The sequence below is a fragment of the Aquibacillus rhizosphaerae genome, from assembly GCF_030282825.1.
Taxonomy (GTDB): domain Bacteria; phylum Bacillota; class Bacilli; order Bacillales; family Amphibacillaceae; genus Aquibacillus_C; species Aquibacillus_C rhizosphaerae.
Window position 1 is genome coordinate 1 of sequence record NZ_JASTZU010000036.1, and the last position, 57,671, is coordinate 57,671.

Consider the following 57,671-nt stretch of genomic DNA (forward strand, 5'->3'; position numbering starts at 1 on the left):
TTTCCCCATGAAAAACACCTCCGATTTTAGTACTTGTCTTAAGTGTACCATTTCCGAAGGTGTTTTATATTGTCTCACTAATTTATGTTAGTCCACATCTCGTTATTGATTAGTACCACTCTTTTATTAATAAAATTCAAAAGAAATGTACAAAAAAAGGATATATTCACCTGTCCAAATGGAAGAAAATTGACGTTTAACTACACCTCCAACCGAACAGATAAATACGGATTTGCACGAACGTTTAAAGTTTACGAATGTGAAGACTGTTCCGGTTTCCCGTTACGCTCCCAAAGTACCAAAGCGAAGGAAGGGAATAATCGAAAAATTTATTATAACGAAAAATGGGAAGAACAAAAAGAATACAGTAGAAAGCAGCTTTTTCGAATAAAGAAACTGCTAAGATCTACGGTCAGCGTAAAATCGATGTGGAACCAGTCTTTGAATTTTTGAAGGCTAATTTGTGTTTCACTCGAATGTCTGTGAGATGGAAAGAGAAAGTAAATAATGAATTAGGATTCATGGTGGTGAACAGAACAACAGAATATGAAAATAATCCAGCGAAAAAAGGTTCCGACCATCAAAGAACAGATGATCGGAACCTTCTTTGTTATTTTTGGCTAGTTATGTCCCAGACTCGTTTTTTTATTTTTCTTGAAGTTTTTTGCCTAATTGATTTGACCTTTCAGTAGCAGCTTTTATACTTTCAACTATTACTCGCTGAAAATTACTTTGCTCAAGTATTTCTAGTCCCGCTTGTGTTGTACCACCTGGACTAGTTATTTTTTTTCTTAATTCTGCTGGGTGATTATCAGTAACTTTTAACATTTCCGCTACACCAACAAATGTCTGTGTGATTAATGCTTTCGCAGTCTCCTCACTTATTCCTGCTTCTTCAGCTGCAATTTCCATCGCCTCTACCATATAATAATAAAAGGCTGGTCCACTTCCTGCTAACGCTGTAATAGCATGCATATCGTCTTCATTTACAATCGTTGTCATACCAATTGCTTTGAGTAATGATTTCGCTTTACCTAACTGTTCTTTACTAGTAAATACACCAGGAGTAATAGCAGTAGCTGACTGACCAATCATGGCAGAAGTATTCGGCATTGCCCGAATGACAGCAATGTCTTTCCCTGTTTGTTTTGCAATGAAATCCGTGGAAATTCCGGCCAATACTGAAATAATTAACTGTTCTTCTTTTAAATATGGTTTGATATCATTAATGCCATTAACAATATCTGCTGGTTTCATCGTTAGTACGATAATTTCAGCGCCTTTCATTACTTGTTCTTTATCTTGTGAGATAGTTATCTTGTATTTATCCTGCAAATACTTTAAACGATTTTGATTAGACTTGTTCGTTACAACAATTTGTTCAGGTTTACAATAGTCTTTCTGAATCATCCCTGAAATTATTGCCTCTGCCATAGAACCTGCACCAATAAATGCTATTTTTTGAAACATAAAATTCTCCTATTCGACTGTTTATTTTATCATGTTAAAGTAAATCAAAAATTTTATATTTTTTCTAATGATTTGAATATATTTTTTAATAGTAATCACTTAAAAAATCCTGTGCGCATAAAAACCTATAGCTAATTTTCGACAGTTACTTCAATAATCCTTCTTTATTATCCATAAATAGCATATTTCATTTCAAAATATTAACTTAAGCAAAAAAACCGCCACACATAGTGTAACGGTTCTTTATATTTAATCTCCAATTTTATACTGCGCTTAAGTATATGGCGGAGGAGGAGGGATTCGAACCCCCGCGGGCCGTGAAGCCCCTGTCGGTTTTCAAGACCGATCCCTTCAGCCGGACTTGGGTACTCCTCCGTGACTGACGACAAAATTAATAATAACATTTACTTTTTATATTGTCAATATGGAATTAAAATTATCTTGCCTCTCAAAAAAAGAGGCAAGAATCAATTATTTAATCACTTGTTTATTACCCATATACGCACGTAAAACCTCTGGTATTATTACAGAACCATCTTCTTGTTGATAATTTTCAATTATGGCAGCTACTGTTCTACCAATTGCTAAGCCAGATCCATTTAATGTATGAACAAATTCAGGCTTTCCTTTATCTTCTCTTCTAAAACGAATACCGGCACGGCGGGCTTGGAAGTCTTCAAAGTTTGAACATGAAGAAATTTCCCGATACGTATCGTTACTTGGCATCCATACTTCAATGTCATACTTTTTAGCAGCTGTAAATCCAAGATCTCCGGTACACATACTCATAACTCTGTAAGGTAATTCAAGTAATTGAAGCACTTTTTCTGCATGCCCTGTAAGTTCTTCTAGTACTTGATAAGATTCTTCTGGTTTTACAAATTGAACTAATTCTACTTTATTAAATTGGTGTTGTCTAATAAGCCCTCGTGTATCTCTGCCAGCGGAACCCGCTTCAGAACGGAAAGAAGCACTAAAAGCAACAAATTTCTTCGGAAGGTCTGCTCCACTAAGGATGTCATCTCTATAATAATTTGTTACTGGAACTTCTGCTGTTGGAACTAAAAAGTAGTCCCAATCTTGAATTTTAAAGGCATCTTCTTCAAATTTAGGCAATTGACCTGTTCCAGTCATACTTGTTCGATTAACCATATATGGTGTTAACATTTCCACATAACCATGTTGATCTGCATGTAAATCCATCATAAAGCTCATCAATGCTCTTTCAAGTCTAGCACCTAGACCTTTATAGAATACAAATCGGCTACCTGTTACCTTTGATGCTCGTTCGAAATCAAGGATATCTAACTTAGTAGCAATGTCCCAATGTGCTTGTGATTCATAAGTAAATGATGGTAATTCTCCCCACTTTTTCACTTCTAAATTATCATCCTCTGAGTCACCGATAGGTGTGCTTTCATGAGGTATATTGGGAATTGATAAAAGTAGTGTCTCCAGTTGTTGTTCCACTTCTTTTAACTCTGTATCGATTGTTTTAACACGATCACCAACATCACGCATTTCAATAATTAGGTCATCTGCGTCTTTCTTTTCTTTTTTCAGTATAGAGATTTGCTTTGAAACCTCGTTTCTTTTTGCTTTTAATTCCTCTGTTTCTGCAATTAAATCTCTTCTTCTAACATCTAAATCTCCAAATTTATCTAAATCTGATAAATCTTCGCCCCGATTTTGCAACTTTGCTTTGACTTCATCAAAATTAGACCTAATTAATTTCATATCCAACATAACCTATTTCCTCCTTTTACAATTAGTCGACAACACAAAAAACTCCCATCCCTAACTAAAAGTAGGGACGAGAGTTTTTCCCGCGATACCACCCTGATTGAAGATAAATCTTCCGGCTCATTTACAGATAACGGCTTTGTAATAAAACCGAGTATGTTTACTGGATTCAACATACTTGCTCCAGGATGGATTCACAACATTCTCACACCGATTCTCACCGTCCATCGGCTCTCTTTAAGAGAGAATTATTGTTACTATTTCCTATCTACACATTTCATTATATTTTATATAGAATATCTAAAAACCACTTAAGATGCAAGTTCATTTTTAGATTCTTCTACCATTTTAACAAAAAACTTAGTTAAACGATGATCATTTGTTAGTTCTGGATGAAAGGAACTACATAAGTAATGCCCTTGTTTTGCAGCAACAATAGCGTCATTAACTTTCGCTAATACTTCTACAGTTTCCCCTACTTCTACTACATAGGGCGCACGGATAAAAACAGCTTCAAAGTTTTCAGCTATTCCTTTTACGTCTAAAGATGCCTCAAAGGACTCCTTTTGGCGTCCAAATGCATTTCTTGCTACTTTCATATCCATTAACCCCAAATGAGCATGATCTTGTCCAACTATACCATCTGCTAACAATATTAATCCTGCGCATGTTCCAAAAATAGGTTTACCTTTTTTACCAAAATTTATAAGTGCATCAAAGAAATCATATTTATCAATCAACCGACGCATGGTAGTACTTTCACCACCAGGAAGAATTAATCCATCAATATCATCAAGCTGTTCTTTTTTCTTTATAACAAGACCTTTAGCACCGGATGCCTCAATTGATCTGATATGTTCTCTTACAGCACCTTGAAGTCCTAATACCCCTATTTTAGTCATAATTGCTTATCTCTCCTTTATCTTACCATCCGCGATCTTGCATGCGTTGTTCAGGAGCAATTGTACTGATTTCAATTCCTTTCATTGCAGTACCGATACCCTTAGAAACTCTGGCAATTAATTCATAATCTTGATAATGAGTAGTAGCCTCTACAACAGCTTTAGCAAAACTAGCAGGATTATCTGATTTAAATATTCCAGATCCTACGAATACACCATCTGCTCCAAGTTGCATCATTAAGGCTGCATCAGCTGGAGTTGCTACACCACCTGCTGCAAAATTAACCACTGGTAAACGACCGTGTTTCTTAATATCTAGTAGTACTTCAAATGGTGCTCCGAGATTTTTTGCATAAGTCATAATTTCATCTTCAGACATGCCAATTAGTGTACGAACCTGAGCTTGAACTTCACGCATGTGTCGAACAGCTTCAACAATATTACCTGTACCTGGTTCACCTTTAGTACGTAACATGGAAGCACCTTCTCCAATACGACGGGCTGCTTCGCCTAAATCACGACACCCACATACAAAGGGAACCGTATAGTCACGCTTATTTAAGTGATATACTTCATCAGCAGGAGTTAATACTTCACTTTCGTCAAGATAATCAACACCCATTGCTTCCAATACACGAGCTTCAACGATATGACCTATACGTGCTTTAGCCATTACTGGAATAGAAACAGCATTCATTACTTCCTCAATAATTGTAGGATCTGCCATTCTTGCTACGCCACCAGCTGCACGAATATCAGATGGTACTCTTTCTAAAGCCATAACTGCAACAGCACCAGCATCCTCAGCGATTTTAGCTTGCTCGGCATTGACAACGTCCATAATTACGCCGCCTTTTTGCATTTCAGCCATTCCACGTTTTACCCGATCTGTACCTAAATTAGACATATTAAAAATCCTCCCATTTTGTACAATTAATACTATTTTTAAAATTAAAGAATAATTTTATGATTATGCAGTATTATTCAACATTGTATAACAATTATTAACAAAAGCGCAAGTGACTAGGTATTCACCTTAATCTTAAGACTTCAGAGGGACTAGGCGCTGGAGCTAGACTTCTACGAATTTTTATACTTTCTTAAATAACTATAATCTTTTGTGCTAAGCCAAACCTCCTTGTCTGAATGAATCTGACAAAGAGGCCTGTCTTTAAAAATATAGTTTAAAACAATTTAACTAAACCATCCTTTAACAGTATCTGCTATTGATGAAAAGATATTACTAAAGAAGTCTCCAATACCACCTAGTGTTAACATAAACCAGTTTTGCTTTTCAATTGCACTAGTCGTAATAATATCTACTGATTGGGCTTGTCCTTCACTTAAGATGGATCCATGATTCACCTCACCATTATAAGTAAGTTCCATTGTTCCAACTTTTTCTCCTTTTTCAATTGGAGCAGTTAATTGACCATCGTCATTTAATTTACCTTCATCAAAATTATATGTTACGGAATAACTTTCTTGTTCACCATTTTTGACGGTCGAGCTTAACACATCTTTAGACGCTATTTCTACAACTTCTTCTTTACCTTTTGCAACAGGAATAACAGATTCACCTTCTATTTGATAACCTGCTGGGTATAGCTCTTGACGTTCAAATTGTGAATACCCATACTCTAAAAGTTTTTTTGTTTGATGAAATCTTTCATCTCTGCTATCTGCATCCATTACAACACTGATAAGACGTCTACCATCTCTGATAGCTGTTCCTGTGAAACAATTTCCTGCATTCTCTGTGAATCCAGTTTTTAAACCATCAACGCCTTCAAAATAATACTGTGCGAAGTTATCATTATCCCATGGTAACATCCAATTCCAGTTTTCGTACGTTTGATCATCTAACTCAGAGGTTAACTGACTAGAATACTCTAGTACTTCTGGATAATCTTTAATTAAATGATAGGCCAACATTGCTGTTGACTTTGCTGACATAGCCGTTTCTGCATTTGGGTCTGTTCCATCAGGGAAATTATCACCTAAATCTTGATTATTTAATCCGGTTGAATTAACAAAATCATAAGCAGGTAATCCTAACTCTTCTGCTTTATCATTCATCATTTTAACAAATTCACTTTCAGATCCTGCTATAAGTTCTGCTAAAGCAATGGTTGTTGCATTGTCAGAGTTAATAGCCATAGCCTCATATAATTGTTTAACTGTATAATCTTTATCTTGAATTAGTCCTATACCAGAAAAACTTGCATCTGCAGAAATGCTATATGGATAATCACTAATCTGTGTTGTCGTATCCCAGTTAATATCTCCATTATTTATAGCTTCTAACACAAGATATTCCGTCATCATTTTCGTCATACTTGCTATTTCTTTCATTTCGTCAATATTTTTAGCATATAAAATCTCGCCAGTTTCGGCATCAACTAAAATGGCGGCCTCCGCGTCTACCTCTATCGAATCTGCACTTGCGTTAATAGGATTTATTGCAAACGTCGATAATGCAATCAGCAACACTGTAATGATTAAAAAAGATGCTTTTAATTTATGTCTCAACTTCCTCTACCTCCACCAATATTAGTATGCATCTAAGCTATTCTATCACACCTTCAATTAAAGGGAAATGACATTTAAAAAGGCTATATATTTCCATTACATTCTCTCAAAGATATCCTCTTAATAGTTTACCAAGTAATTTAGGTTTTACGTGTAAATTAACCAAGCCAATCTATAATATCCCATGTCTCTAAGAAACATTCAGATTTTAAAAAGTCATCTTTATATTTCTTGCTACACATCATAGGATGTCTACTTTCATAAAAAACACCTTGTTTTATGTGTTGCTTGTTTTGTTTAGCTTGATTACCCCATAAAAACCAAATAATATCTGGCCGTTTTATCGAAATATAGTTCAGAACCTGTTTAGAAAACTCCTGCCATATTCTAGAATGACTATTAGCTTTTCCTACCTGACAAGTAAACGATGTATTTAAGAATAGTACACCTTGTTGTTCTAAAGAATCAAACCACCTATTTGGTGGTAATATATTAAAATGATTCGTTGCTATATCTTTTTTTATGTCATTAAAGTTTTTTATTTGATCGTAATCACTTATACCATAAAAATTTTTATGAATTAAACGAATAATATTTTTAACAGAAACCTGTCTAAATGTCTGATCCCACTTGTTTAAACCACCAACCTCAAATGATCTGCCTGTTGCAACTCCCTTTGCTGGATAAACATCTTGTCCAAGCCAAATCACTTTTACTTTATTTAAATCTATAGATAAAAATCTTAAAATTTGTTGTGGATCAGTAGGATTATAGTCAGTACTTATTGTTCGTTCGATTTTATCTACATTGCTTATTATTTCTTCTGTTAAAAAAGAATTCCAAGAGGGATGAATATTGTTTGGTAAAATCATCAAAACTCCTTATTCTTACATAATGGAGGGACTGAATCATTAATAAAAAGATTCAGTCCCTTTTTTAAAAAGTCTTTAAATATTCAAGTCTTTCCTATCTAAAATCTTTAATCTTCTATAAAGAATAGTTAGGTGACTCTTTTGTAATTTGCACATCGTGTGGATGACTTTCTCTTAAACCTGCCCCAGTCATGCGTATAAACTTCGCCTCATTGCGCAATACCTCGATATTTTTTGCACCACAGTACCCCATGCCTGAACGTAATCCGCCCAATAGTTGATGAACCGTATCAGCCAATGGACCTTTATATGCAACTCTTCCTTCAATACCTTCTGGTACTAGTTTCTTAGATTCTTCTGTATCTTGGAAGTATCGATCTTTAGAACCTGATTTCATTGCAGAAACGGAACCCATTCCTCTATACACCTTATATCTTCTCCCCTGGAATATTTCTGTATCTCCAGGACTTTCTGATACTCCGGCAAAAAGGCTACCTAGCATTACAGCATGAGCTCCTGCTGCAATAGCCTTTGAAATATCTCCAGAATACTTAATACCACCATCTGCAATAACTGGAATACCGTATTTGGATGCTTCCGTAGCACAATCATTTACGGCTGTTATTTGTGGTACCCCTACGCCTGCAACAACACGAGTCGTGCAAATAGAACCTGGTCCAATGCCGACCTTGATTATATTAGCTCCCGCTTCAATTAATTCTCTCGTTGCTTCTGCAGTAGCCACATTACCAGCAATAATATCTATATCAGGATACTTGTCTCTCACACGTTTTACTTGTTCTAGAACACCTAATGAGTGTCCATGAGCAGTATCAAGTACTAGAATATCAACACCTGCTTCAACTAACTTATCTATTCGTGTCATAGCGTCAGCTGTTACACCTACTGCAGCACCAGCCAATAGTCTTCCTTGACTATCCTTAGCTGAATTAGGGAACTCAATAACCTTTTCAATATCTTTTATTGTTATTAACCCTTTTAAAACACCTTTTTCATCAAGAAGAGGTAGTTTTTCTATTTTATGTTTTTGTAGAATTTTTGCAGCTTCTTGTAGTGTCGTACCAACAGGTGCTGTAACTAAGTTTTCACTAGTCATTACATCTGATATTTGAATCGAATAATCTTCGATAAATCGGAGGTCTCTATTCGTTAAAATCCCAACTAATATTTGATCCTCAATATTATTCACAATTGGTACCCCTGAAATGCGAAATTTACCCATAAGATGTTCTGCATCAAACACTTGATGATCTGGTAATAAGAAAAAAGGATTGGTAATAACTCCACTTTCAGATCTTTTTACTCGATCAACATGTTCCGCTTGTTCTTCAATTGACATATTTTTGTGGATAATTCCTACTCCACCTTGGCGAGCCATAGATATTGCCATTTCAGCCTCAGTAACAGTATCCATTCCTGCACTTACAAAGGGAATATTTAGTTTAATTTTAGACGATAATTCAGTTTTTACAGAAACATCTCTAGGTAAAACATCTGATTTAGCAGGAACTAATAATACATCATCAAACGTAAGACCTTCCTTTGAGAATTTATCCTCTCTCATAAATGAGCCTCCTCTATTTCAAATGATAAATGAATAACTGGTTAAACTACAGAACAATTACGAAGCCTCAACATGTTAACCAAGTCTTAAACTCGGCAATCATAGGACATTATATTTTAAAACAGGATTATTTTAGGACTTAATGAATCAAACAAGTTAGATCATTGCATAACTCAAAATAGAACTAAAATACTTTGTTCACAAATACACGTATAAATTCTGATAAATAATTTAAAGATAAGACAACATAACTATTGTTATTTACAATACGATATCATCTAGGCTTTTTCAACCTTTTTATCTTTATAAAACACAGTAATTTAAAATTAAGATTGTCAGTTAATAAAAGCGGACTAATTTTGTGGATAATGAGTTAATTATAGAGAGGACTGTTCTTATGCTTGAAAAGGACATTTCAGATTTTTTCACTTACTTAAAATCGGTAAATACTTCTCAAAAATTTTTGGAGAAATGCTACCACAAAAATGATATAGCCAACGCTAGTAAAATGAGCTACGAAAATAGTTACCGTTTTCTTTATTATTTGGAACATGGCTTGCATTTTTATGATACTGGAAATAGTTCAAGTATGGTGGTGAAACCTATACTGTACTTTTATGGCATGGTTCATTTACTAAAAGCATGTCTATTAACAAGAAAACCTGATTATCCTGAGAACACAACGATGTTGGCTCATGGGGTCACCACTAGAAAAAGGAAAAAACAACAATATTCATTCTTACAAGACGAAGTCAAAATTCAATATAAAGGTTTATTTCCATATTTCTCACAACATTTATTTAACATAAAACATATTCCATTTGAAAAAATAAACATGGAAAAACTCTTAATATCCATACCTGAACTAAATAATTTATTTTATTTTCATAGGAATGAAAATGCCCAAATTAAAATAGGCGATTTACACTCAAAATTATTACACTTTCCTAATAATATATTAGATACTTACCATCTAACTGAAAATAAATTCATCGAAAAACTGTCCAAATTTTTACCGAATTTTGAAAAGACACAACTCCATGACTCTTCATTCACTTTAAAGCTATCTAGTGAGTTAATACCTAGTTCACAAGGTCCGATTTATTTTCACGGTGATCATCATGCATTTTATTTACCTACTAATCGTAACAACTTTATGACTAGTCATGAAGTGATGCATCATTACTTACTTCTATACAATCTAAGTATGATATGTAGATATGAAACAGAATGGTGGGGAGACTTACTTCATACTCTCCCTACGGAGGATTATCCTTTTATTAAGCATTTTTTATCTATCACAGCTAAAAAAACACCCTTTCTTTTAGGGGTATTTTTATTAAATGAAAAAGAGGGTTAACTTAGATTTATCTAAGTTAACCCTCAAATTAATTACACTAGACAAATGGTACGGGTACTTGTGGAAGTAAAGTACTCTTTAACGACACAAGAATCTACAAAACTTATCTACTGTCATTTTAAAATTTCTTCAATGTAAATACTTCGCCTATCCATAAGTGAAAATATCTCATTACTATTTTCTAGTCTTACCATTGGGCGAGTCATTTGCTTAGAATCAATGAACACAATCTCAGCCTTTTTCTGATTTGATAATAGAACCTTTGTACCAGTTGAAAAATTGGCTAAGCTATCTACAAATACTCTTAATACTTCATGATCAAATTTATCAAATTGATCTAACATCATTTCTTCTATCACTTTAAAAGGAGATTGTTTTTTTTGATAAACGCGTTCAGAAGTCATAGCATGATAGGAATCACTAACGGCCAGAATACATGCATACGGATGAATTTTGCTTTTATCAACTCCGAGTGGATAACCACTGCCATCTAAACGTTCATGGTGTTGTAGGATAGCTAATTTCACACCAACAGATAAAGAAGGTACTTTTTCCACAAATCGATAGGAATAGGTAGGATGTTTTTTTATCTCCTCATATTCAGGTAAACTTAACGTTTCGGATTTGTTAAATAAAGAAATACTTACTTTGGACATGCCACTATCAGCTAAAAAACCTGCCAGTCCCACTTGAACCCATTCTTTTTTAAAGCCTTTCTTTTTAGCCAAGAACCCAGATATAAGACCCATCGCTATACCATGGTGATAAAAATAGTCCTGTTTAGATGCATATTGGTGGAGTAAAAATAAGTCTAAACCTACTTCATCAATGCGTTCTAATAAAGGTACGATAATATCTCGCACTTGCCTCATATTTACTGCAGATCCACTTTGCCAATTTAGAAATAGTTGCTTATAGCGTTGAACTGCTTCTAAATATTGATCATCGAATGATAAAGCAATTTTATTTTTATTAGATGATTTGTCTTTTTTGTTTTCTTCTATTTCTTCTTTTGTTAATTCTCTAGGTACAAATGGTACGCCATTTGCGAGTCTAGGTGATACCTCAACATTCATAACAAGAAAATCTTGTAATACTTGTATATGTACTTCATCAAGCACTATATTTTTAGGAACAATTGGACGATTCGTTTTCCCCATTACATCAGTAACAATGCGACAACCAGGAACTAACTGTTTTGGATGTACCCACATCCGTACCCACCCCTGCTTTAACTATTGATAAACAACAAGTAACTTTATAAAAGTGCACGACATCCTCATCATAGGTCGAGCCTACTTATAGCACAAAGCGCATTAACTTTAGCTTTCATCTTACAAGCTCACAGAAACACGCGATTTGCAATCCTTTATCTTTTCAATAGAAGTCTTGACACCCATCTTGCTAATGAGTGTCAAGGGTTTTATCTATAGTCTACCTATATGATTAGTTTTCATCATCGTTTGGTTCATGATCTGAGTCTTCTTCTACTATGTTTTGTTCTTGGTTTGGATTCACTTCATCTAATCCATCCTCAGCAACAACATTTTCCGAATCAATCACTTCAATTTCTGACACTTCTTCTTCCTCAGCTTCTGTGTCAATTTTAGCAACTGTAGCAACTTTTTCTTCTTCTTGAAGACGAATGAGTCTAACCCCTTGTGTATTTCTACCAGTTACTGAAATACTTTCAACAGGCATTCGTATTAATACACCAGAAACGGTAATAATCATGATATCTTCTTCACCTGTAACTGCTTGAACCGTGACAACCTTTCCGGTTTTATCAGTTAAATTACTAGTGAATACACCTTTACCACCACGATTTGTTAGTCGGTATTCTTCTGCAGGTGTTCGTTTGCCATAACCATTTTCAGTAACATTTAATACTTGCAAACCGTCTTCAATGATTTCCATAGAAACTACAACATCGTCGCCTCTTAATGAAATACCTTTTACACCAGCTGCAGTTCTTCCCATTGAACGAATTTGGCTTTCTTCGAATCGGATTAATGAGCCATTTTGTGTACCTATCATGATATGTTTCGTACCATCCGTTAAACGAACAGATATTAACTCATCATCGTCTCTTAATCCAACAGCAATTAGGCCACCTTTTCGAATATTAGCAAACTGAGAAAGGGTTGTACGTTTAGAGATACCGTATTTCGTAGTGAAAAATAAGAACCAGTCATCTACAAATTCACTTACTGTTATTACTGCATTGATCCATTCATCTTTCTCAATCTCTAACATATTTATAATTGGAATACCTTTAGCTGTTCGACTGAATTCTGGTACTTCGTATCCTTTTGCTTTGTACACCTTTCCTTTATTGGAAAAGAATAGGACCGTATCATGAGTAGAGGTTGATACTAAATGTTCTACAAAGTCATCTTCATTTGTTCCCATACCTTGTACCCCTCGTCCTCCACGTCTTTGTGCTCGGTAAGTGGAAGAAGGAAGTCGTTTAACATACCCCTGATGTGTTAAGGTAATAACAATATTTTCTTCTGGAATTAGATCCTCATCTTCAAAGAAGTCTGTGCCACCGACAATAATTTCGGTACGACGCTTGTCATTAAACCGTTCTTTAATCTCTAATAACTCTTCACGAATGATTTCAAGAACTTTTTCTTCATCAGCTAAAATAGCTTTTAACTCATCAATCAGTTTAATTAACTCTTGATATTCTTGTTCAATCTTATCACGTTCAAGACCAGTTAAACGTTGTAAACGCATATCTAAAATAGCTTGCGCTTGTTTCTCGGATAATTCAAATTTTGTTATTAAACCTTCTCTAGCAATATCAGCAGTATTTGATTGTCTAATTAAGGCAATAATCTCATCAATATGATCTAATGCAATACGTAGTCCCTCTAAAATATGGGCTCTTGCCTCTGCTTTTCTAAGTTCAAATGCAGTACGACGTTTGATAACTATTTTTTGGTGATCTAAATAATGAGTTAGACATTCTTTTAAATTCAGCACTTTTGGTTGTCCGTCTACAAGTGCCAACATATTAATACCAAAAGAAGTTTGTAGAGATGTTTGCTTATATAAATTATTTAATACAACATTTGCATTTGCATCACGTCTAAGTTCAATAACAATCCGCATGCCATTTCTATCAGATTCATCTCGTAAATCTGTGATTCCTTCAATCTTTTTATCACGAGCGAGATCCGCAATTTTTTCAATCAATTTTGCCTTATTTACCTGATAAGGTAACTCATGTACAAGAATTGTTGATTTTCCATTCGCCTGTTCTTCTATTTCAACTTTTGACCGGATAGTAATGGAGCCTTTACCTGTTTCAAAAGCTTTTCGAATACCACTTCTACCGAGTATTTGACCTGCAGTAGGAAAATCTGGACCAAAGATATATTCTTCCATCAATTCTTCAATTGTAATATCTGGGTTTTTACTTACTGCTAAAACGGCATCAATCGTTTCACCTAATTGGTGTGGTGGAACATTTGTTGCCATCCCAACAGCAATACCTGAAGCACCATTAACTAATAGATTAGGAAAACGAGACGGAAGTACTTTCGGTTCTCTTTCCGATCCATCATAATTATCTTGATAGTCGATGGTATCTCTATTAATGTCTCTTAATAATTCCATCGATATTTTTGACATACGTGCTTCTGTATAACGCATGGCAGCAGCAGGGTCACCATCTACAGAACCAAAGTTACCATGGCCATCGACAAGCATGTATCGGAAGCTAAAATCTTGTGCCATTCTTACCATTGCTTCATAAACAGCAGAGTCACCATGTGGGTGATACTTACCTATAACATCTCCAACAATACGAGCTGACTTCTTATATGCTTTATCTGAATGCATACCAAGGTCATTCATTGCATAAAGTATTCTACGATGTACAGGCTTAAGTCCATCCCTTACATCAGGTAATGCACGAGAAACAATAACACTCATTGCATAATCTAAAAAAGAAGTTCGCATTTCTTGACCAATATTAATTTCTTGTACATGTGGACGTGGATTATCCACCATAAGATTACCTCCTATCAAAATGAGGAAGAGAGACCAAATGATATGATAAATCAATCCATTTAGTCTCTTCTAAATATTTTAATGACGTTAATTTAATAGTTTTATACTTCTAATTGAGTCAATTTCATAATTACCTTATTAAGTCATCTAAGGGCAATATATAGTTTGGAAATGGTTTTATCCAACTATATATTATTGTAGGTGACGACAAAATTGGTATTATGAAATTGATTAAATTATGTAAGACAAGAGGTTGTATGAAAACACCTTTGTCAACAATGCTTAGACATCAAGATTTTTTACATAAACGGCATTATCTTGAATGAAATTTCTCCTTGGTTCTACTTTATCACCCATTAGCATATCAAAGATTTGGTCTGCCTCCATTGCGTCTTCTAAATTTACTTGAAGCAATGTTCGGGATTCGGGGTCCATCGTTGTCTCCCATAGCTGTGTAGCATTCATTTCACCTAAACCTTTATAACGTTGGATGCCTGGTCTAGGTAATTTATTAAGTTCACCCATAATTCGTTCCATTTCTTTATCATTATAAGCATAATGAATCGCTTTACCTTGTTGAACTTTGTAAAGTGGTGGTTGAGCGATATAAATATAGCCATAATCAATTAATGGACGCATATAACGATATAAGAAGGTTAATAATAGAGTTCGAATATGTGCTCCATCGACATCGGCATCAGTCATGATGACAATTTTATGGTAACGAGCTTTTGTAATATCAAAGTCTTCACCTATTCCAGTTCCAAGCGCGGTAATAATCATTCTTATTTCATTATTTGATAATATTTTATCTAATCGTGCTTTCTCAACGTTTATTATTTTCCCTCGTAGAGGCAATATGGCTTGGAAGTGACGATCACGTCCTTGTTTAGCAGAACCACCGGCAGAGTCACCCTCTACAACATATAACTCACTAATCTTAGCATCTCTTGAAGAACAGTCAGCTAGTTTTCCTGGTAGATTAGAAATTTCCAATGCACCTTTTCGCCTTGTTAGTTCACGTGCCTTTTTAGCAGCAAGCCTTGCTCGTGATGCCATCAATCCTTTTTCGACAACAATCTTTGCTGTATCTGGATTTTCAAATAAGAACTTAGAAAACAATTCACTAAATGCTGAATCAGTTATTGTTCTAGCCTCACTGTTTCCTAGTTTAGTTTTTGTTTGACCTTCAAATTGAGGATCCGGATGTTTAATCGAGACTATTGCAGTTAATCCTTCTCGCACATCATCTCCAGACAAATTTGGATCATTCTCTTTAAATAAATTGTTTTTTCTTGCATAATCATTGATAACTCTCGTTAGACCGGTTTTAAAACCTGATTCATGTGTTCCACCTTCATATGTGCTTATATTGTTGGCGAATGAATAAATATTGCTTGCAAACCCATCATTATATTGCAAGGCTACCTCAACGACTATTTGGTTTTCTTCTTTTTCTGCATAAAATGGTTCATGCAGCACTTCTTTTGTACGATTTAAATGCTCTACATATGATTTAATACCACCTTCATAGTAAAAGCTTTCAGGTTCTGAATCATCTCTTTTATCTTGAATGGAAATGGTAAGTCCTTTATTTAAAAAGGCTAACTCTCTTAAACGTTGTGCTAATGTATCGTAATTATATACGTTTGTTTCATCAAATATTTCTGTATCAGGTATAAAGTGTGTTCGTGTTCCCGTTATATCCGTATCACCAACAACTCTTAATTCCTCACTCGGTTTTCCTCGTTCAAAACTAATATAATGTTCTTTTCCGTCCCGATGAACATTAACTTCTAGTAACGTTGATAAAGCATTTACTACAGAAGCACCTACACCATGAAGACCACCAGAAACTTTATAACCTCCACCACCAAACTTACCTCCAGCATGGAGAACTGTCATAATAACTTCTACAGCGGGTCTACCTGATTTTTCATGTGTTCCAACCGGGATACCACGACCATTGTCGACCACTGTAATACTATTGTCTTTTTCAATTATGACTTCAATATGATCACAATGTCCTGCTAGTGCTTCATCTATACTATTATCTACTATTTCCCATACTAAGTGATGAAGACCTTTTTCATTTGTTGATCCAATGTACATACCAGGTCTTTTTCGTACTGCTTCTAAACCTTCTAATACCTGTATCTGATTTTCATCATAAACTTGCTCTTTTAAGAATTTTTCTTCTTCCATTGCCAATTCACTCACCTACACTTCTTTTTTATGGAGCTAATAGCTTAAATTATTTACTCTTCAAATGCTTCTGAGTAATCCTCTAATTTGCTTATCGTCGAGATCATACTCGCACGTTTTTTTAATGTTAAGACAGACAGGGGACTATAGTAAATATACTCTGTTGTAATAACTACTGATTTACTCACTTCCTGTTGTTGTGGATCAAATACCTTTTTATTTTTTCTTTGGTTAAATAACATCTTTTCGTTAATCGTTGACGAGGACACTAAGTTATTATCAATGATAGCTATCACTTCTTCTGAACGAATTACATTATCATCACCAATATGGATAAACATGAACATCCCCCATTCTTATTTTACTATTAGGATATTTTAAAAGTAATTAATACTCTATACTAGCATTCCATTTTCCACTCGAAAAAGCTCAGCTTGATCTAATGTTTCATGTTTAATACCATCTACGCTTGTCGTAGAAACAAAGGTTTGTACTTTCCCTTGAATCGTATGTAAAAGATGGGATTGTCTAAAATCATCCAATTCACTTAATACATCATCGAGTAATAAAATTGGATACTCTCCAACTTCATTTTTGATTAGTTCGATTTCAGCTAATTTTAAAGACAAAGCAGTTGTTCGTTGCTGTCCTTGAGAACCATACGTTTGTACGTCTTTGCCGTTTACATAAAAAAGCAAATCATCACGATGTGGACCAACTAACGTACTTCCTCTTTCGACTTCTTTATTCTCAATTTCTTTAAACTTTTCAATATATATATTTGTTATTTTTTCCCTATTATTACCTTCTGATACATTTGCAGAAGGATTATACGTAATTTCAAGCTTTTCTAGGCCCCTGCTTATACCTTCGTGAATTGGGGTAGCCCATTTCCGAAGCAATTCCAAAAAAGTAAATCGCCTTTCAACTATAACAGCAGCGTGTTCAATTAGCTGATCCGTAAGTACATGTAACATAGTACGATCGGATTTTTGATTTCTTTGCAGGTTTTTTAATAAATGGTTTCGTTGTTTAAGAACCTTTAAATATTGACCCAAATGATAAATATACATTGGCTGTATTTGACCAATTTCCATGTCAATAAAACGCCTTCTGATTTGTGGGCTACCTTTTACAAGGTTTAAATCTTCCGGTGCAAACATCACCACGTTCATTGCCCCAATGTAATCACTAAGACGTCGTTGTTCCATATGATTTAGTTTTGCTTTTTTACCTTTTGATGTCAATTGAATTTCTAATGGGAATGATTGTTTCTTTTTATATATACTACCTTCTATTTTAGCATATTCTTTTTCCCACTGGATAAGTTCTTTATCTCTTGGAGTACGATGGGACTTTGAGAATGCCAAAACGTAGATTGCTTCCATTAGATTTGTTTTCCCTTGGGCATTTTCACCAATAATCACATTTATCTTATCATCAAACTTCAAATGTAATTGATTATAATTACGGTAATTTTTAAGGGTTAGTTCGTGAATATGCATGATAATTCCCTTCTAAACACGTTAAGAAAGCTTGCACAATTTTCCACAATTAGTCATTAGTTTTAAGTAGGACTTGAGGTACATATCATTATGCTGTGATAGGCTCTTTATTTTCTTTAAAAACCTGCTTATATATAGTATGACAAAGTCTTCAGGATTTTTTTATGATTACAATTAACATATTAAGAATTAATTTATATTTCATTTTTCTTTTACAATGATAAAAGTACCTACTTCTTCAATCTCAATTTTATCTTCAGGATAAAGTTTCCGGCCTCTTCGATTTTCTAATTCGCCATTAACATAAACTGTGTACTCAGCTAAAAATAACTTCACCATACCACCAGTTTCCAAAACGTTTGCAAGTTTTAGAAACTGTCCTAATTGTATATACTCAGTATTTATTGCTATTTGTTCGTTCATGAGAACCACCTTATTGTATATTCTATATTATTTTTAAAATGGTACTTTTAACGTGAAAGTATGTTTTAAAAAAATTAGTCTTCTATCTATTTTACTAAACATTTCACATTTAGCAAAGAGCAGTGTGCTTAAAGTTTTGGGTTTCTAAATATTTTTTACCTTTTTATTCATTTTATGATTGTTTATACTCTTTTTTTAGTTAGTAAATTTTTATCTGAATTGTTAGTAAATATAAAAACTCTTATCGTACAAATACAATAAGAGTTTTTATATTTAGTATGTTCTTACTGGTAAAATTAATTGAAGTACTTGGTCATTATCTATAGGTCTAATAATAAATGGACGCATTGCTCCTGTGAATTCGATTTTAACTTGGTCATGCTCTATTGCTTTTAATGCATCCATCATATATTTCGCACTAAAAGAAATCTTTAAATCTTCTCCTTCGATTGACTTTGCTGTAACCTCTTCTACAACTTTTCCTATTTCTGGAGAGTTACTACTTATTTCTACTTGGTTATTAGGTTTAGTTTGAAATCTTACAACACTATTTCTACTTTCTTTTGCTAGAAGTGAAGCTCTATCAATCGATTGAAGTAGTTCTTTTGTAGTTCCGTATACAATCGTTTTACTCTGATCTGGTATTAATCTAGAAGTTTCTGGGTAATTACCGTCGAGTAATCTTGAAAGAAAGTAAAGATTTTTTGTGCGGAAAAGAATCTGGTTTTCAGTTACACTTATTTCTACACTTTCTTGGTTATCTTCAAGTATTTTATTCAATTCGATTAAACTTTTACCCGGTATAACAACACTAGAAAAAGTTAACGTATTTGTTTCTTTAGCTAAAGGTATTTTCCTTGATGCAAGTCGATGACTATCAGTCGCAACAAAGTCTAATTCCCCGTCAGTCAATTTCATATTCACACCTGTTAATATGGGACGCGTTTCCACGGTAGAAACTGCAAATACTGTCTGTTTAATTAAGTTTTTTAATAAATCCGTAGGTAATTCAAAACTATCTTCCGTATGCAGTTTTGGTAATTGTGGATACTCTTCAGCATCTTGTCCATTAAGATGGAATTCTGCATTTCCTGATCGTATCGTTACTTTAAAATTATCTTCAGATTCAATTTCAACTGTACTTTGTGGAAGTTTTCGAACAATATCAGGAAAATACTTTGCTTGTAATATAATACTTCCCAATTCAATTTGTTCTACATAAACGATTCCATCTGCTTCTCTAGGGATAAATGATTCAATAGATATATCCGAATCACTTCCAGTTAATTTTATGCCATCTTCTTGTGCCTCTAGTTTTATACCCGTCAAAATTGGAATAGTAGTTCTAGAAGATATAGCTTTCATAACATCTTGTACACTGTTCATTAATTGTTCACGTTGAATTATAAATTTCATAGAAAATAAATCCTCCTAGTGGAAGTTATATTATATATTTCTTTTTAATAAAATATAGTAGTAATAGTAGTAGGGCCTGTGATTATGTGGATAACTATAAAATAACGCAGGTAACAAAGCCTATCCCGCTGTGGATAGACTGTTAGTAAGTTTGTCATGTTTGTCCACACTATTCACATGTGGATAAACATTCATACATCTGTAAAGTATAGAAATTTTCATACTAAATAGATTTAAGGCGTTCTTTTATATCATCGATATCTCTTTGCAATAGTTTATCTTGGCTAATCATTTTAGAAATTTTTTCATGAGCATGAATAACTGTTGTATGATCTCTCCCACCAAATTCTTCACCTATTTTAGGTAATGAAAAATCGGTTAACTCTCTTGATAAATACATAGCAATTTGTCTAGGAAAGGCAATCGATTTAGTTCTTTTCTTTGCAGTAAACTCTTCTAATTTAACATTGTACTTTTCGCCAATAACTTCTTGAATTGCATGAATTGTAATAACACGTGGTTTAGAGCTAGGAATAATATCTTTTAAAGCTTCCGCTGCTAGTGATGCATCTACATCTTTATTTATCAAAGAAGAATAAGCTACAACTCGGATAAGTGCTCCTTCTAGTTCACGAATATTTGTATCGATTTGATTTGCGATATAAAGCATGACTTCATTAGGTATATCCAATCCTTCTGCTTTAGCTTTTTTTCGCAAAATAGCAATTCTAGTTTCAAGGTCTGGTGGAGTAATATCAGTAATTAAACCCCATTCAAAACGTGAACGTAATCGGTCTTCTAGTGTAGGTATTTCCTTTGGAGGACGATCACTAGAAATAACAATTTGTTTACTTTCTTCATGCAATGTATTAAATGTATGAAAAAATTCTTCTTGCGTTTGTTCTTTTCCAGCTAAAAATTGAATATCGTCTATTAATAGGACATCTACATTTCTGTACTTGTTTCGAAAATTAACTGCTTTATTGTCTCGTATCGAGTTAATAAATTCATTTGTGAATTTTTCTGAAGATAAGTAAACAACCTTAGCATTAGGATTATGGTCTAATACATAATGTCCAATAGCATGCATTAAGTGAGTTTTACCAAGTCCAACTCCACCATATATAAACAGAGGATTATAAGCTTTAGCAGGAGCTTCAGCTACAGCTAGTGAAGCTGCATGTGCAAATCGGTTACCAGAACCAATTACAAAAGTATCAAATGTATATTTAGAATTAAGCATGGATTTTGGAGACTCTCCATTGTCATTTTGCTGAACATTTGGAGTTTTTTTAACTGCAGGCTTCATATCATCAAGAGAGTTTTCTGTTTCTGGAATAATGAATTTTGTTTTCAATCTAGCACCAGTTACTTCAAATAAAGCATCAGAAATAAGATCAGAATAACGGCTTTCTAACCAATCACGTGCAAACTCATTTGGCGCAGAAACAATAAGGGTATCATCTTCCAAACTATCTGCAGTAGTATTTTTTAGCCAAGTATCATAACTAGGTTTACTTATTTTATCTTGTATCGATTGAAGTGTACTTGTCCAAAGCTCTTGAATATTTTCCATAGATCTTGTCACCCCTTTCGTAAGTAAGACATGGAAATAAAAAACCTCTCGCAATCTTTCATAATTAATAAAATTTTAAGAAAGACAGAAAGGTATGGGTATTCTTAGACCTGTGGATAAAAAATCCTAATTTAACAAGGTAGATAACTTTTTATTCGTGTTTTCCACAATGCTGTTAATAAGATTGTAAACATGGATGTGTGTAAATGTCCACATGTTATCCACAGATTGTGGATAACGGTTTTTTTATAGAGAATTTTAAACTGTTAAAACACAAATATAATATCAAAATAATGCAATGAATGCAATGGTTTTTCGACACTTATCCACAAACGCTACAGGTTGTAGACAACTATTATCCACAACACTATATTTTGTGATTAACTTGTCGATAGCTGTTGTGGATAGTCGAAATTGGATGAAAAAGTAGTGAACAGGGTTTGTGGATAAGTTTTAGTGTTTAAATATCAGAATAATATTCTTAAATAAAGTTGACAGGAAAGAGGGCTATTACGTATAATGTATTGGACTGTCTTTACCATTTGAATTTTTTAAATTCCTCAGGGAGGTGTATTATAGATGAAACGCACATTTCAACCAAATAACCGTAAACGCAAAAAAGTGCACGGCTTCCGTTCTCGTATGGCTTCAAAAAATGGACGTAATGTTCTTGCACGTCGTCGTAAAAAAGGAAGAAAAGTATTATCTGCATAGGCCACTGCAATTAAGTCAGTGGTCTTTTTTCTAGTAATTAATAAAATCATAATGCATTTATTAAAGATAAGTTTATTGTATAAATTTAAAATTATATTACTAAAATACGTAATAAGAGAAAACTGTTCTTTCTGCAGGGGAGCATAGCTATACAATTGCTATGCGATTTCGATAAGGAATGTTAATAATTCACTAATAAAAATATTAGTGGATTATTTATGAAAATGGAGGGTAACATTCCATGAAAAAGGCTTATCGTTTAAAAAAAAATGAAGAGTTCCAATTGGTATTTAAAAAGGGGAAGTCCTTTGCTAATCGCCAATTGGTACTTTATTTTATAAATAAGGAAGATCAGCAGCATTTTAGAATTGGCTTATCTGTAAGTAAAAAAATTGGTAATGCTGTTGTCCGGAACCAAATAAAGCGTTACATTAGACAAGCTTTTTTAGAATTAGATGGACAAGTATCTAATCCATACGACTTTATTATTATTGCCAGAAAACCTACCAAAGATATGGACTTTCACCAAATTAAAAAGAGTTTAATCCATGTTCTTTCAAAATCAAGTTTATTAGTAAAATGATTGTTCATAAAATTGTCTTTTCTTAAGAAATGACTTGGAGTAATTATTAGTTTACTATAGAATCATAAATAGATTTAATGATAAAATACGAATATATTTTCTACATAAATGGTGGAAGTTTGTAAGGAGGAAGAAAATGCAGAAAAAGGGCTTTCTAATAGTAGCCTTGATAGGAATGGTGCTTTTACTTTCTGGGTGTATGGATGTAAATACAGAAATTACAAGTGAGACGGAAGGCTTTTGGGCTGAGTGGTTTGTATATCCATTATCTATGCTACTAACTTATGTTGCTGAATATTTTAATGAAAACTATGGTCTATCTATTGTGCTCGTAACGATACTTATTCGTTTAGTATTATTACCATTAAATATTAAACAATTAAAAAGTTCCAAAGCGATGCAGGATATTCAACCAGAACTACAAAAGGTTAGAGAGAAATATAGTTCCAAAGATGCCAAAACACAACAAAAACTGCAACAAGAGACAATGGAATTGTTTCAAAAGAATGGTGTAAATCCCTTGGCAGGTTGTTTACCAGTAATTGTTCAGATGCCGATTTTAATTGCCTTTTATCAGGCAATTATGCGTACTTTTGAAATTAAAGAACATAGTTTTTTGTGGTTCCAATTAGGGGAAGCTGATCCATACTATATTTTACCGATTGTTGCAGCAGGAGCAACTTTCTTACAACAAAAGTTAATGATGGCAGGAACATCAGGAACACAAAATGCGATGATGCCTCAGATGCAAATGATGCTATATATGATGCCAATTATGATTGGTGTAGTAGCGATCTTTTTCCCATCTGCACTTGCACTTTACTGGGTTGTAGGTAACATCTTTATGGTTTTCCAAACATTACTTGTTAGAAGGCCAATGATGAAAGATAAAGATAAAGTTCCTAACACGGGAGGAAACAAAAAGTGAAACAGGTAACTGCTTCTGGACAAACAGTTGAGGATGCGGTCCAATCAGCATTAAAGCAGTTAAACACCACGGAGGACCAAGTTAAGGTAGAGGTTATTGACGAAGGTAAAAAGGGTATTTTTGGATTATTCGGTTCCAAACCAGCAATTGTGAAAGTTATGGTAGTTGATAATCATCTTCTTAAGGCGGAAAAGTATATAAAAGAAATAACAACTCAACTTGGCGTTGATGCGAAGGTGGAGAAGCTTGTTTCTGGAAATGAGATAACGTTCCAATTGTCGGGAGAAAAAATTGCTATTTTAATTGGAAAACGTGGTCAAACATTAAATGCAATTCAATACTTGCTTCATCTAGTTATAAACAAGAACTCGAATCAATATTATACGGTAGTTGTCGACGCAGAAGGTTATAGAAAACGTCGAGAAGAAACGTTGATTAACTTGGCAGATCGACTAGCTGAGAAGGCTGTTAGAAGCAAACGAGAGGTTTCACTTGAACCAATGCCTTCTTACGAAAGAAAGATTATTCATACAGCATTACAAGATAAAAAGAATATTAAAACATATTCTTTTGGAAATGAACCGAATCGACATGTTGTAATAAAACCCTAGTAAATCAAAGTAAGTCTCTAATAAGGAGGCTTATTTTTTTACGCAAAATTAGTCAATTTCATGATACCAATGTTGTTATCATCTACACCAATATATAGTTGGATGAGATCATTTCTAAACTATATATTGGTGTGAGATTGAATAAGGTAATTATGACAAAATGTAGGAATAATTAATTAGGTGTAATATTAGTTTTCTTGAATTCAATAATAATAAAGATAGGTAAAGTATTTCTAATAAAAATAAGGGGAGTAATAAACTAACAAATAGTTTAGAATTGAGGTTGTGGATACTTCTAAATGGAATAAGTTATAACACTTACTCACATGTGGATAAATTTATTGACTTGAAATTTTATTATTAAGGTGTGGATATCTTTCCATATTAAGTTAAAGTGTGATATTCTAGTATGTTAGTGACTGTTATAAAAAGTGAACTATATATATATATTTATGAATTGAAATAGTTTGGGGTGAAATTGTGGAAAAAGATACGATTGCAGCAATATCCACACCAATAGGTGAAGGTGCAATAGCAATAGTGCGTTTGAGTGGGCCAGATGCAGTTGAAATAGCGAATACGTTGTTTGATGGGAATGATGATTTAACTAAAGTTGATTCTCATACCATTCATTATGGTAAGATTATTGATCCTACTACGAAAGAAGTAGCTGAAGAAGTAATGATAACTGTAATGCGGGGACCTCGAACATTTACGCGAGAAGATGTAGTTGAAATTAATTGTCATGGTGGTTTAGCTTCTGTTAATCGTTTGTTAGAATTAGTTTTATTTGAAGGTGCAAGGTTAGCTGAACCAGGTGAGTTCACTAAACGTGCTTTTCTGAATGGAAGAATTGATTTGTCACAAGCTGAAGCAGTGATGGATTTAATTCGTGCAAAAACAGATAAAGCAATGAATGTTGCCTTAAAACAAATGGACGGAAGATTATCAAAGTTAATTCAAAATTTAAGACAAGAATTACTAGAGACCGTAGCACATGTAGAAGTAAATATTGATTACCCTGAATATGATGATGTGGAAGAAATGTCTAACCAAATGATGATTAGCAAAACGAAACAGGTCTATAGTGAGATAGAAAGACTTCTACAAATGGCAAAACAGGGTAAGATATTAAGAGAAGGGCTAGCGACAGCAATTATTGGTAGACCTAATGTTGGAAAATCTTCCTTACTTAATGCCTTAGTTCATGAAAATAAGGCGATTGTGACAGAAATTCCAGGTACTACGAGAGATGTCATTGAAGAGTATGTGAATATAAGAGGAGTACCATTGCGTTTAGTTGACACAGCAGGTATTAGAGAAACAGAAGATATTGTTGAAAAAATTGGTGTCGATAAATCTAGGCAGGTGTTAAAAGAATCCGATCTTATCTTACTTGTTCTAAACTATGGTGATGAATTAACAAAAGAAGATATGCACTTATTTGAAGCTGTTGAAGGGCTAGAAGTGATAGTTATTGTAAATAAAACAGACTTAAATCAAAAAATAGATTTAGACAAAGTAAAACAATTGGCAGGTCAACGTAGCATTATAACGACTGCTATAATTGAAGAGCAAGGAATAGATGAACTAGAAGATGCTATTTCTCACACTTTTTTTGCTGGAGAATTAGATGCTGGAGATTTAACGTACGTTTCTAATGTTCGCCATATTCAATTGCTAAAACAATCACTTCAATCATTGGATGACGCAATGATTGGAATCGAAGAGGGAATGCCAATTGATTTAGTTCAAATAGATGTTACGAGGACATGGGAATTGCTTGGAGAAATTATTGGAGATACGGTTCAGGAAAGTTTAATTGATCAACTATTTTCTCAATTTTGTTTAGGAAAATAGTTAATAGAAAAAATAGCTAAATGCTAAAAAGGAGAGTCAGCAATTATGACGTATGATGCTGGACATTATGATGTGATTGTCATTGGCGCTGGTCATGCGGGATGCGAAGCAGCTTATGCTTCTGCAAAGCGCGGGGCTAAAACACTAATGTTATCATTGAATTTAGATATGGTTGCCTTTATGCCTTGTAACCCATCGATTGGGGGACCTGCCAAAGGTGTAGTTGTAAGAGAAATTGATGCACTTGGTGGATTAATGGGGAAAGTTATTGATAAAACGTATATTCAAATGCGAATGTTGAATACAGGAAAGGGTCCTGCTGTGCGAGCATTGCGGGCTCAGGCAGATAAACCTCTATATATTCAAGAAATGAAGAGTATTTTAGAGAACCAAGAAAACCTTACTTTGCGCCAAGCTATGGTTGAAAAGCTAATCATAGAAGATGGTGTTTGTAAGGGCGTAATTACAGAAACAAAAGCTGCTTATCATGCTAAATCTGTGATTATAACAACGGGGACTTTTATGCGTGGTAGAGTTATAATAGGTGATTTGTCTTACGAGAGTGGACCAAACAACCAAAGAGCTTCTGTTAAGCTATCTGAGCATTTAGAAGAACTTGGTTTTGAGCTTGTTCGTTTTAAAACAGGTACACCTCCAAGAGTTAATAGTCATACGGTTGATTTTTCTAAAACCGAGATACAGCCAGGTGATGATAATCCACGCCACTTCTCATATGAAACTAAAGAGGCAATTTTAAATCAAATTCCATGTTGGTTAACGTACACAAATGAATTTACACACCAGATTATAGATGAAAATCTTGGTTTATCTGCTATGTATTCAGGGATGATTAAAGGAACTGGTCCAAGGTACTGTCCATCGATTGAAGACAAAGTAGTTCGATTCCATGATAAACCACGCCATCAAATCTTCTTAGAACCAGAGGGGCGTAATACCGAAGAGGTGTATGTGCAAGGTTTATCAACATCACTACCTGAATTTGTTCAAAGAGAGATGCTTCGATCAATTCCAGGGCTTGAAAACTCAGAAATCATGAGAGCTGGCTACGCAATAGAATATGATTCTGTTGTACCAACGCAATTGTGGCCGACATTAGAAGTGAAAAACATACCTGGTTTATATACTGCTGGCCAAATCAATGGTACATCTGGTTATGAAGAAGCAGCAGGACAAGGGTTAATGGCGGGAATAAATGCAGCATCCCGAGCATTAGATAAAGAACCGTTTATTATGGATCGTTCACAAGGTTATATTGGTGTACTTATTGATGATTTAGTAACAAAGGGTACAAATGAACCTTATCGTTTATTAACATCAAGGGCAGAGTATCGCTTATTACTCCGTCATGATAATGCTGATTTACGACTAACCGAAATTGGATACAAATTAGGCACCATTTCCGAGGATCGTTATCAAGGTTTCCTAGAGAAACAAAGCTTAATTGAGAAAGAAAAACACCGCTTAGAAAATGTTATGTTAAAGCCAACAGATCAATTACAACAGATTATAGAAGAAGCAGGAGGTACAGCCCTAAAAGAAGCAGTAAAAGCGGCTGATTTGCTTAAGCGACCTGAAATGAAGTATGAAATGATTGAACAGATCGCTCCGGCAGAAATTGATATGGCTTGGGACGTAAAAGAGCAAGTTGAAATACAAATTAAATATCAAGGATACATCGTTAAATCTAATCAACAAGTTGAACGTATGCGTAAGATGGAGAACAAATTAATTCCTGCAAATATTGACTATGATGATATTGGTGGAATTGCTACGGAAGCGAAAGAAAAAATGAAAAAAGTGCGCCCTTTATCTGTAGGTCAAGCATCGCGTATATCTGGTGTAAACCCTGCGGATGTCTCTATATTACTTGTATATATTGAGCAAGGGAGAATAGCTAAAGTATCAAATGATTAAAGGAAGAAAGGAATAATCTATTATGAACGCTAATGCCTTCCTAACTAAATTAAAAGAAAATGGAATAGAGCTTTCTGACAAGCAACTGCAACAGTTTGATACCTATTTTAATACATTGGTTGAATGGAATGAAAAAATGAATTTAACTGCTATTACCGAAAAAGAAGAAGTGTATATGAAACATTTCTTTGATTCGGTAACTGCCTCTTTTTATTTTGATTTTAAAAAAGACATTCATATTTGTGATGTAGGTGCAGGCGCAGGTTTTCCAAGTATCCCTTTAAAAATATGTTTTCCAGAATTAAAGGTAACTATTGTTGATTCATTGCAAAAGCGAATTACATTTTTAAACCATTTGGCAAATCAGTTGGAGTTGACAGGAGTATCCTTCTATCATGACCGTGCGGAATTGTTTGGAAAAAATGAACAATTCAGAGAAAAATTTGATGTTGTAACTGCAAGAGCAGTGGCGAGAATGTCAGTCCTGAGTGAACTTTGTTTACCACTATGTAAATCAAATGGTTGTTTTATTGCTATGAAAGGGCCAAGTTTAAAGGAAGAATTAAAAGATTCTAATAACGCTATTGAGTTATTAGGTGGTAAGCTAGATAAAGTACACACATTCGATCTTCCAGAAGATAATGGGGAAAGAAATATTGCAATAATAAATAAAATTAGAAAAACACCAAAAAAGTATCCTAGAAAGCCGGGTGTTCCTAATAAAACACCGTTAGCATAAATTAAAATTGACCAGTCTTATTTAAAGTTGCATCGGAAAGTCAGGTGCAACTTTTTTTGTAATAAAGCTATTAAAAATGTATGATTAATAGTATAGCTTGTTCTCATCTTTAGGGAATTGAACCAATTAGGGTTATTTAGGATTATTTTTTTAAAAAGACTAGTTAAATCTTGGCTGTTTTTAGTATATTTCTTGCGCAAATAATAGTGCTTGAGTAGTTTACTAAGTGGTTGAAATATTCGAACTAGTATTGCCTATATGCTATAAAAAGTTATTGTTACCTGTCAGGGAGTAGCTTTAAACGAAAAGTGATGGGCAAAGTGTAAACAATACTTTAATTCAATAACATTTTTTTTTGCATTTTGAATAATAGATATTAACTCTTATTATCAGATGTATGATAGAATAATAGAAGGGAATTAGTTATAGTGCTCGTGTTATAAGTATCTTAATATATTATATTTCTATGTTTCACGTGAAACATTTTATATATAGTTTTTGAGGAAAGTTTAAAAAGGTGGTGTTTGTACATGTTACACCCTTTTAGCCGTATATTTGGCCTAGGTGAGAAGTCAGTTGAGGAAGTGAAAGATGAATATCTTCCAGACGAGGTTATAAAATTACCGGTAAATCAAATTGAACCAAACCGTTATCAACCACGTTCTATTTTCAACCAAGATAAAATAGAAGAATTGGCTCAAACGATACATACTCACGGGATGATTCAACCGATTGTTGTACGAAAGATAGAACAAGCGGAGTCAGGATATGAGTTGATCGCTGGTGAAAGAAGATGGCGAGCAGTTCAAGTATTAGGTTGGGATACAGTTCCTGCCATTATTCGTGATATGACAGAGGCAGAAACAGCTTCAGTAGCTTTAATTGAAAATTTACAAAGAGAAGAGTTAACAGTAATTGAAGAAGCAAAAGCATATGAGCGTCTATTAGATATTCATGGTTTAACTCAAGAAGCATTAGCTCAGCGACTTGGTAAAAGTCAATCAACCATAGCTAACAAAATGCGATTATTAAAGCTTCCAGAAAAAGTGCAGAATGCGATTTTAGAAAAAAAGATAACAGAAAGGCATGCTCGTGCACTGATTGTATTAAAAGATCCTGCAAAACAAGAAAAAATATTGGAAGAGATTATAGAGAGAAATTTAAATGTTAAGCAAACTGAGGAAAAGATAGCAAAGATGTTCGAAGATAAACAAATAAAGAAAAAACCTAGATTAAAAGGTATTAATAAAGATATGAGAATTGCAATGAATACAATTAGGCAATCATTAACTATGGTCACAGACACTGGAATTGATTTAGAAACTGATGAAGAAGATCACGATGATTATTATCAAATAACTATTAAAATTCCAAAGAAAAAATAATTAAAATCTCCCATCTTTAAGTCGAAAAAGATGGGAATTTTTTGCACTATTTCTCAAAATTTGTTGTTGTTTTTTTAAAAAAGTAGGTTAATAGTTGTTTTTTTTATATAATCTGTTGAAAAATAGTCCAAATAACAAAAAAAATGATAGAATAGAAAACGATAGAGTTTTTAAGTAGGTAGGTGACACCATGGGAAAAGTAATCGCCGTAGCTAATCAAAAAGGCGGCGTAGGAAAGACTACATCAGCAGTAAATCTAAGTGCATGCCTTGCATATTTGAATCATAAAGTATTACTTGTTGATATTGACCCACAAGGAAATGCTACAAGTGGCGTAGGTATAAATAAAGCTGACATGGATCAGTGTATTTATAATGTGCTAGTAGATGATTTAGAAGCTGAAAATGTTTGTGTTCCTACAAATGTTGAAAATTTAGATATAATTCCAGCGACTATACAGCTTGCTGGTGCAGAAATAGAATTAGTTCCTACTATATCAAGAGAAGTGCGATTGAAAAAAGCGATTGATAGTGTGAAAGACGACTATGAATTTGTTATTATTGATTGTCCACCATCTCTTGGTTTATTAACTATTAATTCTTTAACAGCTGCAGATAGTGTGTTAATACCAGTTCAATGTGAATATTATGCATTAGAAGGTTTGAGCCAGTTATTAAATACGATTCGATTAGTTCAAAAACATTTGAATAAGCAACTAATGATTGAAGGCGTAGTGCTTACAATGTTAGATGCAAGAACTAACTTAGGAATTCAAGTGATAGAAGAAGTGAAGAAATACTTTCAGGATAAAGTTTATCAATCTGTTATTCCAAGAAATGTTAGGCTTGGAGAAGCGCCAAGTCATGGACAACCAATCATTCTTTATGATCCAAAATCTAGAGGCGCAGAAGTATATCTTGATTTAGCAAAGGAAGTGATCGCGAGTGGCGAAAGGGTTAGGGAAAGGAATTAATGCTTTTTTTCCTGAGTTAGATAAACAAGATGATGAAGCTGTGCAAGAGATTTTAGTTAAAGATTGTCGTCCGAATCCATATCAACCAAGAAAGACATTTCATGCGGATGCTATAGAAGAGTTAAAAGAATCAATTATTGAGTATGGTATTTTACAGCCATTAATAGTTAGGAAAAGTATAAAGGGCTTTGAAATCGTTGTAGGAGAAAGACGTTTTCGTGCTGCAAAAGAAGCTGGTTTAACCACTGTACCAGCGATTATAAAAGAGTTAACTGATGAAAAAATGATGGAGTTAGCACTTTTAGAAAATCTACAAAGGGAAGATTTAACTCCAATAGAAGAAGCACAAGCCTATTCTAATTTAATGAGAGAACTTAAAATTACACAAGAAGAACTTGCTAAAAGGTTAGGAAAGAGCAGACCACATATAGCAAACTTAGTTAGACTTCTAAGTCTACCTGAACAGGTCAGTGCATTGATAAATAATGGTGAACTGTCTATGGGACATGGTAGAGCACTGTTAGGTTTGAAAGATAAAGAAAAAGTCAGACCATTAGTAGAAAAGATTCGAAGTGAAGGATTAAATGTTCGCCAAGTAGAAAAATTGATAATTAGTCTCAATGACAAGGTTCCGCAAAAAAAGAAGGTATCTCCTAAAAAAGATATATTTTTAGCTGAAAGAGAGAGTCGTTTACGCGATCAGTTAGGAACTGGAGTTACTATTCATAAGGGGAAACGAAAAGGTAAAATTGAAATTGAATTTTTCTCAGATGAAGACTTAGATCGAATTCTTGAAATGTTAAACTGATCTACGTTAATGTATCTTATAACAAGCACACTATTTTTATTAGTGTGCTGTTTTTTTATTATTTTACTTGCAAGATTAGAAATCTAATAACTTGTAAACTCTATCTACTATGTTTCACGTGAAACATTTATAATAGTAAGAAATAAAAAGCTAGGTGTACTAATATATAAACGGAGATGTAAAAGATGGTCTTAACAGGAACGTTAATAAATGCATTGTGTATTATACTAGGAACAGTTATCGGACTTTTTTTTACTAAAATTCCTGAAAGGTATAAAGAAACAATCCTAAATGGTATTGGGTTAGCGGTTGTATTAATAGGATTGCAAATGGCATTAAGAACAGAAAATATTATAGTTGTTCTATTAAGTATATTAACTGGTGCTGTTTTAGGAGAGTCTATACACTTAGAAAAAAAATTAAATGATGTAGGGTCATGGATTCAAAAGAAAATAGCTAAAAATAATGCAAATAGTACAATTGCACAGGGATTTATCACTGCTACTTTAATATTTGTAATTGGGGCGATGTCTATTGTAGGTGCACTTGACAGTGGGTTGCGAGGAGATCATGAAGTCCTTATAACTAAAGCTATTCTAGATGGTTTTATGGCTTTAGTATTAACTACTACACTAGGGTTTGGAGTTATTTTATCAGTCATACCAGTTTTATTATATCAAGGAACAATAGCATTACTGGCAACACAAATAGAACAATGGATACCGGAAACTTTTTTAAATAGTTTTATCGCTGAAATGACTTCAACAGGTGGGCTTTTAATTGTAGCGATAGGTTTAAACATCTTAAAAATAACGAATATTAGAATTGCAAACTTGCTTCCTTCAATAATTACAGTAGGAATAGTATTATATCTTTATAGTTTAATAACTTGAAAATTTGCTAGCTGTTCTAGTTATTGAACGACTAAGCTACATAATACAAACTTAATACTGATAGGGAGTTAGTACTGAAAATATCTGCACTTAAGAGTGTTTAATAGTTGTTTGTTTTCTAAAAGATTGTTCTTTTGCTGAAAAAAATATAAAGTCCTCACTAATTATTTTTAACCTTTGTTGAATTTTTTCCTAATATCGATTTTGATATAAAGTACGTATTAAGTATTCTTTGCTTTTGTAAAATTCTTTACTGTTGCAATGGTGATTGAGTTGTAATACTTCGTTCCGGTAGAATACTCCGCTTTCCACGGGCACGGCTTCAGCTAACTCAGAAGAAAATCGCTTCTGAGTGGATCTTCAGCTCGCGCTGTTCCCGTAGGAGTCTCCGTATTCTGCCTTCACTTTTAACAGTTCTCCTAATGTATTGATAGATAGCTATTAATATTTAGTGTACTATTTTTACTGGAAAGACAAGTTTACCTAGCGAAGGAAAAATGCGACACTCCTGGGGGAAGAGCAGCTTCCGAAGACCCCACAGGGAACGTTCTTTGTGACCGAGGAGGCTAAGGTGCTGCCCCCGGAAAGGGAGTATTTTTCCGTAGCGATGAATTAACCACTCATCTAAAATAGACTGCAAGGAAGTTACAATATACTTATGTCGTACTTTATATAAAGTACGACATAATGAAAGTAAAGGAACTTTTGGGGAATGAAGGCATTTTCAAATGACATCTATGAACCTTTATAAGATAATATAACTTCCTTTGTTTTATGTAACTTCTTTCCCAAATAAACATAGAAAAATTGAAGTTCTTGTTTAAAGAGGGGGAAGGAGCTTGAAAAATATTTGAATATAGTATTTTAAATTTATGATAGAGACTTATCTGACTGGTTTAATTCAGATAGCTTATTTGTGATGTTTATTTCTCTATCTAATCTATGTAGACTTGTTGTGATTTTTTTCGCCATATCCATTACTACATGTAAACGTGTGTTTTGTAACACTAGATATTCCATATATCCACTTATATTTACTACTGCAGAAATATAAACATCCCCAACTAAAGGTAGATTTTTATTTAATGCTGCGCCTGGTTGAATAGGACCAAGACCAGTTAGAATCGATCCAATCGACTTTAGTTTTCCCAAACATGCGTCAATAGCAATAATGAATGGCTCATTATGCTTCATTTTAATTTCATCTAATCGCTGCTCCATATTAACTGCATGTATTGGATTATCAAGCGTACCGTAAACAGAAAAATTTTCATTTTTTCTTTCGGTTAATAAAGTCCCTGTAAGTGGGCCAAGACAATCTCCAGTAGAACGATCTGTGCCAATACATATTATTACTACATCCCTATTTGAAATTGATATCCAATTGGTAAGTGTTTTTGATAACTTTCTTATAAATGCAGGGTCATTTGTGAAAAATTGTTCTTGTTTTTTTGAGGATAATTTGTCTTTAAGATTCATAGCTTTTCCTCCTTGAACATATTTTTATAAGTATACGATTATTTTTTGAATTCTATACATCAATAGAAAAAGATATGGAGGATACGCTATGTGGAAATCAGGACTTAAATGGATGTTTTTAATTATTGGTACAATTATAGGGGCAGGGTATGCCTCGGGAAGAGAACTGTGGCAATTTTTTGGCAATGAAAGTGGACTAGCTATCCTTTTATTTTCAATGCTTTTTACTTTATGCTGTTTTGTAATATTATCAATTAGCTTTGAGAAACAAACAGCTCATTATTTACCTGTATTACAAGTGTTAGTTGGTAAAAAACTATCTTACTTATATGATGGAATGATTTTCATCTATTTGTTTACTACGACTGTAGTTATGTTGGCAGGAAGCGGAGCAACACTTGAAGCATTTCATTTTCCGAATTGGTGGGGGATTGTTGTTATTATCATCCCAATCATTCTGGTGTTTATTAGAGATATAGATGGTGTACTATCGCTTAATAGTTTTATTCTTCCATTATTAATTGTAGGATTGTTAAGTGTATTATTAACTTTCTCAATCCATGAAAAGTTATCTTTCATACCCGACATATCAAAACAAAGAAATTGGACGGCTGCTTTTACATTTACAGCCTTAAATATTTTACCCCTTGTTGCTGTTTTAGGTGCAGTAGGAAATCAAATGAAATCTAAAGGTGAAGTATGGATTGCAAGCCTTGGGAGTGGGTTGATTTTAGGTGCAATTTCATATATTTATAATAATAGCCTAATACAAATTTCTGATGAAGTTTTACTATATGAGATACCATTATTCGCGATATTAAGACATTATCCTTATATAATGTTTGTATTTATTACAATCCTATTATGGTTAGCCATATTTACGACAGCTGTATCGGGTACGTTAGGATTAGTTACTCGGATGCGCAACAGAATAGATGCACCGCTATGGATACTAGCGGTTTTCATTTTAATAGCGATGATTCCTTTGACGAAAATTGGATTTTCCACATTAATTGAATATTTATATCCACTATATGGGTTGCTTAATCTTTACATTCTATCATCTCTTATCGTTTACCCAGTTATAAATCGATACAAAATGGGGCAAAAATGATAGAATATATTTATAAGTTAAGTGTTGGAGGCAGCAATGTGGATTTGGTTAAGGATCAATGGAATTCTATTTTAGAAATAATTACTGGAATCGACCTTTGGCTAACAATTGGTAATGCGATTTTAAGAATTTTGCTAATTGTTATATTAGCAAGTTTAGTTATACGAATTGGATTAAAAGTTCTCAGTCGTATTTTTCAACAAAGAGACCATGGCCCCTTTCGAATATCATTACGAAGAGAAAATACGTTAAAAAAACTTGTACAGAATACATTAAGCTACGTTGTATATTTCACCGCTTTTATAATGATATTGGATACATTAACGATACCTATAGGTGCATTGCTCGCTGGAGCTGGAGTAGCTGGACTAGCTATTGGTTTTGGAACACAAAATTTAGTCCGAGATATAATTACTGGTTTTTTTATAATTTTTGAAGATCAGTTTTCAGTTGGTGATTATGTTAGAACTTCAGGTGTAGAAGGAGTAGTAGAAGAAATTGGTCTAAGAACTACGAAAGTGATGAGTTGGACAGGAGAATTGCATATTATCCCAAATGGAAATGTAACCCAAGTCACCAACTTTTCTATTCATAACAGTATTGCTGTTGTAGATGTGAATATTCCTTATGAAACAAATATTCAGCAAGTAGAAGCGATAATTTCTGATTTAATGCACGAAATGCCTAGCAAATACCCGGAGTTAAAAGACATACCAGAAATGTTAGGCGTACAAATGTTAGAAAGTAGTCATGTAGTCCTTCGAATCATCGCAGAGGTTAATCCAATGGAACATTGGGCAATGGCTAGAATACTAAGAAAAGAAGTGAAAGGAAGATTAGACGAACATGGTATCGATATTCCATTACCACGCTTGGTGATGTATTCTAGAGATAGTATGGAAAATGACAAACATGAAGGGTGAGATAGTATGAATGAAAAAGTCTATCAAATTAACGATGTAGTTCAAATGAAGAAACCTCATCCTTGTGGTGAAAATCGTTGGCGAGTGATTAGAATGGGGATGGACATTCGTATTAAATGCGAGGGCTGTGGACATAGTGTATTAATCCCTAGAAAAAAATTTGAAAGTAAAATGAAAAAAGTTTTAGAGAGAGTAGAGGAGTAGTTGTTGTTTCACGTGGAACATTTTTCACCGGACTATTCATTTTTTCTGCATTTTTATTTTTAATAATATAAAAAGTAAAAGTTGTCTAACTGACTGATAAATAAAAAAGTAATTATGAACTGGTTATATGGAAAAACAAGAGGTGAAATCCCCCTTGTTTTTTAGTTTTGAAAACTTGTCATTTCATTAAAGTGTATCTATAATTGGAATGACTGAAACGTTCATATGAGCGGTACCCTTAAGGAGTGGAAGTTTTTATGGCATTAACAGCAGGAATTGTCGGTTTACCAAATGTGGGAAAGTCTACATTATTTAATGCAATTACACAAGCAGGAGCAGAATCGGCAAATTATCCATTTTGTACAATAGATCCAAACGTAGGGATTGTAGAGGTTCCTGATTATCGTTTAGGTAAATTAACGGAATTAGTAAAACCTAAAAAAACAATACCTACTGCATTCGAATTCACTGATATAGCTGGAATTGTAAAAGGTGCCAGCCAAGGGGAAGGTTTAGGTAATCAATTTCTTTCTCATATTAGGCAAGTAGATGCAATTTGTCATGTTGTGCGTTGTTTTCAAGATGAAAATATTACCCATGTATCAGGAACTGTTGATCCAATCTCTGATATAGAAACAATTAACCTTGAATTAATTTTAGCCGATTTAGAAACAGTGGCAAAAAGGTCTCAACGAGTTGAGAAGATGGCAAGACAAAAAGATAAAGAAGCTGTGGCAGAATTTGAAGTGCTTTCAAAGATTAAACTTGCGCTTGAAGATGAAAAACCTGCAAGATCTATTGAATTCACGGAAGAACAAATGAAATTAGTAAAAGGATTGCACCTTCTGACAAGTAAACCAATTCTCTATGTGGCAAATGTAGGAGAAGATGAGCTGCTTCAAGCCGATGAGAATCCAAATGTTTTAAAAGTAAAAGAGTTTGCAAAAAATGAATCCGCAGAAGTAATTGTTATTAGTGCTAAAGTAGAATCTGAAATTGCAGAGCTAGATGGTGAAGAAAAGGAAATGTTCTTAGAGGAACTTGGTATTTCTGAATCAGGTTTAGATCAATTAATTAGAGCAACCTATCAGCTTCTAGGTTTAGCAACATACTTTACAGCAGGGGAACAAGAAGTAAGGGCATGGACGTTTATAAAAGGAATAAAGGCGCCACAAGCTGCTGGTATTATTCATACTGACTTTGAACGTGGTTTTATTAGAGCAGAAACTGTTTCATATACTGATCTTGTTGATACTGGTTCGATGGCTGCAGCAAGAGACAAAGGTAAGGTGCGTTTAGAAGGTAAAGAATATTTGGTGAAAGACGGCGATGTAATTCATTTCCGTTTTAATGTGTAAGTTTGGATCATAGTATAGGTAGTGTAATAATAATTTGACAAGCCTTGCACTTTATATACATCTTTGATATAATACATCATTGTGAGTAATTAACATATATTACTCCTTGCTCCTTTATCGAAAAAGGAGCCGTTAAGTCCAAAAGGAGGTGCAAACGGATGAGAGATTATGAAATTATGTACATCATCCGCCCAAATATCGAGGAAGAAGCGCAAACAGCTTTAGTTGAGCGTTTTAACACAATCCTTTCTGATAATGGTGCGGAAATCGTAAAAGTTGAAGAAAAAGGTAAGAAGCGTCTTGCCTATGAAATCAATGATTTTCGAGATGGTTACTATGTTCTAATTACCTTTAAAGGTGATCAAAATGCAATTAATGAATTCGATCGTCAAGCGAAGTTCTCTGATGACATAATTCGTCACATTGCAATTCGTAACGACGAACAATAAGGAGTGGTCTGATGTTGAATCGTGTCGTACTCGTTGGCAGATTAACTAAGGATCCAGATTTACGCTATACACCAAATGGCGTGGCAGTAGCCAACTTTACCTTAGCTGTAAACAGACCTTTTTCTAATCAACAAGGAGAAAGAGAAGCAGATTTCATAAACTGTGTTGTATGGAGACGTCCAGCAGAAAACCTAGCAAACTTTATGAATAAAGGTAGCATGGTAGGTGTTGATGGAAGATTACAAACACGTAGTTTTGAAGGTCAGGATGGAAAGAGAGTGTTTATTACGGAAGTAGTAGCAGACTCTGTACAATTCCTTGAGACAAAAGGTAGTAATCCAGGTGGTGGGCAAGGATCTTCAGGATCTCGTCCTAATCAGAACCAATCTAACCAGAACCCTAACAACAATAATAATTATAATAATTCAAATGAAGAGGATCCGTTTAGAAATAACGGTGAGCCTATTGATATTTCTGACGATGATTTACCCTTTTAATATGAACTCTTAAGCAAAGGAGGTTAACTCTATGGCAGCTCGTCGTGGTCGTGCAAAACGTCGTAAGGTGTGTTACTTCACAGCGAACGGAATTACACATATCGATTATAAAGATGTTGATTTGCTAAGACGTTTCGTTTCTGAACGTGGAAAAATTCTTCCTCGTCGTGTAACTGGAACATCTGCAAAATATCAACGTAAATTAACAAGAGCAATTAAACGTTCTCGTCAAATGGCATTATTACCATATGTGAACGATTAATAATAAAAAACCTACCTACTAGGATTTGTTAGTCTAACTAACTAAATTCTAGTAGGTTTTTTTTGTATTTCGAAGGCATTAAGTGCTTTTCTTATATTGAAGTTTGAAAAATTGACACAACTTTGATAGACTAAAACGTTTTCAACTAAAATACTTTGTAATATATGTTGACAATCATTTTAAATCTGCTATGATAAATGAAAATTCAAAATTATTAATAAATATTTAGATGAAGACAGGTGCATTGAATAAGGAACTATAGAGAGCTGGTGGTTGGTGTAAACCAGTGTTTCCTAGCAATGGATAGCACTTCGGAATAGACAGACTGAATTTAGTAGGTTTGTACGGCTCATGCTCGTTATGCATGATACCAATGAAGACTGTTGTAGTTTAACAGTGAAAAAGGGTGGTACCGCGTAAGTTCCAACTTTTCGCCCCTTACTTAAATGTAGGGGGTGGAAGGTTTTTTTAATTTTTTTTAAAAAGGTTAGTTAATGAGTCAATCTCATCATGACCATATTCAGTCATCTACGACAAAATTGGTATTTTGAAATTTATTATGATAAATAAAAAATAGGAGGCTTTACACATATGACATTTAAAGTATTAATAAGTGACCCATTGAGTGAAGAAGGAATTCAACCATTAGAAGCTGCAGATAATATAGAGGTTGTTGTTTCCACAGATTTATCACCAGAACAATTAGCTGAAGAGATTGGGAAATACGATGCTTTATTGGTAAGAAGTCAAACAAAAGTAACAAAGGAAATTATTGAAAAAGCTTCAAAGTTAAAAATTATTGGTAGAGCTGGGGTTGGCGTTGACAATATTGATTTAGATGCAGCAACAGAACACGGGGTTATTGTCGTAAATGCGCCAGATGGTAATACCAATTCAGCTGCAGAGCATACGATGGCCATGTTAATGTCTCTAGCACGAAAAATCCCCCAGGCATTTTATGCGTTAAAAAATCAAAAGTGGGATCGTAAATCTCACGTTGGGGTCGAATTGAAAGGAAAAACATTAGGTGTCATAGGTTTGGGAAGAATTGGTGCAGAAGTTGCTACTCGTGCAAAAGGTCAACGTATGAATATCATTGCTTATGATCCCTTTTTAACTGAAGAGAAAGCTGATCAAATGGGTGTTGATTATGGTACAGTTGAAGATGTGGTTAGAAAAGCTGATTTTATTACTGTCCATACACCACTGTTAAAAGAAACAAAACATTTAATAAATAAAGCAGCTTTTGAATTAATGAAAGATGGCGTTCAGATTGTTAATTGTGCGCGTGGTGGAATTATTGATGAAGATGCTTTATATGAAGCAATAGTGAATAAAAAGGTAGCTGGAGCAGCACTAGACGTGTTTGAACAAGAACCAGCTGTAAACCATAAGCTTCTTGAGTTACCAGAAGTAATTGCAACGCCACACCTAGGAGCAAGTACTGTAGAAGCTCAGGAGAATGTGGCTATAGATGTTAGTGAGGATGTGGCAAACTTTTTAAGTGGTGGACTTGCAAGAAATCCTGTGAATTTGCCATCTGTGCCGAAAGAGGTTATGAGAAAAATCGAACCATATTTTCACTTATCCGAAAAACTAGGTACATTTTTAACGTATTTAACAGAAGGAGTAATTGAAGAGATTAATATATACTATTCTGGCAAACTTGCAGAAGTAGAAGTAGCCCCTCTGACAAGAAATACAATAAAGGGTCTTTTGAAACGTCATTTAGGGGAACATGTCAATGATGTAAATGCTTCTTTCTTAGCAGAGAAAAAGGGAATTTTGATTAATGAACATAAAACTAACACTTCAAAAGGGTTTACAAATCTATTAAAAGTAGAAGTGAAGACAACTAAAGGAACTAGAATGGTAGCAGGTACACTATTAAATGGCCTTGGTGCTAGAATTGTTCAAGTGGATACGTATAGCGTTGATTTTATTCCTTCAGGACATATTGTATTCATAAGACATAAAGACCAACCGGGTGCAATTGGTAGAGTAGGTAGTTTATTGGCTGAGCAAGAAACAAATATTGCTACGATGCAGGTTGGAAGATCCGATGTTGGTGGAGAAGCGATTATGTTATTGACAATCGACAAGCATTTGGATCTAGATGAACTAAATCAATTAAATCAATTAGCAGATATTTATGGTGTTACTGCAATCGAGTTATAAAACTAGAGTTGATAATACTAATCTAACTAACAAGTAAAATTAATATTGATGAGAAAAAACAAGCAGTCAGGTTATCTTAAATACCTGACTGCTTGTTTTATTGATTTAATTTTTCTAAGATAGGGAAGAGTTGATTTAAATTACTTATTTCATAAGTTGGAACTACGTCATTTGGTTGTTTATTTTCTCGGTTTATCCAAACATTTTTAATTCCTGCTCGGTTAGAACCAAGAATATCAGTCATTAAATTATCACCAACCATAATGGCCTCTTCTTTGTCCGATTGAATCGTATGCAAAGCATGGTTGAATATGGTAGGATCAGGTTTTCCACGACCAAAATCACCAGAAATAATTATTTGATCAAAGTAATCTTTTAATTCAGAAGTAATTTTAAGTTTGGTTTGTTGTAAATCAGGCGAACCATTTGTTAAAAGGAGCAAATGATAATTGTTTTTTAATTGATCTAAAACATCAAACGTTTCTTCATATACATAAGGATGTTTCTTTCGTTGTATAGGAAATTGTTCCGCCAGTTCATATCCAAATTCCTCATCATTAATGCCAAGAGCTTGTAATCCCTTTGTCCATGATTCTACTCGATAAGCAGGTACAATTTCGCTCATTTTGCGAAAGTTCTCTTCATCATCTAAAAAGTTACCCCAAAGTCCTTCAAAGGGGTTAATTCCTATCATTTGTGTAAAGCTATAAGTTTCATAAGATGCATATAGCTTACTTGCTTGTTCTCTAACTGCATTTTCTAAAAGTTCTGGATTAATTCCATATTTCTTTTCAGCCAATTTGCAAGTTGCGATAAAGGCTTTTTTTACACTTTTTTTGTCCCACAATAATGTATCATCGAGATCAAAAATAATAGTTTTTATCATTCTAATTCCTCCGCAAATAATTATGTATAGTAAAAAATTGCACTTAAAAATGTATCATCTACTCATATTATTATAAATAAGTTATAGTTAATTTCAATATTTTTTAAAAATTCAGACGATGTAACGGGTGCTTTTATCGATTTTTAAATACTTTGCTACCGTAGCGCATTCTATTATGATTAACTATCATATTTCGGGATAATGACGAATCCCAATTGTATGGATTTGATTTATGATTAAAAATCAGCTTAAGTTTGTCATTTAAATTGGAAATAGAAAGATTTGTGTTAATAGTCTTTCATCGTTTATAATCAATGGGTAAACTAATTATACTTGCTTGTTAATTACTATTGAAAATTTTTAAAAGCACAGCTCGGGTAGCTGTGCTTTTTCTACCGATTGAAGAAGATGATAAAGAGGTGTTACTATTTGATGGGTAATTCGAAGATGTTAAAGGATGGCATGCTATTAGGTGCTCTATATATTGTATCATTATTAATTACGTTGATATTGCCTGGAATTGAATTATTAACTATATTTATTTTGCCTATTCCGTTTGTTGTTTTTTCAGCAAAATACGGATGGAGGCCATCAAGTATTGTATTCTTTTTCGTTCTATGTATTTCTTTATTTATTTCCAGTGTATCGATCCCTTTTACAATCGTAGCAGGAATCGGTGGTATTATGGTTGGATTAGCAATATATCAAAAATTAACAGCATATGAAACTTGGGCTCGTGGCACACTTGGATTTGTTATTTCGTTTCTAGTAGTTTTTATTTTGATTCAAGTTTTATTTAGTGTAAATTTAATAGAACAATTTAGCTTAACAATCGATGAGTCATTAGAAACAAGTAAACAAATATTAGAAGGATTTGGTATGGAAACATCAGAAGAGGTATTGGAACAATTAGAAGAACAAATGTATCAGATTCTGAACTTAATTCCTTTTATTTTGGTTATGGCTGCAATGCTGATAGGATTCATCTCTCAATGGATTAGCTATAAAATACTAAACCGAATTAAGGGAAACAAACTTTACTTTCCAGTATTTAGAGATTTTAAATTACCAAAAGTAATGATTTGGATCTTCTTTTTTGCAATTTTATTGACATTGTTTCCGATGGAACAGGGTAGTATGATGTATTTAGGAGTAATGAATGTGTTTCACTTAGCAGGTTTGTTAATTGTGCTACAAGGCTATTCATTTATATTGTTTTATGCCCACAAAAAAGGGATTTCCATTGCTATACCAATAATTGCTATTATATTTTCTATTATAATTCCTTTTATAGGTCTTTATATCATTAGAATCTTAGGTATAATTGATTTAGGTTTTTCTTTAAGGGACAGAATAAGTAATTCAAAATAAGCTTTTACTTAAATATGTATAGCTTATAGGAGCTGAACTTAATGCCAGATTTTTTTAAAAAGCCAATTATGAGTAGTCATTTATGGGTGATTTATTTTATTTCTCTAATCTTATTAGGATTTATTTTTTATTACCAATGGATCTTAGGGATAATAATGACAGTGCTATTGTTGGCTTCTTTATACTATAGTATTCGAACAGAAAAAAACTTAATTAGTGAGACAGAAGAGTATATCACGACGCTTTCTTACCGGGTGAAAAAAGTAGGTCAAGAAGCTTTATTAGAAATGCCAATTGGAATTGTTCTATATAGTGAAGATTATATAATTGAATGGACAAATCCCTATATGAGTAAATTCACCAACGATGAAACATTAGTTGGTAAATCTTTAAACGAGTTATCTAGTGACCTTATTCCAATGGTTAAAGAGGAAAGAGATGAAATTTGGATACCTTTAGAAGGATACGAGTTTCAAACATTAACCAAAAAAGACGAACGACTTTTATATTTGTTCGATCGAACGAAACAGACAGAAATTCAAAACTTATACCATAATGAACAAACTGTATTAGGTATCATTTTCTTAGATAACTATGAAGAAATTACACAAGCAATGGACGATACTGCAAAGAGCCAGATTAACTCTAAAGTCACTTCTATTTTAAATGATTGGTCTCAAGAATATGGGATATATTTAAAGCGAACATCGCAAGAACGTTTTCTGGCAGTGATGAATCAACAAATACTAAATCAATTAGAAAAATCAAAGTTTGAAATTCTAGATGAAGTACGTGAACTTATTTCTGATAAAAACGTACCTTTGACATTAAGCATAGGTGTTGGACTCGGCGGTGTTTCTCTTCCAAGTTTAGGTGAGTTAGCTCAATCTAGTTTAGATTTAGCTCTTGGTCGTGGTGGAGATCAAGTAGTTATTAAAGAAGAGTCTGGTAAGGTAAGATTTTATGGTGGAAAAACGAATCCAATGGAAAAACGAACACGAGTAAGGGCACGAGTTATCTCACATGCATTAAAAGAATTGGTTCAGGAAAGCGATCAGGTATTAATTATGGGTCATAAATCGCCGGATATGGACTCTATCGGTGCAGCCATTGGTATTTTGAAGGTTGCAGAAGTAAACGGAGTGAACGGTCATATTATTTTAGATAGGAACGACGTAGATACTGGTGTGCAACGGTTAGTGGAAGAAATTCAAAAAAGCGAAGAGCTATGGTCTAATTTTATTGAACCTGAAAAAGCACTGGATATGGTCACAAAGAACACATTGCTTGTTGTTGTTGATACCCATAAGCCTTCTTTAGTCGCAGAAGAGAAACTTCTAAGTAAAACAGAACATGTGGTTGTTATTGATCATCATCGAAGAGCTGAAGAATTTATCGATCATCCAACGCTGGTTTATATGGAACCCTATGCATCTTCAACAGCTGAGTTAGTTACAGAATTATTGGAATATCAACCAAAAAATTTAAAATTAAATATGTTAGAATCTACAGCATTATTGGCAGGTATTATTGTCGATACTAAAAGTTTTACGCTAAGAACGGGTACGCGAACGTTTGATGCTGCATCCTATCTAAGGTCTAAAGGTGCGGATACGGTACTTGTACAGAAGTTTATGAAAGAAGACTTGGATATCTATGTAGAAAGAAGTCATCTAATCGAAAGTACTAAAATATATCGTGACGGTATAGCAATTTCTATTGGAGATTCAACCAAAACATATGGTCCTGTTATTATTGCTCAAGCAGCAGATACGTTATTAACAATGAGCGGAATAGTGGCATCCTTTGTTATTTCTAAAAGAAAAGATGGCCGTATCGGTATAAGTGCACGATCACTCGGTGACGTTAATGTGCAAGTTATTATGGAAAAAATGAACGGTGGTGGACATCTAACAAACGCAGCTACACAGTTAGATGATACAACCGTAGAGGATGCTTGTGATCAATTAAAAGATATTATAGATGAGTATTTTGGAGGGGATTCGGAATGAAAGTAATATTTACAGAGGATGTAAAAGGAAAAGGTAAAAAGGGAGAAATGAAAAACGTACCCGACGGCTATGCACGTAATTATTTATTGAAAAATAATTTAGCTGTAGAAGCTACTGGTGGTAATGTTAAAGTACTTGAAGCGCAAAAAAATAAAGAAAAGAAATTAGAACAAGAAGAATTAGATGAGGCAAAACAATTAAAAGAAAAACTAGCTAATATTGAAGTTGACATAAAGGCGAAATCTGGTGATGCAGGACGCTTATTCGGCTCAATAACTAGTAAACAAATTGCAGATGAACTAAACAAGAAACATAAAATTAAAATGGATAAACGAAAAATAGAGTTGGACAGCCCTATTCGAGCATTGGGTTATACAGATGTACCTGTTAAACTTCACCCTGAAGTAACAGGGATTATAAAAGTGCATGTAACGGAAGTGAAGTAATGGGAGGGTTAACCCCTCCCATTACTAGTTTAATTATTTTAATTAAAACTTTTTAATTCTATTTTTTAATAATCATAGAATAAGAAGCTCTTATTTATTCGCTTTTGTTGTGACTAGTAATAACCTTGCTACAATCATTAAAGGAAAGGAGCAAATTCATGAGTGAAGAATGGAATGATCGAACACCCCCACATAATATTGAAGCCGAACAAGCAGTACTTGGTGCTATTTTTTTAGAACAAGAAGCTCTTTCAAGTGCGTCTGAACTATTAATGCCAGAAGATTTCTATCGCGCAAGTCATCAGCGAATATTCGGTGTAATGTTAAATTTGTCTGATAAGGGTGAACCAATAGATCTTGTTACCGTAACGACTGCACTCTCAAATGCTAGAATACTAGATGAAGTTGGTGGAGTTTCCTATTTAAGTGATTTAGCAAATTCAGTACCAACTGCAGCTAACGTTAGTTACTATTGTAAAATAGTTGAGGAAAAAGCCTTACTTCGAAGGTTGATTAGAACAGCAACAGATATTGTCTCCAATAGTTTTTCCAGAGAAGACGAGGTAGAAGATGTTCTGAATGATGCAGAAAAAGAGATATTAGAAGTATCGCACCGACAAAATTCAGGAGCATTTAAAAATATTAAAGATGTTTTGATAGAAGTCTATGATAACATTGAACAATTACATCATAATCATGCTGATGTTACAGGTGTACCAACAGGTTTTAGAGACCTTGATAAAATAACATCTGGTTTCCAGCGTAATGATTTAATTATCGTGGCAGCGCGTCCTTCTGTAGGTAAAACAGCTTTTGCACTTAATATTGCGCAAAACGTGGCAATAAAAACAGATGAAAATGTAGCGATATTTAGTTTAGAGATGGGTGCAGAACAACTTGTAAACCGTATGCTTTGTGCGGAGGGTAATATTGACGCTCAACGTCTTAGAACGGGTAGCTTAGAACCGGAGGACTGGGGAAAGCTGACAATGGCAATGGGAAGTCTCTCAAATGCTGGCATTTATATTGATGATACGCCAGGTATACGGGTTAATGATATTCGATCTAAATGTCGCCGTCTAAAACAGGAACACGGTTTAGGAATGATACTCATAGATTACTTACAATTAATAGCAGGTAGTGGTAAACCAGGAGAGAACCGTCAACAAGAAGTTTCTGATATATCACGTTCCTTAAAAGGCTTGGCAAGAGAGCTAAACGTACCATTAATAGCTTTGTCACAGCTTTCACGTGGTGTAGAGTCTAGACAGGATAAACGTCCGATGATGTCTGACTTACGTGAATCAGGAAGTATCGAGCAGGATGCTGACATTGTAGGGTTTTTATATAGAGATGATTACTATGATAAAGAATCTGAGAAGCAAAATATAATTGAAATTATTTTAGCAAAACAGCGTAATGGCCCTGTAGGAACGGTCGAGCTTGCCTTTGTAAAGGAATATAATAAGTTCGTAGATTTAGACCATCGTTATCAGGAAAGTGATATTCCGCCTGTGGGAGCAGGTAGTGGAGCATAAGTATGAAATAATAAAGCTGCCCGAGTATTTTCTCGAGGCAGCTTTATTATTTACAAACTGCACTTTATCATTTTACTATGATAAAGTGGTGTGGAAGTGATTATGCCATAAAACACGAACGAATTATATCCAGTTGATAATATTGTTCGTAAACTTCATTGACATGTTAAATATTGATTGGTAAAATTACTTTGTTATCAATAAAAAATTGGTTTGGCGGAGGTGCCGTGAATGTCCTCAGTAGTAGTTGTTGGAACCCAATGGGGTGATGAAGGTAAAGGAAAGATTACAGACTTCCTTTCTCAAAACGCAGAAGTGGTTGCGCGATATCAAGGTGGAAACAATGCGGGTCACACGATTAAATTTGACGGGATTACATATAAATTACATTTGATTCCATCAGGGATCTTTTTTAATGACAAAACCTGTGTACTAGGAAATGGGATGGTCATTGATCCAAAAGCCTTAGTCGAGGAACTAAAGTATCTTCATGACAAAGGAGTAAGTACTGACAACTTAAGAATTAGTAATAGAGCCCATGTTATTCTACCCTATCATCTAAAATTAGATGAGCTTCAAGAAGAAGAAAAGGGTGTAAATAAAATAGGAACGACAAAAAAAGGCATTGGTCCAGCGTACATGGATAAAGCTGCAAGAGTTGGAATTAGAATTGCAGACTTGATGGATAAACAAGCATTTCAAGAAAAACTTGAGCAAAACCTCAGAGAAAAAAATCGCTTGTTTGAAAAGGTCTATGAAACAGACTTGATTAAAGTAGAGGATATTCTTGAAGAATACTACCAATATGGCCAAGAAATTGCTCATTATGTATGTGATACCTCAGTAGTTCTAAACGATGCCTTGGATGAGGGAAGACGCGTCCTATTTGAAGGAGCACAAGGCGTTATGTTGGATATTGACCAAGGTACGTATCCATTTGTAACATCGTCTAACCCTATTGCTGGTGGTGTGACAATTGGTTCAGGTGTTGGCCCATCAAAAATTGATCATGTAGTTGGTGTATCAAAGGCCTACACAACTCGAGTCGGTGACGGTCCGTTTCCAACAGAGTTACAAAATGAGATCGGTGATAAAATTAGAGAAGTCGGCAATGAATACGGAACAACCACTGGTCGACCACGACGAGTTGGATGGTTTGATAGTGTAGTTGTACGTCATGCCCGTCGTGTTAGTGGCATAACAGATTTATCGTTAAACTCTATTGATGTCTTGACTGGTATAGAAACATTAAAAATATGTACAGCTTATCGTTACAAAGGGGAAATTATAAATGAATTTCCAGCAAGTTTAACGATGTTAGCTGAATGTGAACCAGTATATGAAGAGATGCCTGGATGGACGGAGGATTTAACTGGAGTAAGTAACCTACATGAGCTTCCAGAAAATGCGAGGCATTATTTAGAAAGAATATCGCAATTAACACAGATTCCATTATCCATTTTCTCGGTTGGACCAGATCGTAAGCAGACTAACATAGTTAGAAGTGTATATAGTTAAATCATGAAAACCTGTTGAGGGTAAAACTTCGACAGGTTTTTTAGTGTCTAAAAACGGAAAAAGTACATTGTTTTAAGAAAAAGGACTAAATTATTACAATAAATAGGTGTAATAAACCGTTAAATAGTAGTGATTTTAAATAGTTTGTAACATTACTGCAATCTATGTATGCAAAAACTAGAGATAATTCAAGAAAAAGTCAAAAAAAATGCACTAAAATAGAATAATTAACTGATTTTAGGGGAATTTTGGAAGTTATTATACAGTTGTATTACATTCGTTTTAAAACTGTTTAATCACTACTAGTTCTATGGTAGATTAAGAAAGGAATTAAATAGATTAGAAAATTTTTACTCATTATTAAACTACTATACTTTAAATAGATTATTATTCGTGATGATACATACATGAGTGAAGGAAAGATATTAGGAGGACTGTAACATGTGGAAGAATACCATGGGTGCTAAATATCCGTCTGTACCATCAACAAAGTCTATGGGACTTATTAAGAAAACAGCACTTACTACCGTACTAGGTTTAGGAATAACATTTAATGTCGCATACGCTGATGATAGTGAGCTATCAACTATATTTCATGTATATATAGATGGAGAGCATGTAGGAACTGTAGATAGTAAAGAAGTAATCCAATCACACGTTGATAAATTAATAGATGAACAAGAAAAGAATTATGAAGACTACTCATTTGCTGTCGGCGAAGAGATTTCATATGTAGAGGAAAAAGTTTTTAATCCAGAGGATTCTAATAAAGAAGTTATTGATGTGCTAGATGATGAACTATCTATTAAAGTTAACGCTTATGAATTAAAAATTGGAGATAAAGTGTTAGGTTACTTTAAAGATAAAGAAGCTGCTGAAGCAACTCTAAACCATTTTAAAGCAAAATATGTAGATCTTGAGATCATCGAAAAATTAGAAAAACAATCAGACGAAGAAAAAACGGAAACTACTTTAAGTGTAGGAGATTCTAATGTAATAGACGTTCAATTATCAAAAGAAGTTTCATTTTCGGAAGGAAAAGTTCTGCCCGAAGAAGTTTTAACTGAAGAAGAAGGAAATACATTACTTGAAAAAGGTACATTAGAGGATAAGAAACATAAGGTTGAAGAAGGCGAAGTACTAGGTGCAATAGCTGGAAAATATGATTTAGATATAAAAACAATTTTAGAATTAAATCCATCACTAAACGAAGAGTCAGTTTTGCAAATTGGACAAGAAATTAATGTGACAGCATATGAACCTTTTGTAAATGTAATGGTTAAAGAAGAAAAGCTTGTAGAAGAAGAAATTAGTTATGAAAAAGAAATTGTTGAATCAGATGATTTATATAAAGGTGACGAAAAAGTTAAACAAGAAGGACAAAGTGGCAAAAAAGAAGTTCATTATGCATTGGAAATGGTGAATGGTAATATTACTTCAAAAGAAATTGTAAAAGAAAGTATCACAAAAGAACCTGTGAAAGAGATTATCATAAAGGGTACAAAAGTAGTCCCTTCAAGAGGATCTGGACAATTTCATTGGCCTGCAGTCGGTGGCTATGTGAGCAGTCATATGGGTGAAAGATGGGGCTCCTACCATAAAGGTATGGACATTGCTGGTGTAAGTAATCGTTCTATTCTTGCAGTTGATAATGGAACAGTAGAATCTGCAGGATGGGATGATGGTGGTTACGGTAATAAAATTGTAATTAATCATAATAATGGATACAAAACGGTTTATGCACACCTTTCATCTATAGATGTGAGTGCTGGACAAACAATCACAAAAGGTTCTACGATTGGTGTAATGGGTTCTACTGGCGATTCAACCGGTATCCATTTACATTTTGAAGTGTACAATAATGGATCATTAGTTAATCCAAACAGTATGTTTTAATAGTTATATAGAATAATACCCTGAATTGGTAAAGATAAAACCCTTGTTGCAAATGCAACAAGGGTTTTTATACAAGTTATGTCTAACTGCGCTTTATTGGGGGAGCTGAATCACAAATGCTTATTTGTAAGAGGTCTTGCTAATGAAGATCGTTTTTGTAATCAGAGTATCGATTATAGTGTTCACTTAGCCAGAATTATAGAATAAGTAATCTAATATAATAAAGTGCCCGCACTTCTAGATTTCAATTAGATTATATAATATGGATAGGTTAATCTTTCCTTAGGAATAAAAAAAGACATTTACTGTAAAGTACGATAGAATAAAGGTTAATAAAGCCTGAAAAGGATGTGTGGTTATGAGTCAAAAAATACTAGTTGTTGATGATGAAAAACCGATTGCAGATATTTTGAAATTCAACCTTGAAAAAGAAGGGTATAAGGTTATTTGTGCTTATGATGGTGATGAAGCTATCCAAAAAACGGAACAAGAAAAGCCTGATCTTCTTTTATTAGATATTATGTTACCAAATAAAGATGGTAATGAAGTTTGTAGAGAAATTCGTAAAAAGTACACAATGCCAATTATTATGATAACAGCAAAAGATTCTGAAATAGATAAGGTGTTAGGGTTAGAGTTAGGTGCCGATGACTATGTAACTAAACCATTTAGTAATCGTGAGGTGATTGCTCGGGTAAAAGCAAACCTGAGACGTCAGCAACAAGCGCCTACAGAAGATGACCGTGTTAATAAGGATATAAACATTGGATCGTTAACGATTCATCCTGATGCCTATACAGTATCGAAAAATAGTAAAGAAATAGAGCTAACTCATCGTGAGTTTGAACTACTTCATTATTTAGCTCGACATATTGGACAAGTGATGACGAGGGAGCATCTATTAGAAACGGTATGGGGCTATGATTATTATGGTGATGTACGAACAGTAGATGTCACTGTTAGGAGATTAAGAGAGAAGATTGAAGATTACCCGAGTAATCCTCTTTGGATTGTCACTAGGAGAGGTGTAGGTTATTATTTACGGAATCCTGAGCAGGAGTAGTTTATATGAAGAAAGTTAGCTTTTTCCAGTCGATACAATTTAAAATAATCATTGTTTTTATTTTACTTTTATTGTTAGCAATTCAAGTAATGGGTTCATACTTTGCCCAGAATTTAGAAGAAAGCCTAATGGAAAAGTTCAGAGTTAATATTGATGAACGTACAGAAGTCCTTAAGTATAACCTGATAGCTGAGTTTAACAAAGAACGTTCAGAAGATGAAGATGAACCTTCATTAGAGGAATCGATAAAAACAATTCTAGATTCATATCGTAATGGTGAAGTATTTACTGTTTTACAAGTGATTGATACACAGAACCGTGTAATTGGCGCAATTAATCAACAAAACTTGATTGGCAAACGGGTACCTGGGGAGAACGGGATTACGATGGCAGCTCGTTATGGACAAGGAAGAGAAACGATAGTAACAGATACGAGTACAGGTCACAGAATGTTTGTTAAGATTGTTCCGCTTGAAAAGCAAGATAAAGATCTAGTGGGCGCTATTTATACCGAGGCTTCGATGGAAGATGTTTATAACCAACTTGAAAACATTAATCGTATTTTCTTAAACGGTACAATCCTGGCGGTTATCATCTCTGCTTTTGTAGGTATTTTAGTGGCAAGGGCGATAACTAAGCCAATAAGTGAAATGCGAAAACAGGCAATGATTATGTCGACTGGGGACTTCTCTCAAAAAGTAAATGTCTATGGTGGTGACGAGATAGGTCAACTCGCGACATCATTTAATGATATGAATGATAAATTAAGACAAGCAAATCATACAACAGAAGAAGAACGGAGAAAGTTAAGCTCTGTCCTATCTAATATGTCTGATGGCGTAATCGCGACAGATGAAACAGGAGCTGTTACGTTAATGAATGGACCGGCATCTAATTTAATGGGTAAGACATTTAAAGAAATTAAAGGAAAACAATTAATCGATGTCTTACAATTAGAAGAGCAAGTGGTTGATTTGTTAGATTTCCAAGAAACTGGTTCAATCACCATTGACTTTAGTGATGATGATGAATTTTTCTTGATAAAAGCCAATTTCTCCGTCGTGATGGATGAAAATGATGAATTAAATGGCTTAATTACGGTTATTAGTGATGTTACCGAACAAGAAAAAGTCGAGCGAGAGCGAAGAGAGTTTGTGTCTAATGTATCACACGAGTTACGGACACCTCTAACAACAATGAGAAGTTACTTAGAAGCTTTAACAGATGGAGCATGGGAAGATAAAGAAATTGCCCCACGCTTTTTAGAAGTGACACAAAACGAAACAGAACGCATGATTCGTTTAGTGAGTGACTTGCTCCAGTTATCTAAGATGGATCACAAAGAACAATCCGTATACAAAGAACGAGTAAATATTGTATCGTTCTTTCACCATATTATTGACCGATTTGAAATGAATAAAAATGAAAATATAATTATAGAGAGACAATTGCCGAAAGACAGCTTATTTATATGGTTGGATAAAGACAAAATAATACAAGTTGTGGATAATATCATTTCAAATGCAATCAAGTATTCACCTAAAGGCGGCAAAATAAAAGTACGTATTATAAGGGTTAGGCAAAAAGTGAAAGTGAGTATCACTGACCAAGGAGTTGGGATAGCAACGGAAAAATTGGACAAAATTTTTGAACGTTTTTATCGTGCGGACAAAGCAAGGTCAAGAGAATTAGGGGGAACAGGACTTGGTTTAGCAATAGCTAAAGAAATAATAGAATCTCATCATGGACAAATATGGGCAGAAAGTCAAGAAGGAAAAGGGACGACCGTTCTCTTTACGTTACCGCTTATTAATAGAAAGCGGGGGAATCGATAATGAAATCAGAAACTGTAAAAACAGTTATTTTAGCTTGTTTAATTGGGCTTAGCTTCTTGTTAACATTAGCCATTTGGAATTATCAACCAAATATAGAACCAAATGATGATAATGAAGAAGCAATGGAGGCCATATTTACAAATGGGGAACAAGAAACTAAAAAAAATATTGTCCAACCTTTTAATGTTATTTACCATCTAGAAGGAAATGAGCATACTGGCTATGCGGATAAATCAAAAGAAAAGCAATTATATGAACAAATGCAAAGTTGGTCTTTATATGATTTTAATACGGACTATAGTGGTGAGGGTTTACAAAAATATGATAGCCCTTATGTAGAATTGATATTTCCAACAGAACTTCCCGCAGATATTATAGCAGATGTATTTACTGTTGATGAAACTACAAGTTTGCCAAATAGTTCTTTTGATCGTATTTATGTCTCCTTAAATAAGGATATATCAGAAAGGCAAGTGATTTTTAAAAGCGCCCAAAGTGATATTACGATAAGTGCAAACATTCAAAACCCAGAAGACGAAATCAATGAAGTGTTAAACACTTACAATTCTGGTGAAGAAAGTCCTATTGATTATATCCCATATGAAGTTAATAATGATCAAGTGGTATATCTACCAAATAAAGTAGATATGAAAGAATTAGCATTTCGATATCGAATTATTCCTATAGAACCATTAAAAACAGTTTTATTTACGAATCCGTCCAATGTAATTAGTGCAGAAGAAATCCCTAAAGTTGAACGTTTTACAGATGGTGATAGAGAAATGATTTATTATGATGAAAAGTATATGGAATTTACAGATATGGTTAATTCAGATATCACGGAAGAAAATTTGGAAGGTACAGAATTGCTTGATCAAACACTAAAATTTATTAACGATCATAATGGTTGGACTAGTGAAGGCAAGTACGAATTCGTTTTATCTGAGTTAAATCAGAGTTCAAAAACAGTACAATTCCGCCGTGTATATTCGGGTTTTCCGGTCTATAAAAGTAATGAATTATCTGTAATATCTGTAACGTGGAATAACCAAAATATTTATAAATATAGTCGACCGTTAATTCAATTAGATGATGCATATCAAGTAAATAAGAAAACGTTAGAAGATGTAGACAGTATAATAAGCACATTGGAAAATAGTCCTGAGTATAAGTCAAAAACAATATTAGATGTTGCTTTAGGTTACAAACTTGAAGAAGGGGAATTTGACCAGTATTTTAAGCTGACACCTACGTGGTTTATAAAAGACTATAGTGGATGGTCAGAATTCATACCACTAGATCAAAAAGTAGGAGGCGTTCATAATGCAATGGGGTCAAATTAAAACTCTATTTATTATATGCTTCTTAATCCTTGATGTATTCTTAATCATGCAGTTTATGGATAGCCGTGAATCAGAATTAGGTTTACTCCCTCGGGACTCAACAAACGAGGAATATCTGCGATTAAATGTGAATGGTTTGGATGACTTACTTGATGAGGTAAGAAGAGCACCGCTTATTACAGCTTCTAGAAATAACTTTTCAGAAGAGGATTTAAGCACATTAGATGCGATTCCTAATCAAGAAAAAATAATCATAAACGAAAATATTATTTTTTCTAAATTAATAACTCCTGTTGAAATTAATCTTGCTGATGTAGATAAGGGTGCCCCGGTTGAAAGTTTACAAGGAAAATTGCTGAATAGTGGCAATTATACTTTTTGGGAGAAGGATGAGGATACCAATATCGTGATACTATTCCAAAATATGGGCTTACCGATTTACTTTAATAAAAATGGTGTAGTATTAATCCAATTAAATGATGACGATGAAATGGTTTCCTATATACAAACAGAAATGGTTGAGAAAAATAAGAGTGAGGAGAAGGTACTAGGAAAAGCAATTGATGCCGTGTCCACGCTCTATCACAATCAAGGTATAATCAAATCAGGAGATACCGTATTGGACAATGAATTAGGTTATCATAATCTAGTCACTTCATCGGACGGGGAACAAGTGTTAAATCCTACATGGCGAATTAAAGTAGAAAATGGAAATGAAGAAGAACAAAACTATTTTGTAAATGGAATCGAAGGGCACTATTATCCAAGAGAATGGAATAGTTTTCTTGAAGAGACGATAACGGAATTTCTTGAAGTGGTCAAGCTTACAACAACCGACAATATCGAATTATTAAGTGTAAGCGAAGAAGAGATTGATAAAGCGGAGTTAATTGATGAGATGATTGCTCAATTAACAACAACTATAGGTAATAATGGAGTGGAGAAATAATGACATTAGGTTTTAGTGTACTAGCCTCTGGGAGTACGGGGAATGCATTTTATATTGGAACGGAAAAGGAAAAAATACTAGTTGATGCGGGTTTAAGTGGTAAAGAAATAGAACGGTTATTTTCTGAAGCTAATATTAATCCTGAAGAAATAACAAAAATATTAGTAACACATGAACATAGTGATCATATAAAAGGATTAGGAATTCTTGCGAGACGATTTAATCTACCTATATATGCCAATGAAAAAACGTGGAAAGCAATGGAAAATTCAATAGGCAAAATTAGCTTAGATCAAAAGTTTGTTTTTGATATGGAAGAAATAAAAACGTTTGGAGATATTGATGTTGAATCTTTTGGCGTTTCACATGATGCAGCAGAGCCAATGTTCTATACTTTTCATCATGAAGGAAAAAAAGTGGCACTTGTAACAGACCTAGGTTACGTTTCTGAACGAATTAAAAAAACAGTTGAAAATGCAGATGCTCTTATCTTTGAATCTAATCATGATGTCTCTATGTTGCGAATGGGCCGTTATCCTTGGAGTGTAAAGCGGCGTATTCTTGGAGACTCAGGACATGTTTCTAATGAAGATTGTGCACTAGCATTAACTGACATCATTGGCAATAATACAAAGCGTATTTATTTGGCGCATTTAAGCAAAGATAACAACATGAAAGAATTAGCAAGAATGTCAGTGGAAAATCATTTAAATGAATATGGATTTAAGGTAGGTAAAGGGTTGGATATTCTTGATACAGATCCCCAGACGCCTACACCTTTATATGAAGTAGTTTAAACTATATTGTATAAAGGTAAACTAGGTATAGATTCGTAAAAAAAAGAAAGAGAAAGGACTGATAAGATGGGGTATTATGATAACCATTATAAACCTAAACGAAATCGGTCTAGTTGGTTATATCCGACAATAATCGGTATGGTAGTCGGTGTGTTTTTGGTTACTATTGCTCTTCCTGCTTTAATAGAGTCAAATCTTCTTCCATATGACATTGTTGAGCCTGTGGAAGAGAGTAATGAAATCAGGCAAGGATTAGATGAAGGTGAAGATAATAGTACAAGTGGTGAAACACAGAATATTAATGTGAATGTTTCAACACAAATTACTGAAATTGTAGGGGATGTAGCTCCCGCAGTAGTTGGAGTTGTGAATATTCAATCTCAGACTAATTTTTGGCAACAACAAGGGTCTGGGGAGGCTGGTACAGGATCTGGTGTAATTTATAAAGTAGAAAATGACAGTGCCTTTGTTGTGACAAATCATCATGTTATTAGTGGTGCAGATGAAATAGA

The 57,671-nt window shown here is 34.0% G+C and carries 49 protein-coding genes, 1 tRNA gene, 1 pseudogene and 2 other annotated features (1 of these 53 running past the window's edge); of the genes and pseudogenes, 33 read left to right on the top strand and 18 right to left on the bottom strand.

What is annotated here, in order from left to right; all coding sequences use genetic code 11:
* Positions 1 to 150 precede the first annotated feature (150 nt).
* Positions 151 to 692 (top strand): annotated as a pseudogene (locus QQS35_RS10655) (transposase); the annotation flags it as partial.
* Here QQS35_RS10655 and proC read toward each other — a convergent pair.
* The 8 genes from proC to guaB all read right to left on the bottom strand — a co-directional run bounded on the left by proC (position 646) and on the right by guaB (position 9,104).
* Positions 646 to 1,470 (bottom strand): pyrroline-5-carboxylate reductase, encoded by an 825-nt coding sequence (gene proC, locus QQS35_RS10660; RefSeq protein ID WP_285932066.1) that lies wholly within the window; start codon positions 1,468 to 1,470, stop codon positions 646 to 648. The pseudogene QQS35_RS10655 and the gene proC overlap by 47 nt on opposite strands.
* A gap of 282 nt (positions 1,471 to 1,752) precedes the next feature.
* Positions 1,753 to 1,845: transfer RNA gene (locus QQS35_RS10665), tRNA-Ser, on the bottom strand.
* Positions 1,846 to 1,941: 96 nt separating this feature from the next.
* On the bottom strand, positions 1,942 to 3,216 hold the full coding sequence (serS, locus tag QQS35_RS10670) for a serine--tRNA ligase (protein ID WP_285932067.1): 1,275 nt from the start codon (positions 3,214 to 3,216) through the stop codon (positions 1,942 to 1,944).
* A gap of 60 nt (positions 3,217 to 3,276) precedes the next feature.
* Positions 3,277 to 3,493: a binding site (T-box leader), on the bottom strand.
* A 31-nt stretch (positions 3,494 to 3,524) separates the two neighbouring features.
* Positions 3,525 to 4,115, bottom strand: a complete 591-nt coding sequence (gene pdxT, locus QQS35_RS10675; protein ID WP_285932068.1) for a pyridoxal 5'-phosphate synthase glutaminase subunit PdxT — start codon at positions 4,113 to 4,115, stop codon at positions 3,525 to 3,527.
* A gap of 22 nt (positions 4,116 to 4,137) precedes the next feature.
* Positions 4,138 to 5,022, bottom strand: a complete 885-nt coding sequence (pdxS, locus tag QQS35_RS10680; protein WP_285932069.1) for a pyridoxal 5'-phosphate synthase lyase subunit PdxS — start codon at positions 5,020 to 5,022, stop codon at positions 4,138 to 4,140.
* A gap of 287 nt (positions 5,023 to 5,309) precedes the next feature.
* Positions 5,310 to 6,647, bottom strand: a complete 1,338-nt coding sequence (locus tag QQS35_RS10685) for a serine hydrolase (protein ID WP_285932070.1) — start codon at positions 6,645 to 6,647, stop codon at positions 5,310 to 5,312.
* Positions 6,648 to 6,805: 158 nt separating this feature from the next.
* Positions 6,806 to 7,519 carry a uracil-DNA glycosylase gene (locus tag QQS35_RS10690; RefSeq protein ID WP_285932071.1) on the bottom strand — a complete coding sequence of 238 codons (714 nt, stop codon included), beginning with the start codon at positions 7,517 to 7,519 and terminating at the stop codon, positions 6,806 to 6,808.
* Positions 7,520 to 7,634: 115 nt separating this feature from the next.
* The gene (gene guaB, locus QQS35_RS10695) at positions 7,635 to 9,104 is read right to left on the bottom strand and encodes an IMP dehydrogenase (RefSeq protein WP_285932072.1); all 1,470 of its coding nucleotides are present in this window, start codon (positions 9,102 to 9,104) and stop codon (positions 7,635 to 7,637) included.
* Between the two features lie 397 nt (positions 9,105 to 9,501).
* Here guaB and QQS35_RS10700 point away from each other — a divergent pair, with 397 nt between their 5' ends.
* A complete protein-coding gene (locus QQS35_RS10700) occupies positions 9,502 to 10,464 on the top strand; it encodes a YaaC family protein (protein WP_285932073.1) in 963 nt (320 codons plus the stop codon).
* Between the two features lie 113 nt (positions 10,465 to 10,577).
* Here QQS35_RS10700 and QQS35_RS10705 read toward each other — a convergent pair whose 3' ends face one another.
* From QQS35_RS10705 to dnaA, 8 genes are all read right to left on the bottom strand, one after another.
* On the bottom strand, positions 10,578 to 11,678 hold the full coding sequence (locus QQS35_RS10705) for an HD-GYP domain-containing protein (protein WP_285932074.1): 1,101 nt from the start codon (positions 11,676 to 11,678) through the stop codon (positions 10,578 to 10,580).
* 232 nt (positions 11,679 to 11,910) lie between these two features.
* Positions 11,911 to 14,487 carry a DNA gyrase subunit A gene (gene gyrA, locus QQS35_RS10710; protein ID WP_285932075.1) on the bottom strand — a complete coding sequence of 859 codons (2,577 nt, stop codon included), beginning with the start codon at positions 14,485 to 14,487 and terminating at the stop codon, positions 11,911 to 11,913.
* 282 nt (positions 14,488 to 14,769) lie between these two features.
* Complete coding sequence (gene gyrB, locus QQS35_RS10715) at positions 14,770 to 16,692, bottom strand: DNA topoisomerase (ATP-hydrolyzing) subunit B (RefSeq protein WP_285932076.1); 1,923 nt, start codon at positions 16,690 to 16,692, stop codon at positions 14,770 to 14,772.
* 53 nt (positions 16,693 to 16,745) lie between these two features.
* The gene (remB, locus tag QQS35_RS10720) at positions 16,746 to 17,033 is read right to left on the bottom strand and encodes an extracellular matrix regulator RemB (RefSeq protein ID WP_285932077.1); all 288 of its coding nucleotides are present in this window, start codon (positions 17,031 to 17,033) and stop codon (positions 16,746 to 16,748) included.
* Between the two features lie 54 nt (positions 17,034 to 17,087).
* Positions 17,088 to 18,197, bottom strand: a complete 1,110-nt coding sequence (recF, locus tag QQS35_RS10725) for a DNA replication/repair protein RecF (RefSeq protein WP_285932078.1) — start codon at positions 18,195 to 18,197, stop codon at positions 17,088 to 17,090.
* 201 nt (positions 18,198 to 18,398) lie between these two features.
* The gene (yaaA, locus tag QQS35_RS10730; RefSeq protein WP_285932080.1) at positions 18,399 to 18,620 is read right to left on the bottom strand and encodes a S4 domain-containing protein YaaA; all 222 of its coding nucleotides are present in this window, start codon (positions 18,618 to 18,620) and stop codon (positions 18,399 to 18,401) included.
* A 273-nt stretch (positions 18,621 to 18,893) separates the two neighbouring features.
* The gene (gene dnaN / locus QQS35_RS10735) at positions 18,894 to 20,036 is read right to left on the bottom strand and encodes a DNA polymerase III subunit beta (protein WP_285932081.1); all 1,143 of its coding nucleotides are present in this window, start codon (positions 20,034 to 20,036) and stop codon (positions 18,894 to 18,896) included.
* A gap of 223 nt (positions 20,037 to 20,259) precedes the next feature.
* Complete coding sequence (dnaA, locus tag QQS35_RS10740; protein WP_285932082.1) at positions 20,260 to 21,612, bottom strand: chromosomal replication initiator protein DnaA; 1,353 nt, start codon at positions 21,610 to 21,612, stop codon at positions 20,260 to 20,262.
* A gap of 579 nt (positions 21,613 to 22,191) precedes the next feature.
* On the opposite strand from dnaA, the gene rpmH reads away from it, so the two are divergent.
* The 11 genes from rpmH to QQS35_RS10795 all read left to right on the top strand — a co-directional run bounded on the left by rpmH (position 22,192) and on the right by QQS35_RS10795 (position 33,041).
* The gene (gene rpmH, locus QQS35_RS10745; protein WP_285932083.1) at positions 22,192 to 22,326 is read left to right on the top strand and encodes a 50S ribosomal protein L34; all 135 of its coding nucleotides are present in this window, start codon (positions 22,192 to 22,194) and stop codon (positions 22,324 to 22,326) included.
* Between the two features lie 241 nt (positions 22,327 to 22,567).
* Positions 22,568 to 22,909 carry a ribonuclease P protein component gene (gene rnpA / locus QQS35_RS10750; protein ID WP_285932084.1) on the top strand — a complete coding sequence of 114 codons (342 nt, stop codon included), beginning with the start codon at positions 22,568 to 22,570 and terminating at the stop codon, positions 22,907 to 22,909.
* A 136-nt stretch (positions 22,910 to 23,045) separates the two neighbouring features.
* On the top strand, positions 23,046 to 23,837 hold the full coding sequence (gene spoIIIJ / locus QQS35_RS10755) for a YidC family membrane integrase SpoIIIJ (RefSeq protein ID WP_285932085.1): 792 nt from the start codon (positions 23,046 to 23,048) through the stop codon (positions 23,835 to 23,837).
* Entirely contained in the window at positions 23,834 to 24,448 is a 615-nt protein-coding gene (gene jag / locus QQS35_RS10760) for an RNA-binding cell elongation regulator Jag/EloR (protein ID WP_285932086.1), read from the top strand. Before spoIIIJ ends, jag begins: the two co-directional genes overlap by 4 nt.
* Positions 24,449 to 24,928: 480 nt before the next feature.
* Positions 24,929 to 26,308: a tRNA uridine-5-carboxymethylaminomethyl(34) synthesis GTPase MnmE gene (gene mnmE, locus QQS35_RS10765; RefSeq protein WP_285932087.1), complete on the top strand. Its 1,380-nt coding sequence runs from the start codon at positions 24,929 to 24,931 to the stop codon at positions 26,306 to 26,308.
* 45 nt (positions 26,309 to 26,353) lie between these two features.
* Complete coding sequence (gene mnmG / locus QQS35_RS10770) at positions 26,354 to 28,243, top strand: tRNA uridine-5-carboxymethylaminomethyl(34) synthesis enzyme MnmG (protein WP_285932089.1); 1,890 nt, start codon at positions 26,354 to 26,356, stop codon at positions 28,241 to 28,243.
* Between the two features lie 22 nt (positions 28,244 to 28,265).
* Positions 28,266 to 28,982, top strand: a complete 717-nt coding sequence (gene rsmG / locus QQS35_RS10775; protein WP_285932090.1) for a 16S rRNA (guanine(527)-N(7))-methyltransferase RsmG — start codon at positions 28,266 to 28,268, stop codon at positions 28,980 to 28,982.
* A 530-nt stretch (positions 28,983 to 29,512) separates the two neighbouring features.
* A complete protein-coding gene (gene noc, locus QQS35_RS10780) occupies positions 29,513 to 30,367 on the top strand; it encodes a nucleoid occlusion protein (RefSeq protein WP_285932091.1) in 855 nt (284 codons plus the stop codon).
* Between the two features lie 190 nt (positions 30,368 to 30,557).
* The gene (locus QQS35_RS10785) at positions 30,558 to 31,340 is read left to right on the top strand and encodes a ParA family protein (RefSeq protein ID WP_285932093.1); all 783 of its coding nucleotides are present in this window, start codon (positions 30,558 to 30,560) and stop codon (positions 31,338 to 31,340) included.
* A complete protein-coding gene (locus tag QQS35_RS10790; RefSeq protein ID WP_285932094.1) occupies positions 31,312 to 32,148 on the top strand; it encodes a ParB/RepB/Spo0J family partition protein in 837 nt (278 codons plus the stop codon). Before QQS35_RS10785 ends, QQS35_RS10790 begins: the two co-directional genes overlap by 29 nt.
* A 185-nt stretch (positions 32,149 to 32,333) precedes the next feature.
* On the top strand, positions 32,334 to 33,041 hold the full coding sequence (locus tag QQS35_RS10795) for a DUF554 domain-containing protein (protein ID WP_285932095.1): 708 nt from the start codon (positions 32,334 to 32,336) through the stop codon (positions 33,039 to 33,041).
* Positions 33,042 to 33,911: 870 nt separating this feature from the next.
* Here the strand turns inward: QQS35_RS10795 and yyaC are convergent.
* Entirely contained in the window at positions 33,912 to 34,520 is a 609-nt protein-coding gene (gene yyaC, locus QQS35_RS10800) for a spore protease YyaC (protein ID WP_285932097.1), read from the bottom strand.
* A gap of 88 nt (positions 34,521 to 34,608) precedes the next feature.
* On the opposite strand from yyaC, the gene QQS35_RS10805 reads away from it, so the two are divergent.
* The 8 genes from QQS35_RS10805 to serA all read left to right on the top strand — a co-directional run bounded on the left by QQS35_RS10805 (position 34,609) and on the right by serA (position 41,505).
* On the top strand, positions 34,609 to 35,634 hold the full coding sequence (locus QQS35_RS10805; protein WP_285932098.1) for a YkvI family membrane protein: 1,026 nt from the start codon (positions 34,609 to 34,611) through the stop codon (positions 35,632 to 35,634).
* A gap of 38 nt (positions 35,635 to 35,672) precedes the next feature.
* Positions 35,673 to 36,557, top strand: coding sequence for a mechanosensitive ion channel family protein (locus QQS35_RS10810; RefSeq protein WP_285932099.1), 885 nt, complete (start codon positions 35,673 to 35,675; stop codon positions 36,555 to 36,557).
* A 6-nt stretch (positions 36,558 to 36,563) separates the two neighbouring features.
* Complete coding sequence (locus QQS35_RS10815) at positions 36,564 to 36,761, top strand: DUF951 domain-containing protein (protein ID WP_285932100.1); 198 nt, start codon at positions 36,564 to 36,566, stop codon at positions 36,759 to 36,761.
* A 257-nt stretch (positions 36,762 to 37,018) separates the two neighbouring features.
* A complete protein-coding gene (gene ychF, locus QQS35_RS10820; RefSeq protein ID WP_285932102.1) occupies positions 37,019 to 38,119 on the top strand; it encodes a redox-regulated ATPase YchF in 1,101 nt (366 codons plus the stop codon).
* Positions 38,120 to 38,277: 158 nt separating this feature from the next.
* Positions 38,278 to 38,568 (top strand): 30S ribosomal protein S6, encoded by a 291-nt coding sequence (gene rpsF, locus QQS35_RS10825; RefSeq protein ID WP_285932104.1) that lies wholly within the window; start codon positions 38,278 to 38,280, stop codon positions 38,566 to 38,568.
* Positions 38,569 to 38,579: 11 nt separating this feature from the next.
* Positions 38,580 to 39,065: a single-stranded DNA-binding protein gene (gene ssb / locus QQS35_RS10830; RefSeq protein ID WP_285932105.1), complete on the top strand. Its 486-nt coding sequence runs from the start codon at positions 38,580 to 38,582 to the stop codon at positions 39,063 to 39,065.
* 31 nt (positions 39,066 to 39,096) lie between these two features.
* Positions 39,097 to 39,327, top strand: a complete 231-nt coding sequence (rpsR, locus tag QQS35_RS10835; protein WP_285932106.1) for a 30S ribosomal protein S18 — start codon at positions 39,097 to 39,099, stop codon at positions 39,325 to 39,327.
* 217 nt (positions 39,328 to 39,544) lie between these two features.
* Positions 39,545 to 39,769 (top strand) — a binding site (T-box leader).
* A gap of 149 nt (positions 39,770 to 39,918) precedes the next feature.
* Positions 39,919 to 41,505, top strand: a complete 1,587-nt coding sequence (serA, locus tag QQS35_RS10840; protein ID WP_285932107.1) for a phosphoglycerate dehydrogenase — start codon at positions 39,919 to 39,921, stop codon at positions 41,503 to 41,505.
* Between the two features lie 97 nt (positions 41,506 to 41,602).
* Here the strand turns inward: serA and QQS35_RS10845 are convergent, their stop codons facing one another.
* A complete protein-coding gene (locus QQS35_RS10845; protein ID WP_285932108.1) occupies positions 41,603 to 42,391 on the bottom strand; it encodes an HAD family hydrolase in 789 nt (262 codons plus the stop codon).
* 432 nt (positions 42,392 to 42,823) lie between these two features.
* On the opposite strand from QQS35_RS10845, the gene QQS35_RS10850 reads away from it, so the two are divergent.
* The 12 genes from QQS35_RS10850 to QQS35_RS10905 all read left to right on the top strand — a co-directional run.
* Entirely contained in the window at positions 42,824 to 43,762 is a 939-nt protein-coding gene (locus QQS35_RS10850) for a YybS family protein (RefSeq protein ID WP_285932109.1), read from the top strand.
* A 41-nt stretch (positions 43,763 to 43,803) separates the two neighbouring features.
* Complete coding sequence (locus QQS35_RS10855; RefSeq protein ID WP_285932110.1) at positions 43,804 to 45,774, top strand: DHH family phosphoesterase; 1,971 nt, start codon at positions 43,804 to 43,806, stop codon at positions 45,772 to 45,774.
* Entirely contained in the window at positions 45,771 to 46,220 is a 450-nt protein-coding gene (gene rplI / locus QQS35_RS10860; RefSeq protein WP_285932111.1) for a 50S ribosomal protein L9, read from the top strand. Before QQS35_RS10855 ends, rplI begins: the two co-directional genes overlap by 4 nt.
* 158 nt (positions 46,221 to 46,378) lie before the next feature.
* A complete protein-coding gene (gene dnaB / locus QQS35_RS10865; RefSeq protein WP_285932112.1) occupies positions 46,379 to 47,758 on the top strand; it encodes a replicative DNA helicase in 1,380 nt (459 codons plus the stop codon).
* 231 nt (positions 47,759 to 47,989) lie between these two features.
* A complete protein-coding gene (locus QQS35_RS10870) occupies positions 47,990 to 49,276 on the top strand; it encodes an adenylosuccinate synthase (protein WP_285932113.1) in 1,287 nt (428 codons plus the stop codon).
* 441 nt (positions 49,277 to 49,717) lie between these two features.
* Positions 49,718 to 51,172 (top strand): M23 family metallopeptidase, encoded by a 1,455-nt coding sequence (locus QQS35_RS10875; RefSeq protein ID WP_285932114.1) that lies wholly within the window; start codon positions 49,718 to 49,720, stop codon positions 51,170 to 51,172.
* Positions 51,173 to 51,530: 358 nt separating this feature from the next.
* Entirely contained in the window at positions 51,531 to 52,235 is a 705-nt protein-coding gene (gene yycF / locus QQS35_RS10880; protein WP_285932115.1) for a response regulator YycF, read from the top strand.
* A 5-nt stretch (positions 52,236 to 52,240) separates the two neighbouring features.
* Positions 52,241 to 54,070, top strand: a complete 1,830-nt coding sequence (walK, locus tag QQS35_RS10885) for a cell wall metabolism sensor histidine kinase WalK (RefSeq protein WP_285932116.1) — start codon at positions 52,241 to 52,243, stop codon at positions 54,068 to 54,070.
* Positions 54,070 to 55,413, top strand: a complete 1,344-nt coding sequence (locus QQS35_RS10890) for a YycH family regulatory protein (protein ID WP_285932117.1) — start codon at positions 54,070 to 54,072, stop codon at positions 55,411 to 55,413. The genes walK and QQS35_RS10890 overlap by 1 nt, the downstream gene beginning before the upstream one ends.
* Positions 55,394 to 56,362 carry a two-component system regulatory protein YycI gene (locus tag QQS35_RS10895; RefSeq protein ID WP_285932118.1) on the top strand — a complete coding sequence of 323 codons (969 nt, stop codon included), beginning with the start codon at positions 55,394 to 55,396 and terminating at the stop codon, positions 56,360 to 56,362. The genes QQS35_RS10890 and QQS35_RS10895 overlap by 20 nt, the downstream gene beginning before the upstream one ends.
* The gene (locus QQS35_RS10900; protein ID WP_285932119.1) at positions 56,362 to 57,159 is read left to right on the top strand and encodes an MBL fold metallo-hydrolase; all 798 of its coding nucleotides are present in this window, start codon (positions 56,362 to 56,364) and stop codon (positions 57,157 to 57,159) included. The genes QQS35_RS10895 and QQS35_RS10900 overlap by 1 nt, the downstream gene beginning before the upstream one ends.
* Before the next feature lie 66 nt (positions 57,160 to 57,225).
* Positions 57,226 to 57,671, top strand: the 5' end (the start) of a protein-coding gene (locus QQS35_RS10905) for a S1C family serine protease (protein ID WP_285932120.1). The gene runs 784 nt beyond the window's last position; only the first 446 of its 1,230 coding nucleotides appear in the window; its start codon is at positions 57,226 to 57,228; the stop codon falls past the right edge of the window.

Excerpts from the sequence above, each read along its gene's own strand:
- remB (WP_285932077.1), bottom strand. The coding sequence starts at position 17,033 with ATGTTTATCCATATTGGTGATGATAATGTAATTCGTTCAGAAGAAGTG.
- serS (WP_285932067.1), bottom strand. The coding sequence starts at position 3,216 with ATGTTGGATATGAAATTAATTAGGTCTAATTTTGATGAAGTCAAAGCA.
- QQS35_RS10705 (WP_285932074.1), bottom strand. The coding sequence starts at position 11,678 with ATGTGGGTACATCCAAAACAGTTAGTTCCTGGTTGTCGCATTGTTACT.
- QQS35_RS10805 (WP_285932098.1), top strand. The coding sequence starts at position 34,609 with ATGTGGAAATCAGGACTTAAATGGATGTTTTTAATTATTGGTACAATT.
- QQS35_RS10795 (WP_285932095.1), top strand. The coding sequence starts at position 32,334 with ATGGTCTTAACAGGAACGTTAATAAATGCATTGTGTATTATACTAGGA.
- yycF (WP_285932115.1), top strand. The coding sequence starts at position 51,531 with ATGAGTCAAAAAATACTAGTTGTTGATGATGAAAAACCGATTGCAGAT.
- QQS35_RS10895 (WP_285932118.1), top strand. The coding sequence starts at position 55,394 with ATGCAATGGGGTCAAATTAAAACTCTATTTATTATATGCTTCTTAATC.
- QQS35_RS10700 (WP_285932073.1), top strand. The coding sequence starts at position 9,502 with ATGCTTGAAAAGGACATTTCAGATTTTTTCACTTACTTAAAATCGGTA.
- serA (WP_285932107.1), top strand. The coding sequence starts at position 39,919 with ATGACATTTAAAGTATTAATAAGTGACCCATTGAGTGAAGAAGGAATT.
- pdxT (WP_285932068.1), bottom strand. The coding sequence starts at position 4,115 with ATGACTAAAATAGGGGTATTAGGACTTCAAGGTGCTGTAAGAGAACAT.
- guaB (WP_285932072.1), bottom strand. The coding sequence starts at position 9,104 with ATGAGAGAGGATAAATTCTCAAAGGAAGGTCTTACGTTTGATGATGTA.
- QQS35_RS10875 (WP_285932114.1), top strand. The coding sequence starts at position 49,718 with ATGTGGAAGAATACCATGGGTGCTAAATATCCGTCTGTACCATCAACA.
- QQS35_RS10900 (WP_285932119.1), top strand. The coding sequence starts at position 56,362 with ATGACATTAGGTTTTAGTGTACTAGCCTCTGGGAGTACGGGGAATGCA.
- spoIIIJ (WP_285932085.1), top strand. The coding sequence starts at position 23,046 with ATGCAGAAAAAGGGCTTTCTAATAGTAGCCTTGATAGGAATGGTGCTT.
- gyrB (WP_285932076.1), bottom strand. The coding sequence starts at position 16,692 with ATGGAAGAAGAAAAATTCTTAAAAGAGCAAGTTTATGATGAAAATCAG.
- yyaC (WP_285932097.1), bottom strand. The coding sequence starts at position 34,520 with ATGAATCTTAAAGACAAATTATCCTCAAAAAAACAAGAACAATTTTTC.
- rpsR (WP_285932106.1), top strand. The coding sequence starts at position 39,097 with ATGGCAGCTCGTCGTGGTCGTGCAAAACGTCGTAAGGTGTGTTACTTC.
- rsmG (WP_285932090.1), top strand. The coding sequence starts at position 28,266 with ATGAACGCTAATGCCTTCCTAACTAAATTAAAAGAAAATGGAATAGAG.
- QQS35_RS10870 (WP_285932113.1), top strand. The coding sequence starts at position 47,990 with ATGTCCTCAGTAGTAGTTGTTGGAACCCAATGGGGTGATGAAGGTAAA.
- mnmG (WP_285932089.1), top strand. The coding sequence starts at position 26,354 with ATGACGTATGATGCTGGACATTATGATGTGATTGTCATTGGCGCTGGT.
- rpmH (WP_285932083.1), top strand. The coding sequence starts at position 22,192 with ATGAAACGCACATTTCAACCAAATAACCGTAAACGCAAAAAAGTGCAC.
- dnaN (WP_285932081.1), bottom strand. The coding sequence starts at position 20,036 with ATGAAATTTATAATTCAACGTGAACAATTAATGAACAGTGTACAAGAT.
- proC (WP_285932066.1), bottom strand. The coding sequence starts at position 1,470 with ATGTTTCAAAAAATAGCATTTATTGGTGCAGGTTCTATGGCAGAGGCA.
- rpsF (WP_285932104.1), top strand. The coding sequence starts at position 38,278 with ATGAGAGATTATGAAATTATGTACATCATCCGCCCAAATATCGAGGAA.
- QQS35_RS10890 (WP_285932117.1), top strand. The coding sequence starts at position 54,070 with ATGAAATCAGAAACTGTAAAAACAGTTATTTTAGCTTGTTTAATTGGG.
- rplI (WP_285932111.1), top strand. The coding sequence starts at position 45,771 with ATGAAAGTAATATTTACAGAGGATGTAAAAGGAAAAGGTAAAAAGGGA.
- ssb (WP_285932105.1), top strand. The coding sequence starts at position 38,580 with ATGTTGAATCGTGTCGTACTCGTTGGCAGATTAACTAAGGATCCAGAT.
- QQS35_RS10845 (WP_285932108.1), bottom strand. The coding sequence starts at position 42,391 with ATGATAAAAACTATTATTTTTGATCTCGATGATACATTATTGTGGGAC.
- rnpA (WP_285932084.1), top strand. The coding sequence starts at position 22,568 with ATGAAAAAGGCTTATCGTTTAAAAAAAAATGAAGAGTTCCAATTGGTA.
- recF (WP_285932078.1), bottom strand. The coding sequence starts at position 18,197 with ATGCATATTCACGAACTAACCCTTAAAAATTACCGTAATTATAATCAA.
- ychF (WP_285932102.1), top strand. The coding sequence starts at position 37,019 with ATGGCATTAACAGCAGGAATTGTCGGTTTACCAAATGTGGGAAAGTCT.
- QQS35_RS10785 (WP_285932093.1), top strand. The coding sequence starts at position 30,558 with ATGGGAAAAGTAATCGCCGTAGCTAATCAAAAAGGCGGCGTAGGAAAG.
- noc (WP_285932091.1), top strand. The coding sequence starts at position 29,513 with ATGTTACACCCTTTTAGCCGTATATTTGGCCTAGGTGAGAAGTCAGTT.
- QQS35_RS10690 (WP_285932071.1), bottom strand. The coding sequence starts at position 7,519 with ATGATTTTACCAAACAATATTCATCCCTCTTGGAATTCTTTTTTAACA.
- dnaA (WP_285932082.1), bottom strand. The coding sequence starts at position 21,612 with ATGGAAAATATTCAAGAGCTTTGGACAAGTACACTTCAATCGATACAA.
- yaaA (WP_285932080.1), bottom strand. The coding sequence starts at position 18,620 with ATGAACGAACAAATAGCAATAAATACTGAGTATATACAATTAGGACAG.
- QQS35_RS10850 (WP_285932109.1), top strand. The coding sequence starts at position 42,824 with ATGGGTAATTCGAAGATGTTAAAGGATGGCATGCTATTAGGTGCTCTA.
- gyrA (WP_285932075.1), bottom strand. The coding sequence starts at position 14,487 with ATGGTGGATAATCCACGTCCACATGTACAAGAAATTAATATTGGTCAA.
- pdxS (WP_285932069.1), bottom strand. The coding sequence starts at position 5,022 with ATGTCTAATTTAGGTACAGATCGGGTAAAACGTGGAATGGCTGAAATG.
- walK (WP_285932116.1), top strand. The coding sequence starts at position 52,241 with ATGAAGAAAGTTAGCTTTTTCCAGTCGATACAATTTAAAATAATCATT.
- QQS35_RS10815 (WP_285932100.1), top strand. The coding sequence starts at position 36,564 with ATGAATGAAAAAGTCTATCAAATTAACGATGTAGTTCAAATGAAGAAA.
- QQS35_RS10855 (WP_285932110.1), top strand. The coding sequence starts at position 43,804 with ATGCCAGATTTTTTTAAAAAGCCAATTATGAGTAGTCATTTATGGGTG.
- dnaB (WP_285932112.1), top strand. The coding sequence starts at position 46,379 with ATGAGTGAAGAATGGAATGATCGAACACCCCCACATAATATTGAAGCC.